The following is a 57,671-nucleotide window of genomic DNA, read 5'->3' as shown; positions in this document are numbered from 1 at the left end:
AGCTGAAGAGCGCCAAGCGATTAAAGAGCTAAGCAGCACTGGTACTACTAGCACTACTGCTAGTACTGATGCACAGCCAAAAACTATTGGTGACTTGATCAAAGAACAAATGCAGTAAGCTGTATATTGTTGATATAATTAGCATATAAAAAGAAAGCGACTCCGGTCGCTTTTTTTTGTGATTAAATTTGAGTATGAGACAAATACTTAGCGATTTCGTATAAAAGGTCAAACTCTTATTCCTATTTACGCTAATATCCGCTATTATTTGCAACATTGAGTAACGAGATGTGAACGTAAATCTAAATAATCATAAAATTATTATTTACTTCATAATCATCTTATCCATTAATCAATAAGGTCCGTGTGATAATGCAGCAAGCAATTAACAAGTCCGAATTTATTAGTAATCTGAGTGCGAATTGTGACAACATGACAGATATCGTCGTCGATGATGCAGTACGCGAAATATTAAATTTGATGACCGATACTTTGGCCAATGACGGCCGAGTAGAGGTACGCGGCTTTGGTAGTTTTTGTCTCCATCATCGCCGTGCACGTATGGGGCGCAACCCTAAAACAGGGGAAAGCGTGCCAGTACCTGCCAAAGCGATTCCACACTTTAAGCCTGGCAAAGCGCTACGTGAAGCAGTCAATGATAAAGTAGCCCACGGTTAGTAAGGTAAGCATAATAGTAAGGCATTTAATCTTTTAATTATGAGAGTTGCTTCTTACTATTAAAAGCTTTTCGTCTTTAAACTAGTACAATAAGCTAAGATATATAAAGCCAGTCTCTTTATATCAGGGATTAAACAACAAGCGTCTTTACTAGCAGTCGGTATGGCTGCGTTATTTGCTAAAATTTTCATACTATTCACCATAAAAGGATACGTCTGATGCGCATATTACTGCTGGTATTACTGTTTTTAAGCTTCGCTTATTCACTAGGTTTAGTATTAGCCAATAATACTGAAGTTGGGGTGAACTTGTTGTTTTCACAAGCACCGACGATGAACTTGGGCTTATTGTTGATTCTGTGTCTGATACTCGGCATCGTCATTGGCATGATACTAGCGTTGCTCATCTTCCGTGTTCTACAAAATAAGTGGGAAATCTCACGTCTGCAAAAATTAAATACCAATCTGCAAGAGCAGGTGACGCAAGCCAATATTGTTATTGACCGTCAAGCGAATGCGCCGTCGGTAGAAGAAGCGGTCTATGGTGCGACAGCTACGAATGTGCAAGATGGCAGCGTCAGCGAGCTAGACGATGGTGCAACTTTAACCAAGCAAAAGCGCGACTATTAGTCGCTTAAATGACCATTCTATTAAAAACAACAAGCTCATAAGTCTATAAATAATCATTTAATAAATCTGATAGAAAGTAGCATAACTATGAATAACGCAAATAATTCTCCCGTCGTCGTTGCCTTAGATAATATGACGAGAGATGCCTCGTTAGCACTGGCTGATCAATTAGATCCGGCGTTATGTCGCTTAAAGGTAGGTAAAGAGCTGTTTACCCGCTGTGGTCCTGAGATAGTTAAGGCGCTACATCAGCGGAATTTTGAGGTTTTTTTGGACTTGAAATTCCATGACATTCCTAATACCACAGCACAAGCGGTCTTGGCAGCAGCTGAGCTTGGCGTATGGATGGTCAACGTCCATGCAAGCGCGGGTTTCGAGGCAATGTCGTTAGCCAAGCAGCGCTTGTTAGATGGTAATTTTGAGACCTTACTGATTGCCGTCACCGTGCTGACCTCTATGGACAATCAAGCATTGATGCAAACGGGTATCACTGATGGCTTAGATGCTCAGGTTAGCCGCTTAGCACAGTTGACCAAACAAGCAGGCCTTGATGGCGTGGTTTGTTCAGCGCAAGAAGCTAAAACGCTTAAGCAGCTATGCGGTCAAGATTTTAAGCTAACCACCCCTGGTATCCGCCTGCTAGACGACAATGCGGATGATCAGAAACGCATTTGTACGCCGAAACAGGCGTTAAATGATGGTTCTGATTATTTAGTGATTGGGCGCTCAATTACGCAAGCAGAAGATCCTGCGGCTAAATTGCAATTGATACTTAATAGTATCTAGCGTTTAATATAAAGGCTCAAATGCAAGATTTAAGTTAAGTACTTAGCTTGAAAACAAAAAGACAGCCTAACAGGCTGTCTTTTCGCTTTTTGCGAGAAATTGAAAAGATGCTAAACTCTTTATGTTTATTTGAGAATATTGAACCCTATGAAATTACAGATTTTGAGTGACTTACATATCGACAGCTATGCTCGTCAATCACACCCGATGGGACATATCCCTAAAACGGACGCAGACATCGTGCTAGTGGCTGGAGATACGGCAAATAGTGATAGTGGTATGCCATGGCTACAAGAGCAAGCTGCGCGCTTACAAGTGCCATTAATTACCATCTCTGGTAATCATGAGTACTTTAACGAAGATGTACTGCATTTTGATAAAAAGCTGGCGACTTGGGACAATTATGATACCGAGTTACATCAAGGCGTGCGCGTTTTACAGTGTCAGTATATTGATATTGGCGAGGTGCGCATTTTGGGCTGTACGCTATGGACAGATTATCAATATCAAGCTAACGAAGATACGATGGCAGCGGTCAGGCGTTTTATGCGTGATTATAAGCAAATCTATGCCGGTAGCGAGCTGTTTTCACCTGAAGTATCGATGCAAATCCATGCTAAGCATCGCCAATGGCTACAACAAGCATTAATAACTGCGAAAGCACTGGGTAAAAAAACTGTGGTCATGAGTCATCATAGTATCAGCCCATTATCGGTATCTGAGAAATATGCTGAGCTGCCAAGTAATGCCGCTTTCGTCAGTGATTTATCAAGCTGGATGTATGAAGATTGGGCGCCCACGCTTTGGGTACATGGCCATACCCATGAAGCTTTTGATTATCAAATTAATAAGACGCGTGTGATTGTTAATCCGCGTGCTTATCCGAATGAGATAAGTAGTACTGCATTAGCATTTGCTTGGGACAAAGTAATCGAGATTTAATAAATCGTCTCAAATAAGCGCTTCTAATGATATTTATAAAAATAAGCTATATTGCAACCGAACTTATATTTTGTTCATTCATGTCAAAAAATCTGCTACGCTTGCTACCATGAGTAAACTCCCTAATAAAACCCTATCAAAACTATCCGCTGAGCAGCGTGCGAGCCACACGCCAAGTGCACCAGCACCCTCTCACTTACCTGACAGTATGATGTCTTCGGTCAGCTTATTGCCTACCGATAAACGGCTGATTTTATTTACCAGACATTCTTTACGTGAGCGCTCTGATGGTAACGGTTTTGCCAGTTATCAATTGCCGCTGACGCAAAAAGGTCGAGTGTTGGCAAAGGCTTGGGGACGTTGGTTGGCAGGGCATCTGCCGTACTCACTCGATGTCGATAGTATCTCAAGCCCAATTGGTCGCTGTATCGATACCGCGCAGCTGATGCAAGCAGGTGCGGGACTACAACGCGATATTTACCACCAGTCATTATTGGTTGAACCCGGTAGTCTGGTGACTGAACCTGACATTGCCAATCCCGTATTTAAAGAAATTGGCGTGCTCAACTTTATCAATCGCTTCTTACAAGGCAATCTTGAAGGTACCAAAAATGCTTATCAAGGTGGTCTCGATATTTTATCGCTGTTTTACCAGAATCAGCCCCAACATGGGCATTTAATGCTCGCTGTCAGTCATGATACTTTGCTATCAGCATTTTTGGCAGTGATGTTCGATGTGACTGAGATCGATTGGAATGATTGGCCAAAGATGATGGAAGGGGTGTTCTTGTGGTTTGATGATAAACCGTTTGAGCAAGCCAGTGCCTATTTCGTCTGGCGCGGTGAGGTTTATGTGCGTCCGATTTCTACCTTATTAGAGGGTTACCGTGCTGCCGGCTTTCATCCAAATAAACTGCTATTGCCACCAGAAGTAAAGTGGACCTAATTGTTTTTTGCTGAACATTATTTTCTAAACCCGTTAAACACTTTTAATCAGCTATAAATAGTAAATGAAATGCTAAATAAGCCGGCATAAAAAAACCTTGCCCCAGTATTAGAACTGGTAACAAGGTTTTAGTCATCACGCTATAAAGGCGAGATGCGGTCTAAACGCAACCAATCTTAAGCTTGTAGGCCTTTGATTGTTTTGTTTAGGCGGCTCTTACGACGAGCAGCTTTATTCTTATGAATAATACCTTTGTCAGCCATACGATCAAGAACCGGTACCGCTTTTTTATAAGCTTCGGTAGCCGCGTCATAATCTTTAGCAGCGATAGCCGCGTCAACACGTTTTAGATAAGTACGAACCATAGAGCGTTGTGACGCAGAGTTCTGACGACGTTTGGTGTTTTGACGGGCGCGTTTACGAGCTTGTGCAGTATTAGCCACGCGTATCTCCTTGATAAAGACAGATAAAAATATGAATGTTGATTGCAATAATAATGGGTTTAACAATCATCAGTGACGAGCAGCCTCTCGCCAAACATGATGTCGATGTCTGATATTAGAGTACCTATCTGTTATTAAAGGCACTTAAATTAGTAATAGATCATCGCAAGCGCCAAAACTGTTTGGAATAATTAAACAGCGTTGACGTGTAAAGCCGGTTATCTTAGCAAATTATTGCGCTTAGAACAATATATTTGATGATTAATGCGTAAAGAAGTTATGCTAGCACACGGATTGCTGGTTTTTAGCATTTTTAATGAGGCTTTTATTAGGTAAACGAGCGACATATCTAGCAAAAAGGGTGCTTTAAAATACCTAATTGGCGCAATCAATTTCATGGCTGATAAAGTCTCTTACAATAAACTCTGTAGAATAGCGTCAGTTATCTCTGAATTTAGGTATGATACGGAAGCAAGAGGTTTTTAAAATACAAACCTTCTTAGCATTATAAATACTCTAACATTATATAAATGGATAGGCTATGCAGCGAAAAGCGATTTTGATTGGCGCCACAGGATTGGTAGGACAGCATCTTGTGAAGCAGCTCAGTGAGCTTTATGACACGTTAATTGTGCTTGCACGGCGACCGCCACGCTATATTAATGCCAGCATGCGTTTTTATCAGGTGAATGATTTTGACAATTTGGCTGAAATATTTGCCAGCGTTGGCGCTGATAGTAAGACAGATGCTTTTAGTTGCCTTGGTACCACCAAAAAGCAGGCGGGTAGTGACGAAGCTTTTCGAAAAATCGACCATGATTATAATGTCAATTTTGCCAAACTCTGCCAAGATAAAGGCGTTGAAAACTTCTTCTTATTGTCTTCAATGAATGCGGATATCGACAGTCGCTTTTTGTACAATCGGGTTAAGGCGGAAACTGAGCAGTCTATTATGACGCTAGGTTTTAAGCAGCTGGTTATTCTGCGTCCTTCTTTATTGCTAGGCAAACATAAAGGTCGTCCGCTCGAAAGTATTGGTCAAAAAGCCTTTCAGCTTATCTCGCCTTTGGTATCAGAGTCACTATCCTTGCATCCTATTTCTGCAAAGCGCGTTGCTAGTGCCATGGCAATGAATGCGCATGAGGTTTATCAGCGTAATAAATACCGTAGTGAGCCCGCAATCCAAACCACAGATATTATCGAAAATAAACAAATGCTAGCGATGACCAAAGTTAAAAAATAGCCTAAGCATAAAATTGAGCAGATATTTAAATTTAAGATTCCACCATAGATAACCCAATCATACATAACAAGGAACGTCACTATGTCAGACATGCCAGAATCAACCATGAGTAAAGAGAACTTTGTGACTTGTGATTTATTGGATGCCAACCCTGAATCACAGGTTTGTTTGCCCAATATCGAAGGCAAGTCCTTTTATAGCTTTGGTGGCAAAGACAGGTTTTGTGGTGAAATCGTGACGGTGAAATGCTTTGAGGATAACAGCCGCGTGAAATCGTTATTAAATAGCGATGGCAAAGATAAAGACGGTAATGGCAAGGTATTGGTCGTTGACGGCGGCGGTTCGATGCGTTGTGCGCTGTTAGGCGATATGATTGCACAGTCGGCGATTGATAATGGCTGGGCAGGGGTGGTGGTATATGGCTGTGTCCGTGATGTTGATGATATGGCGCAGATGGCGCTTGGTGTGATAGCACTTGGTTGTATCCCACGTAAATCAAACCGCCGCGATGAAGGTCAAACCGATCTTGAAATCAGCTTTGGTGATTTAACCTTAAATTCAGGTATGTTTGTTTATGCAGATAACAACGGTATTATCGCTAGTGACAAGCCATTAATTTAGAAACAGCTTTTATTTTAAAAAAAGTTTAACAATTAAAACTCAAAAACCTCAGCTTAACCGTTGAGGTTTTGACATTTACTCATTCTATTTTTGTATCCGAGTATAAGTTTTATCAGCTATTTAGCTATTGGGTTTTTAATAAAAATGCTAAGTGACAAACCGTTACGGCATAAATTTTGGTAATTGCCAAAATATTCGTATAATAGCTTTCTGACTCTTAACCTTGATCCTATCCTTTATGCCTATCACTGCTTTGACTGACGCCTTTGAACCGATTAACCAGCAGTTATTCCCTATCCAGAATGCCCAGCGGCGTTGGCTGGCACCTGTGCATGGGGCAGTCAGTAGTTTATGGCTGGCAAGTCTGGTGCAGACATCGCTATGGAATGTTGCCGACCGTCTAAAGGTTGTGGTAACGCGTGACCAAAACCAGCTTAATCAGATAGAGACAGAGTTAGCATTTTGCGGCGTTGATGCTTATGTATTCCCTGATTGGGAGACATTGACCTATGATGAGCTGTCACCGCATCAAGATATCGTCAGCGAGCGTATCAATCTATTAACCGATATGCCAACGTCAGGCGTGCTGCTTATCTCGGTTCAGGCGTTGATGCATCGGGTCGCACCGCCAAGCTGGCTGATAGGACAGCATTTTGATTTGAGCGTGGGTGATCGATTTGATATCAATACCCAACGTGGCTTACTGGCAAAGGCAGGTTACCGAGCGGTTGAGAACGTCTTTGAGCCGGGCGAATTTGCCGTACGCGGTAGCATCATTGATATCTTTGCGATGGGTCAACCGTTTCCGCTACGTCTAGATTTGTTTGATGATGAAATTGAAACCATTCGCTTTTTTAATCCGCAGACCCAGCGCACACTGACCGTTGATGACCTCAAAACCATGATGAATGGCAACGATAGCAGTATGGGCAAAGAGTCGCTGTCGCTACTGCATAAACTGCCAGATATCTCAAAGCCTATTAAGCAATTTCAAATCTTACCAGCAAAAGAGTTTCCGCTTGATGAAGGGCGCGAGACATTCCGTACCAACTTTGCCGCGATGTTTCCTAATGCTAGCAGCCGTAAGTTTGAACTACATAAAGATGTGATGGCAGGTATCGCTAGTAGCGGACTTGAATATTATCAGCCGCTATTTTTTAATTTAAAAGCTTGGGAAGCTGAGAGTAGCTTATTTGCTTACTTACCAAGTGACGCCTTATTTATAACAGATGAGCTGATTAACGAAAAACAGGTAGATTACTGGTCACAAATTCAGCGCCGTTATGAAGAGCGTCGTCATGATATTGATAAACCCATCGTCGCCCCTGAGCTATTGTATTTATTATCAAATACTCTAAACGAGCACCTCAATCACTATCCACGCGTGATTTTAAGTGCTCGTAATGAATTGGCTACCATGACCGATGTCGCTGCGATTGATAGCAGTGATTCATTACTAGAAGATGCTTCATTGCTAGAAGTTGAAGAGCAGTCAAATTCACAGCCACAATTATCGCTTCTGCCGAGTAAACAGCAAGGCTTGGTGACGTTAAGTGCGCTAGAGCCGCCTCAATTATCAGTCAATCATCAAAAAGCTGAACCACTGACTGAACTGCTGGAATTTCTAGCGCTACAAGCGCAAACGGCGACACCAGTATTAATCGTTGCCGAAACAGCGGGTCGGCGTGAGATTCTAATCGAACTGTTTAAAGGTAAAATAGATATCAAAGCTTATGATAGCTTTGAGGCGTTTTTAGCCGCCGATAAAACTACTGGGCTTAATGCTAAAGAGCTGCCGCAGGTTGGACTCACGGTTGCACCTATTGAGCGCGGGGTTTATGTCCCTGAACGTTTGGTACTGATTAGTGAGACACAATTATTTGGTCGGCAAGTGCTGCAGACGCGCCGTCGTCGTCAAAGCGGGGTGTCAGAAGAGTTCTTGGTTAAGAGTGTCACGGAGATAACCGAAGGCAGCCCCGTGGTGCATATCGAGCATGGTATTGGGCGTTATAATGGTCTGATTACGCTAGATGTCGGCGATGGTGAGCAAGAGTTTATTCACTTAAAGTATGCTGATGATGCCAGTATTTATGTGCCAGTCGCCAATTTACAAATGATCAATCGCTATAGTGGCGGTGACCCAGCGCTTGCACCATTGCATAAGATTGGTAGTGGTAAATGGGATAAGGCCAAGCAAAAAGCGCTTGAGCAAATCCATGACGTGGCGGCTGAGCTCCTCAATATGCAAGCACGTCGCGAAGCCAAAGTCGGCATTCATTTTAAAATAGACCCATCGCAATATGAGCTGTTTGCTAGCCAATTCCCCTTTGAAGAAACGCCTGACCAAGCCAATGCCATCCATGCGGTGATGGAAGACATGAAGCAAAACCAGCCAATGGATCGTCTCATCTGCGGTGATGTCGGCTTTGGTAAAACGGAAGTTGCTATGCGCGCCGCCTTTATTGCGGTCAGCGCCGGTTATCAAGTGGCAGTGTTGGTGCCGACAACCTTGCTGGCAGGTCAGCATGAAGACAATTTCCGCGACCGTTTTGCTGATTGGCCGGTACGTATCGAAACGCTATCGCGCTTTGGTGGCAAAAAGCATCAAGAAACGGTGCTAACAGACCTCGCAGCAGGTAAGGTCGATATCGTAATCGGCACCCATAAATTATTACAGCCAGATGTAAAATTCTCTAATCTAGGTTTGATGATTGTCGATGAAGAACATCGCTTTGGTGTGCGTCATAAAGAGCGAATTAAGGCGATTCAGACCGATGTAGACAGTATGTCGATGACAGCGACACCGATCCCTAGAACGCTCAATATGGCGCTCTCAGGTATGCGTGATATGTCGATTATTGCCACGCCACCGGCTCGCCGTCTGGCGATTAAAACCTTTGTTATGCAAAAAACAGAAGCTTTGATGAAAGAAGCTATCTTGCGTGAGCTGCTACGTGGCGGTCAGGTTTATTTATTACATAATGACGTGGCGAGTATTGAGCGTATGGCAGAGACTATACGTGAACTGGTGCCTGAGGCGCGAGTAGGGGTCGCTCACGGGCAAATGCAAGAGCGTCAACTCGAGCAAGTAATGCAGCAGTTTTATCATAAAAAGTTCAACGTGCTGATATGCTCGACCATTATCGAAACGGGCATTGATGTACCCAATGCTAATACGATTATCATTGAGCGCGCGGATAAGTTTGGCTTGGCTCAATTGCATCAGTTACGTGGTCGCGTCGGTCGTAGCCATCATCAAGCTTATTGTTATCTACTGGTGCCGTCTATTAAGGGTCTTAAAGGCGATGCTAAACGCCGATTGCATGCGATTGAACGCGCCAATACGCTAGGCGCAGGCTTTATGCTGGCAAGTGAGGATTTAGAGATTCGCGGTGCTGGTGAGATACTTGGTAAGCAGCAAAGCGGTAATATGCAAGCCATTGGTTTTAGTTTGTATATGGATATGCTGGAACGTGCGACAAAAGCGATTAAAGCGGGTAAGGAACCTGACTTGAGTACGCCATTGTCACTGACTAGCGAGATTAATCTGCATAGCTCGGCGTTGATTCCTGAAGAATATTTGCACGATGTCCATCAGCGTTTATTGTTCTATAAACGCATTAGTAATGCCGATGATAAAGAGGCATTAACTGATATCCGTACCGAAATGATTGATCGTTTTGGCGTTTTGCCAGACCAGACCAAGCAGTTATTTGCCATTCATGGACTGCGCATACAAGCCGAGCCGCTAAAAATTAATAAGATCGATGCCAATAGCAACAGCATGACGTTAGAGTTTGCCCCTGATACGCCGGTCGATGCGTTAGCAATTATTAAGTTGATTCAATCAAATGGGCAACGCTATCGTATGAATGGTGCCTCTGGTATTCGTTATCAGGATGCCGATAAACTAGCAACGCCGCAACAACGCGTCACTGCCATTCAAGAGCTATTACACTATTTTAGTGAGCATATAGTGGCAGAGTCAGCGTAGCGCTTCTTGATATTTTGACAGTCATTTTCTGCAAATTAGATTGGCTAAGTAGGTAGACTGGCTCGCCAATACTTAAGTAGAACGCCAAGGCAATCAGTCATGGCGCTATTTTATCGGTTGGATAACTGATAAAATAGCAACATCCTGTATTTAGCCTATTATCTTTAAGCTTCTTATGTTTTAGTACATTAAATTCTGCTTTTCTATATTCCAATTCCTTTTATTTCAGCGTCATAACAAGAGAACCGTCATTATGTTCCAACTTCATCATAAACTTGCTGCCGATAGTTTTTTAGTGGGTGATTTCCCCTTATCCACCTGTCGTTTAATCAATGATTGTCAGTTTCCGTGGTTGATCTTAGTACCTCGTGTATCGGGTATCAAAGAGTTGTATGAGTTGTCTGAGGCCGACCAAACACAGTTTTTGCGTGAATCAAGCTGGTTATCAAGCCAACTGGCCAAGACTTTCCAAGCAGATAAAATGAACGTAGCAGCACTGGGCAATCAAGTACCGCAGCTACATTTCCATCATATCGTTCGCTATCAAAACGACATGCAGTGGCCAAATCCAGTATGGGGCGTTCCTGCTGTGCCTTATACCAAAGAAGTATTGGCGCAGATGCAGCAGACATTAATGATGGCATTACGTGGTCATCATCAAATGCCGTTTGATTGGCAAATGTAATCAAGCGTTAAACGAGTATTTAAGTCGTTTTAACCATAAAGTGTTTTACATTTGTCTGTTATTCATTATATTAGAGAGTGGGTTGGTTAAATGGATATAGCCAACTTATCTGCTCGCAGCCGTTTTTTTTGCGTATTAAACAGTAAGCTTGATTTAGCGCATTGGAAAAGCTTCGAGGTATTTAGTCTTGGATTGAAACCTTTCAGTCTGAGATTTCACTCTATGTTAAGGATAACAGATGGCTACTTCCTCTATTGCATCCCCATTACTACGACCTTCTATGTTACTCATCTCAATTTGTACCGCCGCTCTCGGTTTAACGGCCTGTGATACGGATTCAACTGAAGCTGCTTCATTACAGGCTGACTCAACACAGTCAGTATCCATACAGTCCGATTCAGGGCAAACCATTACCGAAAATACCTCAGCATCAGACAGCTCTGTCACGTTAAATCATAGCGCCTCTGCCATGTCTATGAGAGGAATGCCGACAAGTCAGTATCTCGTTGGTAGCGGTAAGGCAGATATCACCGGTGCGGCTGCCGAAACTGGCATGTTTGGTTATGCTTCTGGTCAAGTGGTACAAGGTATTAACGACCGCTTATACTCTCATGCTTTTATTATCGGCGAAGCGGATAAAAATGAGGGCAAACGCGTCGTATATGTATCAGCAGATATGGGCGCGATGTTTACCGCGGTAAAGCTTGAAGTCATCAAACGCCTGCAAAAGAACTACGGCGAGCTATATAACGATGATAACGTCATGCTTACCGCCACTCATACTCATGTGGGCAATGCCGGTTACTCGCATCAACAGCTTTATCAAATTGCCAGTACTGATGATACGCTATCAGGCTATAGCAGCCAAAACTTCAATGCTATCGTTAATGGCATTGTCACCTCGATTAAGCGTGCTCACGATACCTTGACGCCAGGAACACTCTCTTTGGCGCAAGGCGAGCTAAAAGGTGCGACACTCAATCGCTCAGAGTTTGCTTATAACAATAATGTTGATGCAAAAGACTTTGATAGTAATGTCAATGAGACCATGACTCAGCTGCGCCTAAATGCTGCCGATGGTACACCAGTTGGTCTGATTAATTGGTTTGCACTGCATCCAACCAGCTTTAGTAATCAATTTATGCATCTAAGCGCTGACAATAAAGGCTTTGCCCAACGCGGCGCAGAAAAGATCTTTACTGGAAAATCAGACAAGCCGTTTGTCGCAGCTTTTGCCAATGCGGATGAGGGTGATGTACTGGCCGCAGGTGGCAATGCCAACTCAAAACCTGGCTATCAAGGTAGTGACAATGAGTGGGAAAATGTCAGGCGTGATGGGCAACTGCAGCTTGATAAGGCGGTCGAGCTTTGGAATCAAGGTGCGCCCGTTGCTGGTCCAGTAGACGTACGCGCGCGCTGGGTTGATTTAAAGGGCTACCAAGTCGATGGTAAATTCACCAATGGCGCGGGCAATAAAGTTCTATGTATGCCAGCTCGTGGTTACTCCTTTGCTGCTGGCGGCGAGAATGGGCCATCGAACATACCCGGTATGTATGAGGGTATGACGCGAGAAAACTTCCGCATTAATGACGATATTAATAAAGTGGATCAATCCTTTTTAGGAAGCTTAACGCGCGGCGCGTTTGGCATTGTTTCAACTGTCAGTCAAGATGATTGTCAGGCTGAGAAACAAGTATTATTACCTACGGGTAGCTGGGGCTGGATTAATACTCAGCAACCTGTTCAGCTGATGCGTATCGGTAATATCGCCCTCGTTGCTATTCCTGGTGAGCCGACCACCATGGTAGGACGACGGATGCGCGCCGCGGTGTTAGCACAGCTAAAAGACTCAGGGGTCGATACCGTTATTATTAATGGCTTGGCGAATAACTATAGCGGCTATTTAAGTACGCGCGAAGAATTTGCCACCCAGCATTATGAAGGGGCGTCTACCGAGTATGGCCCTTATCAAGCCGCTGCTTATATACAAGAATATACCCAACTGGCCGAAGCGCTGCGTGATGGTATCGAGGTTTATGACAATGCCACACCGCCTGATCGCTCAGGTAAATCGTTTAATGAGCGCCCAGGCGTGGTATTTGACGATAAGCCTTTAAAACAAAGTTGGGGGCAAACCCTTACTCAGCCCAAAGTCAGTTATCAAAAAGGTCAGGTTGCCACAGCCGTATTCCGCGGCGCTCACCCTAAAAACAATCTACGCACCGAAGACAGTTTTTTAAAGGTGCAGCGTTTTGAGAATGGTCAGTGGGTCGATTATTTAAGTGATAGCGATTTTGATACCACCTATACTTGGAAGCGTGAAGGGGCGGCTTATAGTAAAGCCATTATTGATTGGCGAATCAGTAACGATACCCCAGCGGGTACTTATCGATTGACCCATCAAGGCGACTGGAAAAATGGTTGGACGCATAAAATCAAGCCGTATTCAGGCGTTTCTAATAGCTTTATCGTTCAATAACCAATTTTTATAGCTTCATTTTCCACTTAATCTTTACATATAAAAAAGCCAGATAGCAATTATCTGGCTTTTTCATTTTTGTCACTGTTATTCGCTTAAATCATCTCTATTAACCGTTAACTTTAAACCGCTTTTCAAACCAATAAGCGACCAGTGGTATGCTTTTTCTTACCAGTAACCTAGGTTCGATAGGAATAAGGCAGTATAATGTATAGATTTACTATCTACTTATATTATCAATGGTTTATAAAGGCAAGTATTGTCTAAAGCACGAATGATGATATAAACCTTATTTTTATTTAAATTCCTGATGGTTTTTCTTTAGGCGAATATCGACCATGGCACTTGTAGAAGCATCACGCCCAAAGACTCCTGTAAAGGATAGCGATAGTAAGACCTATCAGTTCGATTATCCAGAAATCTTCGTTTTAATACTGACAGTCATCTTGCTCGCTGTGCATTTTAATTTTAGTGCAACTTCAATGGCGCTGGCTGTCATTGTCTGTCTGCCTAGTTTGATGATTTTAATTTATAACTATCGTCGCCAAAGCAGTTTTTGGACTTCTAATATTGTCATCATTTTATTGTCAGTGGTCATTGGTTCGATACAGTTCTGTGCGGTGATTGCACTCAGTCTAGCAGCACTCATTGGTCTGCGCGTTATTCTCAGTAGTCCTGAAAATCATCTAAAGCTTATAGCTGTTTCAGTAGTGACGATGATTGTTTTTTATTATGTCAGCGTCACGTTAAGTAGCGCTGAGATCGATTGTCACGACAGCTTAGTTACACCTGTCGTCTTATTGGCCAGTATGATTGTGATATTGTGTCATTTTCGCCACGTTTATCATGATTATATAAACTATGAAGCTCGAGCGCAGCAAGCGGTTGGGCGTCTAAATACCATGGTTTCTGTGATTAATAAATTGACGCGTTTTGTCCCGCCGCAAGTTTGGGAGCCAATCGTCAAATCTGATAGCCCTGTTAGCGTCGAAAATAAACGTGCCAAGCTAACGATTATGTTTTCAGATATTGTTGGCTTTACTGAATTGTCAGATAGTTTGAGCGCGGATAATTTGGCGGATATTTTAAATACTTATATGCACTGTATGACGTTAATTGCCAATAAACATGGGGCGGTACTGGATAAGTTTATTGGCGATGGAATGGCATGTTTTTTCGGTGAACCAAATAGCCGTGGACCGCGTCAAGATGCGCTTGATTGTGTCGCAATGGCGATAGATATGCGCCGTGAGATGCGCACCTTGCGGCAAAAATGGCGTCTATTGGGCTTTGAGGGTTTGTATATCCGTATTGGTATTACCACTGGCTACTGTCATGTCGGTAACTTTGGTAGTAATAATCGTCTAAGCTATACGCTGATTGGTAAAGAGGCCAACCTTGCATCAAGGCTTGAGGCCGTTGCTGCTAAAGGGCAGATATTCATTAGCGAAAGTACACATGACTATATCTCGCATGATTACGATTGTGAATATGCCGGTGCTTTTCAGCTAAAAGGTTTTGATAATAAAGTAAGCGCGTGGCAAGTACTTGACCCTGATGAAAATAAAGGCCAGTTATCAAAGTGGGTTGACCATACGCTACCAGGTTTTAACTTGCATCTAAACTTTCGAGACATGCAAGATAACGATTATCAAGACATTCGAGATCGTCTAAATCTTGCGCTCGAACGTATCGAACAACAAGAGAAAGCAATCGCGCTTGAGATAATAGCAGCAAGTAAGCAAGAAAATGCTAATCATAATTAAGCAAAGATTGATTTCGACTTGGATGCATTTATAGAAAATGAGCATTTAAAAAAGGCGAGTTAAAATTGCGCGCAGAATGTCGCACTTATAAAAAGAAAAATCCAGTTATGATGAATAACTGGATTTTTTAGTTTAAATTTATACGTTATTATTTAGTGATTTTCTTTAGCATGGTTTAACGTGTATTTAGGAATCTCGATAGTTAGGTCGTCATTCTCAAGCATCACTTGGCATGATAAGCGTGAATCAGGCTCTAAGCCCCAAGCGCGGTCTAGCAAATCGGCTTCGACATCGTCCATCTCATCTAAAGTGTTAAAGCCCTTACGGACCACGACATGACAGGTGGTACACGCTTTTGACATCTCGCAAGCATGTTCAATTTTAATGCCTTTTTCTAGCAAAGCTTTACATAAGTTGCTGCCTGCTTCTAGCTCGACTTCGGTGCCTTCAGGGCAAATTTCATGATGGGGTAATATCGTAATTTTTGGCATAAGTTATCTGTCCGCTGCTAATCAATTAAAAAATGAAAAGGGTCAACCTAGCATAAGAACTAAGTTAGTTTCTTAAACGTATATTATTAATGGTATCTGCTACCAATCTTGGGCACTGGTGCCTGCCATACTTGCTTTAACACTTTGATTCATAATACGGGCGGCAAAGGCATCACTATGTGGTTTCAATTTGGCTTGTTTGGTTTCTATTATGGCTAAATCGTCAGTGCTGAGCGCTGTTTGCAGCCCTTGCATAGTGTGCGCCAATGACTGCTGCTCTTCAGGGGAAATCAATGCTGCAAACTCATTAAGCGCCGATTGTAGTGCCAATAATTCACGTTCAGCTTCTACCTTGGTCTCAATTAAAGAGCGCGCATTTTTATCTTCTTCTGCGTATTTAAAGCCGGCAATCAATAGCTGCTCTTTTTGCTCATCAGATAAACCATAAGATGGCACAATCTCGATTTTACTTTCAGTCTTAGTAGTGGTTTCTTGCGCACTGACGGTTAGCTGTCCATTGGCATCAATACTAAAGGTCACTTCGATACGTGCAAAGCCGGCTTTCATTGGCGGAATGCCATAAAGCTCAAAGCGTCCAAGCGAACGGCAGTTGTCTACCGTCTCACGCTCGCCTTGTACTACATGAATCACCATGCCGGTTTGACCATCTTGATAGGTGGTAAACACTTGGCGTTTTTTGACTGGAATAGGAGTATTGCGTGGAATAAGGACTTCAACCAGCCCGCCCATCGTTTCAAGGCCGAGGGATAGCGGCGTGACGTCAAGCAATAATAAGCCATTGTCACTATCGCCATTGACCAATTGATGCGCAGTTTGTGCTGCCCCTAAAGCGACTACCTCATCTGGATTTAAACGGCAAAGTGGCTCTTTAGCAAAAAATTCTGCAACCACTTGCTGCACCGCAGGCATACGCGTAGAGCCACCGACCAAAATCACTTCATCTAAGTCTGCAGCAGATAACTTGGCATCGCGCAGGACTTGCTCACAGACGCTCAAAGTGCGACGACTGACAGGCTCTGCAATAGTCATCAAATCTTGAAGGCTTAAAACACCTTGATAAGATTGCTCATTGACGACAATATCGATGTCAACTTGCTCAGCATCGGTCAATGCTTGCTTATAAGCTTTGGCTTGTTGAGCGAGTATTGATTTGTCATGCAGACTTACGTCTTTAGGATCGATGTTTAATTGCTTAATCAGCCAATTGGTCAATAAGCGGTCAATATCATCGCCGCCAAGCGCGCTATTGCCGCCCGTAGCCAATACTTCAAATACGCTATCGCTGAGTTTTAAAATAGACACATCAAAAGTACCACCACCCAAATCGTAGATTAAGTAGTAGTTTTCAGTATTGTCATCGGTAGGTTGATCAAGACCGTAAGCGACCGCCGCAGCGGTAGGCTCATTTAATAAGCGTAATACATTGATACCTGCTGCTTGCGCCGCATCTTTAGTGGCTTGGCGCTGCGCTTCATCAAAGTACGCTGGCACAGTAATCACCGCGCCTTGTATGCTGTCATCGGGCAAAGCACTTGCGGCACGTTGTTCTAACGCCGCTAAAATACGCGCTGAAACCTCAACAGGAGACACTTCCCCTTGCGCCGTCACAAACGCTGGCATCGCATCTTTGCTGCCACTTAACTCATAAGGATGAGAGAATTTAATATCTGCTTGGCTACGACCCATAAAGCGCTTAGCCGAGATAATCGTATTTTTCGGATCATCTGCTAAGTGGGCAAGGGCGTCATAGCCGACCAGTGGGTTGCCAGTGCTTGGATAGTAGACCACAGACGGTAACAAGGTATCTGTCGTTGTCGCTGCTTGCAAAACTTGCGCCTTGCCTGAGCGTACCACAGCAACCAGTGAGCGCGTGGTGCCAAGGTCAATTCCTAGACCAAAACGATGCTGGTGAGGTTGGGCACTTTGATTGGGTTCGGCAATTTGCAATAAAGACATAAGAAAACTCAAAGATAAAATGAATAAGTGAAGTAAAACAAATGCAATAACAGTAGGGCTTAGAAATATCCCAATTTAAAAGGCAATAATTAAAGACAATGAACGGCAGCCATTATACGGGATAGCGACAGCTATTTTAACCATGCCTTTATATAATCCCGTCTATTATAAAATTAAGCATATTTAGCTTGTATGATGTTAAACATATAAATCATCGTCATCTGAATGTTCAGCAGAGGCCACTGTATCAAGTCCTGCGGTCACATCGGCATCTAGCTTTACTAAGAATTTTAACTTTTGCGTGGCATCGATCGCGGTTTGCCAGTCTTGACTTTGGTAAGCGGTGTTAAAGCGCTCAGATTGTTTGGCTAAACGCTCAGTAATCTGCGGATGTAATTGCTTTAGCGTTGCTATGTCTTTATCACCAATAGCGTCGTCCAAATCTATCCGCATTTCCATCGCATCTTCTAAAAAGTCTAAATCGGCAATAGAATTCTCTAAATTTTGGGCTTGACCTGCGATATCTAATAAGTAGCTGGCACGACTATCGGGCACACTTAGCGTTTGATAAGCTTGGTTAATAAGCGCTGATGCTTGTTCTGATTGTTGCTTAGCTTGCGCACTATCTGCCGCACTTTTATCATTTGCTACTGATAAGTTATCTGGATGATAGCGTTTTTGTAGCAGACGCAGCTGCTGATCAAGATGCTCTTGATTGACCGCGAATTGTACAGGTTGTTCGAATAGGGCAAAGAAGTTATCAAACTGGGCTTCTGAGGTAAGGTCTGTCATATCGTCTGCCTTCATTTGTATTTATTATTGTCAGGACTTTACTATTTTGATGGTCGCTTTAAATAGTGATTTTTAAAAAAAATCAGTATTTAAGCGCTAAGCGTTTGTATGTTAATCGTTTAGCGCACTCTCGTTTAAATTTTTAAACCGTAAACGATTCACCACAACCACATTCACCTTTTTGATTGGGATTGGTGAATTTGAAGCCTTCGTTAAGACCTTCTTTTTCATAATCCATTAATAAGCCATCTAAATAGACCAAGCTTTTAGGGTCAATAAAAATATTAACGCCAAGACTTTCATAACGGGTATCATTTTCGTCAGGTGTGTCAACAAACTCTAGGACATAAGCCAAGCCTGAGCAACCCGCTGTGCGGATACCCACTCGAATGCCTTCACCTTTACCGCGATTGTCCAAAAAATCTCGAACATGCTGAGCGGCGCGTTCTGTCATTTCAATCATGCCAACTCCCATTGACTATCAAAAGTCGATAATAATAATTCACGTAAAATGCTTTTTTTATATAAACCATGATACTAATAACATAGTGCTAATAAAGCGTTGTGAATAATATTCTGTAAATAAAGCATTAAAAAATAAATAAAAGGTGACAATTACATGAGCGTTATTGTCACCTTATTAGCGTTAGTAGCTTCTAACGTTACTGCTCATGGCTTTTGCTAAAATACTGCTATTAAAGTATTGCTACTGAAATTTGGCTACTAACGCTTACTACATTAATAAGCGCATACGCTCTAAATTAGCTTAGCTGGTTGCTTCTTCTGTTACAGCAGCAGCGTTATGCTTACCTTTATAGTCGCTAATCGCGGCTTTAATGGCGTCTTCTGCAAGTACAGAGCAATGAACTTTTACTGGTGGCAATGCCAATTCTTCAGCAATGTGGCTGTTCTTAATCTCGCCAGCTTGATCCAAGCTTTTGCCTTTTAACCACTCGGTGACGAGTGAGCTTGATGCAATTGCTGAACCGCAGCCATAAGTTTTAAAACGTGCATCTTCGATGATACCGTTGTCATCGACTTGGATTTGTAGACGCATCACATCACCACAAGCTGGGGCTCCGACCATACCAGTACCAACGTTTTTGGCATTTTTGTCAAGATTGCCGACGTTGCGTGGGTTTTCGTAATGATCAATAACTTGGTCACTATAGGCCATGGGGTTTTCTCCTAGTTAGGTGATGAGTAGGTAGTTAGACGATGAAAATGAATCAGTCACTTACTAACGCTAAATGGTTATCTACTCATCGATAATTGGGGTCAAACATGTCGTTCATAAAACTGTATTTATAAAAACTAAATGTATGATTAATTGTTTATCATAATGGTTATATTTGATAACCATTAGACGTTTTAACTATTAAAGGTTTTACTGATAAATATTAATGCTCAGACCATTCTACCGAGTCTAAATCAACGCCTTCTTGATACATATCCCAAAGAGGAGATAGGGCACGTAATTTATCAACCGCTTCATGCATCTGCTTGATGACTGTATCAATGTCTGCTTCAGTGGTATAACGACCAAAGCTAAAGCGGATTGAGCTATGTGCCAATTCATCTGGGCGACCAATAGCACGCAATACGTATGATGGCTCAAGCGTGGCTGAGGTACAGGCGGAACCTGATGATACCGCTAAGTCTTTTAGCGACATCATGAGTGACTCGCCTTCAACGAAGTTAAAGCTGATATTTACGATATTTGGTACGCTGTTTTCTAAATCACCGTTTAGATAAATCTCTTCGATATCTTGTAGACCGTCCCACAGCTTTTGACGTAATTTTGCTGCGTGAGTATGGTCTTCTGCATAGCGCTCATTGGCTAAAGCAAATGCGGCACCGATACCAACGATTTGATGCGTCGGCAATGTACCTGAACGCATACCGCGCTCATGACCACCGCCATGCTGCTCCGCTTTTAGGCGAACACGAGGCTTACGGCTGACAAATAATGCGCCGATACCTTTAGGACCATAAGCTTTATGACCTGAGAAACTCATTAAGTCAATTTTCATCTTTTCAAGGTCGACCAATACTTTACCAACTGACTGCGCACCATCGACATGAAAGATAACGCCGGCTTCGCGAGTAATCTCACCAATCGCCGCAACATCAGTAATCGTACCAAGCTCATTATTCACCATCATCAATGATACTAAAATCGTATCATCACGTAGGGCTTCTTTCACTTGCTCTGGTAAAATCAAACCGGTGCTTGGCTGAGGCTCAAGATAAGTAATCTCGAAACCTTCTTGCTCAAGCTCGCGGCAGGTATCTAATACGGCTTTATGCTCAATTTTACTGGTAATAATATGTTTGCCACGAGACTGATAAAAATGTGCTGCGCCTTTAATGGCTAAGTTATCTGATTCTGTCGCGCCAGAGGTAAAGACGATTTCGCGTGGATCCGCATTAATCGCTTCAGCCACTTGCTGACGAGCCGTTTCTACCGCTTCTTCTGCTTGCCAGCCATAGCCATGTGAGCGTGATGCTGGATTACCAAAGATGCCGTCTACCGTCAGATATTCGCTCATCTTGGCAGCGACTGACTTAGCAACTGGCGTGGTGGCGGCATAATCTAAGTATATAAGGTTGTTATGTTGGCTCATGCTGGGTTTGCCTCGCTGGTCGATAGAGTAATAGTATTGATGTCTTTTGGAAAAGAAATATGCTGACGGTCTGAGACCGACTGCACGTGCTCCATGTCTAATAATTGCGCTAATGTTATATTTTTCAAGTACTGTTCGACATGATTTGAAAGGGCACACCATAAATCATGTGTTAGGCACATTGTACCACTTTGGCAATCGCCGCGTCCTTCGCACTGCATAGCATCCACAGATTCATCGACGGCAGAAATAATGCTCATCACATCGATTTCATTAAGTGGTTTGGCTAGGTGGTAGCCGCCTGCTGCGCCGCGAATACTGGTGACTAAACCACGCTTACGAAGCTTTGAGAATAACTGTTCAAGATAAGAGATAGATATCGATTGCCGCTTGGCAATATCAGATAACGAGACGGCGCTGTCTTGTTGGCTGGTTTGCAATGCCAAATCAAGTAAAGCGGTCACGGCGTATCTGCCTCGAGTAGTCAAACGCATGTGTTATCTCCAAACCTTTTAAGGATAAATTTATTTAACAACGATCTTAGTCATGTCGTCTTTGTAGAAGTGCGTCGCTAACAATTAATCATTTGTGAGTGATAAGTGGTTTATTGCCAGCTGACTATTAATAACGAATAGTATTGACACTTCTATTAAGGGAAATCATCTATGGACTAAGTGGTGTCTTGTCGCTATTAAACAGCAGATGGTTTACCCGATGTGTGCAACGATAGAGTCATTATAATCAATCCTGAGTAATTTAGTCAAGATTAAAGTGTGGTTGAATGGTGAGTGCGACTGATTGCCATTATTGATAAAAACAATGATAGATAAAGTAGGCAGATGAGGAAAGTGAATACTTGAATAATAGCGCTGAGTTCGTGACTCTAGTTTATAACTTAAAGAGTTGATAAAAGCGTTTAATAATTTTGAGTTTATTAAACGCCAGATAAATAAGAGCAATGACTTTAAAACACCTTACTAATGAATTGGGCCGCTATAAATCATGTCATTATAAATAGAGCGATGATGGCAGCAATAGCGATAACAGCAGCAATAGCTGTGGTAATCATAAAAGTCTTTTGCTTACTTTGTAACTCTTTTACCGTGGTTTCAAGCTCACGGTTTTTGATGGTCAAGGTAGTGATTTGAGTTTGCTGCTCTTTAATACGTAGCTTGTAGCTCTCTTTTTTATCAGCCATTTCTGCTTCAGTAGGCTTGGGCTTGCTTTTGCCACCTTTAATTTTTTTAATCAAACCTTGAATTAAGCTACCAAGACCTAGCTGCATAATAAATTGCTTCACCAATTGTACTTGCACGGATTCGCCACGCATTTGCAGCTTTCCAGTGGTTTCTCTGTCATGGGTAGTGAGCGCATTAAGCACTTGAATGCTATAAGCGTTGATAACGACGTCAGGCTCAGTACGACCAATAGGCAGGCGGTCATCCAACAATACGCCCTTGGTGCTAAAGGTGGCAAAAACTTCCACATGCGGTAAATACAGTCTTAGCGCGACAACAGTCTCTTGCTTGGCAAGCGGATAAGCGGCTTTACGGAGTTCTGGGTCTAAACGTAACAGCAGGGTCAGCGCCGACTCGATAAACACCAAGATGATATTAAGCAGAGAGTGAGACAACGTAGAACGCTTCATGTAAATAATCCGTTTTTATTGTGTAAGTGAAAGAGAAAAGGACAAGCAAGGATCAAAATCGACCCAAAATAGGCAATAGGATGGCGCTTATAGTAACGCCTTTATAATAAAAAGTAACGCCCGTTTCTGTCAGTTGGTAAATTATTACCTTACAATTTGCCAGTTAATAAAGACACTGGTATTTATGACTGACAATGTAATAGTATGGCTTGGCAGCTATTTATTATGGGCAAACCTGCTTTTTAGGTAGCGAAGTTAGCAATTTACATTTCGTACTGAAGCCTATATTGAATATCTGATAATGTTGTCATGAAACTATATAGGTAAACCAACGATATTAGGTAAGCCAACGATACTAAACTGCCTAAGTTAAGGTAGCGATTTAGCATAAAGGTTGCAGCAGTTTTAAGTAACATTGGGTGTCAAATAAGTATCACAGTGGACAAAAATATGTAAAATCGCTTGCGCTCCTTATGCGGCCTTGATATAAAGACGTTAACAAAGCGAAACCTGTTTATGCGTGAGGCCAGTGGTTTTTATTGCTTAAGTAGTCTGGGAGCGATACAATACTTGGCGTGAGCGTTTTTTTACCCCCTAAAACTTGAAGGAAATTTTATGAATAAGTCAGAATTAATTGATAGCATCGCCGAAAAAAGTGGTCTAAATAAAACTCAAGCTGGTGAAGCTTTAAATGCAGTAATGGAAAGTGTTGGCGAAGCTCTAGAAGCTGGCGATAGCATCTCATTGGTTGGTTTTGGTACTTTTAGCGTAAAAGACCGTAAGGCTCGTACTGGCCGTAATCCTAAGACTGGTGAAGAGCTTAGCATTCCAGCAAGCAAAGTACCAAGCTTCAAAGCCGGTAAAAACTTAAAAGAGCGTTTAAACTAAGTCGTTTAAAGCAAACCGCTTTATTTAAGCCCTTTAATCTATTTTATGCCACACAGATGATCGTTGACGACGTGATATACGAATGAAAACGGTGTTTGTTGGTAATAAATTGATAATGGCAACTCATGGTTTAAAGTACAATCAAAGCACAGTCTAAGTCATGAGTGATGTAGCAAAAAAGCACCTAGAGATTAGGTGCTTTTTTTAGTGCTATCGTTTGTATCAATTAGTATGAATAGTAGCGTGAATATTTTGAGTATATCTTAAAAATCACGTATCATAGGGCGCGCGATAGCTGCATTGTTTAAACAAGATTTTTCAAAAAACCTTGTCATAAGCTTCATCAATCAGCCTTGTTTTACAACGATAAAATGCACACGTTCTTTTTCTTACCATTGCCTGCTTATACAGCGTTGATATTATTAATAGTATTACAATGGTCTTTCATCAATATAGGTTAATAAAGCAGAGATAACTATGGATAAATTGCGCGATTTCTTAAAAAGTTGGCCGGGTCGCATTTTATTGATTCTATGCCTATCGCCGCTCGCTCTATTGGGTGTCGAAAGCTACTTTGGAGGCGGGGTCGATCCCAACCAAATCGCTCAAGTAGGTGAGGCAAGCGTGGGGATGTCCGAGTATCAGACGGCGGTAAATAGTCGCCGTAGCGAGCTTTTAGACCAAGTTGATGATGCCAGTTTATTAAATGAAGATGTGCTACACGAGCAAGTCTTAAAAGGCTTGATTGATCGCACCTTACTAGAGCAGCAGGCTGGCAAGCTTGGTATGACGGTTTCTGATGACACCATCAATCGCTTGTTGCGCCAAGAAGAAATCTTTAAAGATGCTGAAGGTAACTTTTCTAACGATCAGTTTTCAAACTTTTTACGTCAGCGCAATATGACAAAAGATCAGCTGTTTGCAGAGTTTCGCAATCAGTTAAGCCTAGATCAGCTCAATGCCAGTATCGTAGGCACCGCAGTTTATCCAATGCAAGCGGTCAGTCAATTGATTGACCTGCAGCTAGAGTCGCGCAATATTTGGCTGCATCGTTTTAATTGGCAGGATTATGTGCAGCAAGTGAAATTGAGCAAGGGTGACATACAAGCCTACTATGATGCCAATAAAGACAAGCTAAAAAGCGCGGCCATGGTGGATTTGGCTTACTTGCAACTGAGCCCGCAAGCGATTGAAGTTAATGAAGTCAGCAAAGAAGATGTTCAGCAGCAATATGAAGCCTATAAGCAAGGACTAGCCGTGGTTGATGAGCGTAAAATCAGCCAAATTTTGTTAACGGGTAAAGATGCCAAAGCGCGCGCTGACAAGATTAAAGCCCGTCTTGCTAAAGGTGAATCATTTGCTAAGCTAGCCAAAACCGAGTCTGATGATCCATCAGGAGAAACAGGCGGTGCTATCGGTAGCTTTAATCCCTCAGTATTTGGCAACGATGCGCCAGCAGTTGAAAAAGCGCTTGAAGGCTTAAGTGCTGGTGATGTCAGCGCGCCTGTGAAGACCAGCTTTGGCTATCAGATATTTACTGTGACCGAGGATAATGGTAGCAAAATACCAAGTCTAGAAAGCATGCGTGCAGAGCTAACGGCTAAGGCCAAAGAGTATAAACGTCAGGAAATGTATGCGGATAAAGTCACTTCGATTAATGATCTGGCGGCAGATGGTTTTAGTATTGAAGACATCGCGCAGCAAGAAAACGTGCCATTAAAACGTATCAAAGATTATCGTAAGGAAAACAATAAATCTGTTTTGGCACAGCCTGCGGTGATTAAGCAAGCGTTTGATGAATTCACGATTCAAGATCAAGCAGTGACGGCAGGTATTGAAGTCGGTAATAGTACGGTATGGGTACAGCCAAGTAACTACCGTCCAACGAAGACGCTATCTTTATCAGCGGCGACGCCAAGAATTACGCAGATATTGCGTCAACAAAAAGCCACTGAACTGGCACTAAAAGAGGCGAAAAAGCTAGCAGCTGGTATTAAGACGCCTGCTGATATTGCTAAGCAACCCGTTAAACTGCAAGCGTTAGGTGAAGTGAATCGTCAGACCACGCAATTGACTGAAAAAGAGCGTGGCTTAGCCTTTAGCCAACAAGCGGCAGCAAATGGTGTCGTAGCAGTAGCGAGCGAGACTGAGATGGGTGCAACGCTATTAGTCGGTGATCGTATCAAAACAGAACAGCAATCACCGTTGTCTGATGCCCAAAGAGCACAAACTGCCGCCATTATTCGTGATAATTTGGGTCAAGATCAACTGCAAGACTATCTAGATTATCTGCGCATGGTCTATAAAGTTGAGATTAACGAAGCCAATATGGCCAATGCGCAAGGGCGTTAATCGATTTATAAGGCATTTATTAAACCATTTGTCTTAATAAATTTTATCAAATCTTAAATATAAAAAAACCACTATTGATAGTGGTTTTTTTTATGCAGTACGATTTTTATTTATTCTTAACGCTTTTGTCTTAACAGCATTATTTTAACTGGTGATTAATGGCGGAAATGACGCATACCAGTGAATACCATGGCGATACCATGCTCATTGGCGGCAGCAATTGTTTCGTCATCACGCATAGAGCCACCCGGTTGAATGATAGCAGCAATGCCGACTTCAGCAGCGTTATCGATACCATCACGGAACGGGAAGAAGGCATCTGATGCCATTACCGCGCCTTCGGTAGCAAGACCGGCGTGCTCAGCTTTAATAGCGGCGATACGCGCTGAATTTACGCGGCTCATTTGACCTGCACCCACGCCGATAGTGCGTTGACCTTTAGCATAAACAATCGCATTTGATTTGACATACTTAGCGACATTCCAGCTAAATAACAAATCAGCAATTTGCGCTTCCGTTGGCTGGACGTCCGTAACGATCTTTAGATCATTAGCGGTAATTAAGCCCAAATCTTGCTCTTGCACCAATAAGCCACCGTTAACGCGTTTATAATCAAGCTGGCTTTCGCGTTGCTCAGGCGTTGGCAATTCACCGCAAACTAAGACGCGTACGTTTTTCTTGCTCGCAGTCGCCTCAAGAACGCCATCTTCGATACTTGGGGCAATGATAACTTCGACAAATTGATTATCAATAATGGCTTTGGCAGCTGCAACTGTGAGCTCGCGGTTAAAGGCGATAATACCACCAAAAGATGACTCAGGATCGGTACTAAAGGCTGTGCGATAAGCGGCTACTTGATCGCTATCTACGGCCACACCACAAGGATTGGCGTGTTTTACGATGACGCAAGCGGGTGCACTAAAGGCTTTAACACATTCAAGGGCGGCATCGGTATCGGCTATGTTGTTATAAGACAGCTCTTTACCTTGCAATTGCTTCGCGGTTGCAATAGACGCTTGCTTGCTTTTTAGCGCATGATTTTCGACATAAAAAGCAGCATTTTGATGAGGGTTTTCGCCGTAGCGTAGGTCTTGTACTTTCTCAAGTTGGACGTTAAAGGTACGGGAAAAATGCTCTGGCGTTTGAGTCTCATTCACTCGGCTGCCCAAGAAATTTGCAATCATACCGTCATATTGCGCTGTATGTTCAAAGGCTTTGACTGCTAAATCGTAACGTAGGGCATGTGTTAGAGTAGTACCTTCACCTAAGGCGTCGAGTACACGCGTATAATCAGCAGGATCAGTCACAATACCGACATGGGCGTGATTTTTTGCTGCTGAACGCACCATGGTAGGACCGCCAATATCGATATTTTCGATAGCGTCATTCATGGTCACATCAGGACGGGCAATGGTTTCTGCAAACGGATAAAGGTTGACGACGACCAAATCAATACGCTCAATAGCGTGCTCACTCATCACCGCATCATCAGTACCACGGCGCCCTAAAATACCGCCATGAATCTTAGGATGCAAGGTTTTAACACGGCCGTCCATCATTTCAGGAAAACCAGTATAGTCTGATACTTCGGTGACAGCGACGTTGTGCTCGGTCAGCAAGCGATAAGTGCCGCCAGTCGATAGTAAGCCAAAACCTGCTTTCAGCAAACCTTGAGCGAATTCAACGATATTAGATTTATCGGAGACTGATAGTAGGGCAAGCGGAGTTGTACTCATAAAAAAAATTCCATAAAAAAAGCCTGACGTAAACGTCTGGCAAGGTAATAATGGCAAGCAGTGTAGAGCATATCGGCTTTGATAAGATCATAAACTATAAACGTGCCATACATATTGAATGTCAGTTAGAAATGGTGATAAGGGTGGTGAGCACTATATTTGATGATATTAAGCAAAAGTAGGCGGCATAAGATATTAAGCCTTCTTACATCAAACTATAGACTACATTAAACCATAGGTTTTTAGCTTTTTGCGTAGTGTACCGCGATTGAGACCTAAAATTTGCGCACACTTGGTTTGATTGCCACGGCTCTTTTCAAGTACCACAGACAACAGCGGTTGCTCTATCTCTTTTAAAATAAGATTATACAAGTCCGTTGGCAGCTCATCATCTAACATCGAAAAATACTGCCGCACCACACGTTCTACGTGTACCCGCAATGGTTCATGAGCATGCATGCTACTGTCTAAAAAAGACTCAACCTCGTGAATGGAGCGATGGTAATCCTCTTTATAGTAATCAGCAGGATTCTCAGTATTTTTATCAAGATTAGTGGCATTATACTGTGCATGTGTTGCCATAAGATAATGTCCTTGAGCGTAAAGAAAAACCATTAGGCGTTTAAGCGCTATTATATCAAAGCCAGCGCCTATCAGAGCAACAGATTGGGTATTAAAGTAGGCTTGAGGCTACTTATTTTTATCTATTATTACCGAGTTAGCGTGATTGGCTTCAATGTGATTGGATAGCATCGTGTTTTTAATAAACGATGCCCTTACTAAGAACTTTCTGTAATAAGAGCTGTCTTTTACAAAAGATAATTTTGCATAAATCATGTGGCTATTAACGGTGTTTTTAATAAGCGATACTTTTGATAAACGATATCGTTAGTAAATAGGCTCGACGCTCACTTTGCTGATTTGAGCATTGGCAACTGGTACAGTGAACAATAGCTGCTTGCGACTTGACGCGCCTAATTGGCTTTGCGCGCTCAATAAATAATCCTCTGGCGCTGCGATAAATGCTCCGATAAGCGCATTGTCCCCATAGACACTCACTTTTACGTGAGGAAGTAGTTGTGCTTGTGCGCTTTGATTGTTTAAAGTGATGCTGATGTCGCTAAATGAGCTGGCAGTTTTAATACGACTGGGCTGGTGTTTAGTATCGTTTGTGCTCAAAGCTGCTAAATTGGCGCTGGGTAGGCTACAAGCGGCAATGGCACATACTTTTTGCAAACGCTCGGCATGGGCAGGATTTTTAACCAAGTCATCTAAGTTAAAAATGACATACTGAGCAAAGAGTAGCAGTATTAATACCAGACAACCGAGTGTCCATAACAATGAGGCAATAGACCGCCTGACAGGCGTTGGTGAAAACTTGTCTTGGGCCTGCTGTTGTTTAACACGTAGCGCATTAGTATGGTCTTCGTCTTTAATTGACACACCCATACTCGCGAGCAGTTCTGATAAGTCTGTCTGATCTTTTCTAGTATCTTCGCTTTGATTTTGCTCTTTTAGTAGTTTTTCAAGCCATGATTCATCAGCATTGTCATCGATATTGGCATGAATATCATTAGCGGCAGCTGAGCTGAGAGCAACGTGCGCAGCTGATGAATCCTCGTTTAAGGAAGTTTTTACTAAAGAAGCGTTTTCTACAGGGTTAACAGATAGATGAGAGCTTTTATCTAATGTCTTAGAATTATTTTTTGCTGAATAAATGTTTTTATCTTTAATAGCAGTAGGATTGCTATCCGTTGCTTGTGTCAACCAGGCATCCATACTGTCTAGTGAACCGTATTCTAAATCTTCTTCTTCAAAATCCTCAATCTCCATATCGTCATAAATCAACTCATTATCCATTAAGCCATCATCCATTAAGCCATCATCTATTAAGTCATCATCAAGCATATTATCATGGATGAGAATGTCTGCTTCTGCTGATGTGATATTTGGCTTTGTGACGGTTTTTGATTCTGGCGAAACAGTGGAATTTTGCTTATCAATAGAAATGCTAGAAGTATTAACGGCGGCAGTTTTACTTTCAACTACGATATCATCAGTCGTTTGTTCTATAGCAGCGGTGACAATGAGATTGTTATTGACCAAAAAACTTTGCTGACAATGCTCACAGCAGACAGTGGCTGTTTTCTGATCTAGTTGCGTTTTATTAATATTAAAAATAGCATGACAATGAGGGCACTGGGTTTTTATTGGCGTAGTCATAGGGTCAGAATCCAAAAAGGTATAAGTATTAATACCGCATGTTAATACCGCATAGCCACTCACCAACCGCTGCCAATCATTCTAATGTCAATTTAGATATGCTAACCATCATAACCCACAGGCAACTATAGAGCAGCGTTAAATACACAACATTTAACTGCTCCTCTATCGTAACAGATGTAATTAAATGTTGCTAGCCTGTAAATGTACCAGATAAACGCTGCCAATGTTGATCTTCTTGCGCAGTAAAAGCGTGCTTAGGATCAAGGGCAAAGTAGGGCTGATATGCTTCGGTAACTTGCTCGGTTTGGGATTCAATCAAACCTGCTAGTACGATGCGACTTTTTGGTGCCATTAAGGTGGCAAAATAAGGCGCTAAGCCAATAAGCGGCTTGGCTAAAATGTTGGCAACCATGACTTCTACGGGTTTAATATCGTTTTGTTGCCAATAGTTATTGAAGTCTTCTGGCAAAAATGCTTGCAGGCGATTATCAACTTGATTACGCTCCGCATTTTGATTGGTCGCCAGCACGGCTTGTGGGTCAATATCAACGGCATAAACTTGGCGAGCGCCCAACAAAAGCGCAGCAATCCCTAAAATACCCGAACCACAGCCATAGTCGATGACGACTTTATCGGTCAGGTCTTGCTCTGTCAGCCAATCAAGACATAAACGGGTAGTGGCATGGTAGCCGGTACCAAAAGCCAAACCTGGATCCATAATAATATTGGTGGCTTCAGGGTTTGGCGGTGTCAGCCAATTAGGCACAATCCATAAGTTATTGGCACATTCGATAGGCTGATAATTGGACATCCATTCACGTTCCCAATCCTTATCATCGACAGCACTGACCCACGTTCGGCTAGCTTGTACTTGTGCGCCGATTTCATGACTTAATTGCTCAATCGCTTGACGGCTGCCCGCATCAGTAGTGGCATCGAACAATCCTGTGAGTATGACCTCATCCCATAATGGTGATTCACCAGGAAGTGGTTCAAATAAAGGCTGATCGCCGGCATCATCTAAAGCAATTGATAGAGCGCCTGCCTCTAATAACAGTGCCTCAGCAAGATCGACGTTATTTTTTTCACATTGTAAGTGCAGTTGTTGCCATGCCATAAGGGTAACCTTAATGTTAAATTAAAAATGGATAATGAAAGGGGTGTAAGAAAGTAATCATTAAACGGGATAAAAAATTAACGACTAACTATATAAGCCTATTTTAGCGCTTATATAGTCAGTCGTCATGATAAATACGAGGGCGTGTGTTATTAGCGCAAAGCTTGTTTGGCTTCTTTTATCACGCGGGCGTTGCCTTGTGCTTGGCCTGATTGCAAGATGATTTGCCATAGCGCGCGGCGACGATTGCTATCTTGAGCGACGGTCAGACCACGGCGGGCCATTGCTTCAGCTTTACGTGGTTGGTTCTTTTTAAGTGCTACTTGTGCCAAGTAAAAATAAACGGCTGATGATTTAGGCGCTAGGCGCTGCGCGCGCGTAAAGCTGCTTTCAGCACCATTTAGATTGCCAGATTTTAATTGTTCCGTACCTACTTGCATAAGGTTGCGAAAAGCTGGCAGGTTGCTATTATTGGCTGTACTTTGCTGAGTGCGCTGCTGTGAGTTCTGCCGTGCCCGCTCCAATAGCTCACTATGTGAGGGTAACGATGGTTCAGGTATCATGTAATCTTCGCGAGAAGGCGTAAGGATTATGGCATCATGGCTATCAGGCTGAGTGACTATAGGACTTTGCGTAGACGGCGTATAGACAGGCATTGCTTCGGTTAACGGATTTGTCGCCGTGGGCTGCTCAGGCGGTGTATAAGGCTCAATAGTATAAACATCACCTTTATAGTCATTGCTTTCATTAGTACGGTTTTCAAGGACAGGTGCTTGAGTCGCCGTTGTCTGTTGAGTCTTTGTTTGTTGTGCCGTTGACTGCTTGGCCGTTGGCTGTTTTGAAGTGGCTTGCTGCGCAGTTGTTGGCTGAGTTATTGATGGTAACGTTTGTGCAGAAGAGGTTTTAATTGCCGTGGGCGCTGTTTGGCAGGCACTTAGGCTCAGCATGCCGATAAGCGTACTTACGGTAAGAATGGTATTAATACGCTTAGCCTGTGCTCTAGACAGGGCAGTAATAGCCTGTTTAGCGGTGACAGTTTGCTGTATCAATAATGCCATGTTAAAACCCCTTTTTAAGTTTTAAAAACGCTAGAACCATTCAACGGCGCGATCATACCAAGTATCGGCACGATTGCTTGAATCCCCCTCTTGCTCAGCATTGTTCTCTTCGTTATCCGCATCAACCGCTTCGCCATTAGGAATATCTAAGCCTTCACGGCGACGCTGTTGATTGATAGAACCTTGCTCATTTTGCCATTGCATCTGTTCACGGTCACGATCTTGCTGATACAGACCCATCGCGCAACTGCTGGCTTCTTCGGGTAAATGTGCTGACATCACAGGCAGGTAGCGCGCATCGGCACAGCGCTCATTAGACAGCTTGCCTGAGTTGTTCTCTAGCCACAACCATTCAATCCCTTCAGGTTCTGGTAGCGCCACCGGTGTCAGTTTTAGACGGTTCATATAATCGACCCACACTGGTAAAGCGCCACTACCACCGCTCAGACCAATCGGCTTATTGTCATCACGGCCGACCCAAACCACGCTGACATAATTACCACTGTAGCCGGCAAACCAAGCATCACGGTAATCGTTAGTGGTACCCGTTTTACCCGCAAGATTTAAATTACTGCCAAGCGATTGTATGCGTCTGGCCGTGCCGTTTTTAACCACGTCTTGCAGGGCATAGTTAATCAAAAAGTTAGTCTCAGGCGGGATACTGCGCTGAGTATTTAAACCCGTACGCTGTAAGATACGCCCACGATCATCAATCACGCTACGAATACTGTGGATAGGCGTGCGGAAACCACCAGTGGCAAACACTTGGTAGACCCCGAGCATATCCATCGGGCTAAGGTTAACTGAGCCTAATAAAGCCGAAGGATAAGGCGGGATTTTCTCTTTAATCCCCATACGCTGCAACTGCTTAACAAAGGTAGGAACGCCAAATTCCATGCCTAAACGTACCGCACTGTGATTATAAGATTGCGATAAAGCAGTAGTAAATGGCACATAACCGTGGTCACGATTGTCGTAGTTTTTGGGATTCCACTGAGTACCGTCACTGAGATTGACCGTAATCGGTGAATCATCGACCGAGCTTGCCAAATTATAACGTCCGCTTTCAAGCGCCGTCATATAAATAATTGGCTTTAACAATGACCCAACTTGGCGTTTGGCATCGACAGCACGGTTAAAGCCTGTGAATTCACTACCACTACCGACCACTGCCACCAGCTCGCCTGTTTCAGGGTTAGCGCTGACCAATGCACCTTGTAAATCCTTAGTTTTACTGCCACTACGGCGCAGCTCACCAAGCTTTCTCTCAACCGCTTTATCAGCTGCTAACTGGGCGATAGGGTCTAAGGTGCTGATGATAATTAGACCTTCATTTTTTAGGTCATCAGAGTAATAAACTTTGTTTAATTCGCGTTTAACAATATCTAGAAAATCAGGGAACTGGCTTTTGCCTTCGACAGGTTTATCAACCACACCAAGTGGCTGCTCGATAGCTTTATCGTAGTCTGCTTGACTGATTTTTCCTATAGCTAACATATTGCTCAGCACTGTATCACGACGCGCTTTTGAATCGTTTGGATGGCGACGTGGGTTATAAACGCTCGGTCCTTTTGCCATACCGACCAGCAGCGCTTGTTGGTCTAAACGCAGCTCTTTGAGCGGTTTGTCAAAGTAAAATTGCGATGCCAAGCCAAAACCATTAATAGAGCGGTTGCCGTTTTGACCCAAGTAAATCTCGTTCAAATAGGTTTGTAGGATTTCATCTTTACTATAATGCAGTTCAAGTAGTACTGCCATCAGCGCTTCGTTGGCTTTACGCTTCATCGTCCGGTCAGAATTGAGATAAAAGTTTTTAATCAGCTGCTGGGTGATGGTCGAACCACCTTGCCTAGGACCGCCAGTAAAGTTATTCAATACGGCACGAGCGATACCACGTATCGATACGCCTTTATGCTCATAAAACCCGCGGTCTTCTGTAGCGATTAGGGCGTCAATCAATGGCTGCGGTACTTCATCTAGCGACACCACCATACGATCTTCGTTGCTGTCTGGGTAAATGCCACCGATATTAACCGGCTCAAGACGGATAATGCCGGTTTTGGCTGGCTGGGTACTTTGTACCGACTCAATCTTATTGCCAGCAATGGTCATTTTGATGACTTGTTCTTTATCGACATCATTGGCGCTATAAGTAAAGCCACGCGTATGGATAAAGTAGGTATTGCCAGATTTATGGTACGTGCCCGTACGATCATAAGACTTGTTGCTTTGATAATTGAGCAGCTCAAGCCATTTTTTCATCGTGTCTGTATCGACGCTAGCGCCTTGATATAGCTCTAAAGGCTGTGAGTAAACTTTGGCAGGAATATCCCAGCGTTTACCCTCAAATTTGGTGGTGATGGTGCGATCAAGTTTGACCAAATACAGCGCCAACAGCACCATAGCGGCGATAATGACCATTAATAAAATACCACTAAACACCATGCCGCGCTGCTGTGAAGGTAGCGTATTGATAGCAGGCTTAGACGACTGTGGTCGCTTAGAATTAGATTTTTGCACTGATGACACACCATTTTGGGATAAAAAACTGCCTCATAATGACGCAAATTGACAAATTTTTCAATCTATCATCGTCAACGCACGCATTCATTGAGTGCCCATTATACATTTATTACATGTAGTTTAGATGGATTGAGAGAGTGCGAGGAAGGGTTGTGCTGCTTAGCGCACCTGCTTGTAGTATAATGTTTATCTTACTATTTAGGTCTATAGCAACAGATTTCCATAAAGCGTTTGCTACTTTTAATAGATTTTATAGATGCCATATATGTAAAGCAAAATTCATGGTAAAAAGTTTGTTACATAGGGATTGACTCTAGTTAATCATAGCAAGTTTGCTGAAAGCCGGTCGGCTGCAAGTAAAATTGTCGAAAGGAAATAGCGCGATTATGTCCAGTATCCCCTCATCCATGCCATCAAGCAGCAACCTTCATTATCAAGACCACTCGATTACTGAGGGTTTGGTGCTGCCGCTTGCCGGTCACTGTTTTCATTGCGGTGATCCTGTGCCGCAGCCGCCGTTTCATACGGATATTTTAGGCCAGTCACGCGAGATGTGCTGTATGGGCTGTCAGTTGGCGTCGCAAAGTATCGTCGAGGCAGGCCTTGAGCAATATTATCTTGACCGCTCGGAGATTAACCGTACGGCAAGCTTACCCACGCAGCTGACTCGCCTCGAAGCTTATGATCACGATGAGATAAAGTCGCAGTTTGTCTACGCCCAAGATGGTATGTCGGTAGCCGAACTGTCGGTAAATAACCTGCGCTGTGCCGCTTGTACGTGGCTGATTGAGTCGCGTTTAGATGAGTTAGATGGCATCAGTCAATGTCAGGTCAATTTAACTAATCAGCGTATGCGGGTGATTTGGGACGAAGATAAGCTGCCGATTAGTCGTATTTTGGCCGTTATCAATGAGATTGGCTACGAAGCCAAGCCTTATCGGCAAGATACCCATGAGGCCATGCTGGCACGTCATAACAGTCAGATGCTATTGCGCCTTGGTATCGCTGCGCTCGGCTCGATGCAGGCAATGATGTATGCTGTCGCGATTTATTTTGGTGAATATAGCGACATGCTGATATTTCAGCGCGATTTTCTACGTTGGGTGTCGCTATTTGTGAGTACGCCGGTATTCTTTTATGCCGGCGTGCCGTTTTTTACCTCAGCATGGTCAGCGATTCGTGCCCGTCAAGTCAATATGGATGTGCCGGTTAGTATCGCCTTAGTGGTGACTTTCTTTGCCAGTCTTTACGCCACCATTACTGGGCAAGGAGAGACGTACTATGATTCGGTCAGTATGTTTATTTTCTTCTTATTGGCTGGGCGCTATATTGAACATAATGCGCGCTTAAAAGCAGCCACCATGGCCAATGATTTGGTGGTGGTCGAGCCTGTCTTGGTACAAAAAATTGCTGAAGATAAAGACGCAGCTGAGCGTATCTTACAGCTACTAGAAAAAAATGCCCTTAATGAGACCCTTGCTGATAATGGCGCTGAACAAGCGACCAATCCAAGTAATAATTTAGCGGAAAATGGCACAAATACTGTATTAAAATCGATGCCTAACTTTATGCAAAGCATGGATGCCAATATCCGACAGTTGACCTTAAGTATCGCTCAAGATTGGCAGCAATCCAATAATACACCTTCGAGTCTCTCAAAAACGGAATATACGTTAAACAACAAGCCAAAAGACAAGCAAATGGTGACCGCTCATAGTTTGCAAGTGGGTGATATCATCATGGTGGAGGCCGGTTCTGAGATTATCAGCGATGGTATCTTACTCAGCTCCACCGCTACCGTCTCGCAAAGCTTGCTGACAGGCGAGGGCGATTTAATCATCAAAACCCAAGGCGATTATATCGTTGGCGGCGCCCAAAACGACAGTCAGCCGTTTAAGATGCTAGTGACTGCATTGCCAGAAGACAGCCAGATAGGTCTGATTGATAGGCTAATGAACCGGGCGATGAGTGAAAAGCCGAAACTTGCCCAGCAAGCGGATAAGTTAGCACGTTGGTTTGTGGCGAGGATTTTAGTATTGTCAGCTTTGGTATTTATCGGCTGGTATATCGTTGACCCAAGCCAAGCGATTTGGGCGACGGTTGCAGTCTTGGTGGCGACTTGTCCTTGTGCGCTGTCATTAGCGACGCCGATTGCGCTGACGGTAGCGACCAATCGACTAGCAAGTTATGGCTTTTTAACCACGCGTGGACATACTCTACAGACGCTAGCTGAGATTACCCATGTGGCGTTTGATAAAACTGGTACGCTGACTTATGGTAAGCCCAATCTATTAAATATCGAGCTATTGGCAAGCAATGATACGACGACAGATAAAATAGATATAAATGATGCTAGTGATAAAAAAGACAATGTATTAGCCATTGCAGCCGCGCTCGAAGTAGGTAGTCGCCATCCGATTGCTCATGCTCTGCTCACTGCTGCGTATCAATTACATCTTCCAGCTACGAAAGCGTTGCAGCATTATCCGGCAGGCGGGGTTGAAGCGATAATTGATGGGGCGTTATATCGCATTGGTCACGTAGATTTTGCCTTGGATAAAACAAATAACGATGCAAACGCCAATGATGACTTAACCATTGATTTGGTTGCTCATCGTGCTAGCTCGGCAGTGGTACTATCTTGCCAAGATGATGATTCGACAGTATGGAAAGCGCTGGCATGTTTTTACTTTAACGATAAGGTGCGTGATAGTGCCCCGTCTATGCTTAAGACCCTTAAGGAGCTAGGTATTGAGCCTGTAATGCTCACTGGCGACCCAAGCCCGCAAGCGCTAGTAATGGCTCAGGACTTAGGGATGAAGGCGGCTTATAACGGTTTATCACCCACCGATAAAGTCAATCATATTCAGGCGCTGCAAACCAAAGGCGCAGTCGTGCTGATGGTCGGTGATGGTATTAATGATGCGCCGGTATTGGCAGCAGCCGACGTCTCAACTTCGATAGCAGGCGCAGCAGATTTGGCGCAAGTATCGAGTGACAGTATCATCCTAAATGGACAGATTGAAGCTATTACTGCGGCGAAACGTATCGCTGATAAAACCAAACGTATTATTAAGCAAAACTTGCGCTGGGCACTCATCTATAACAGTAGTGTGTTGATACCTGCAGCTTTAGGCTACGTGCCACCTTGGCTTGCTGCTATTGGTATGTCATTGAGCTCATTGTTTGTGGTATTAAATGCGCTGCGCCTAAAGCGTGCTTAGCTTAAACCAGTTTAAAATTATTTAAATAAACCTTGAAAATTACCCACAAAAAAACCGCCTTTATAAAAGACGGTTTTTTTATTTAAATGACTGCTAAATAGTATTTAGATTAGTCTTGTAGGTAGCTTAGCAGACGCATAAATTCGATATACATCCACACGAGCGTAGCAAGGATACCAATACTAAATAACCACTCGTAGTCTTCTGAGACGCCCATCGCCACGCCGCGATCGATATTGTCAAAGTCTAATAACAGAGTAAAAGAGGCGATAACAATCACGAATAAGCTAAAGCCGATAGCGATAGCGCCACCTTCAAATAAGAAAGGTAGGCTCGAACCGAATGCTAAAGACAGAACCCACTGCGCCACATAAACCAGCATAATAGCAATCAATGCTGAAGTAACAATCGAGCGGAATTTTTCAGTCACTTTAACCAGACCTGAGCGGTATAGTCCTAGCATCACGGCTGCCGTGACAAAGGTCGCACACATGGCAGTGACAGGAACGCTTGGGTACATGCGCATAAAGAATAACGAGATGCCGCCTAAAAAGATACCTTCCAATAAGGCATAAGGCACCGCAAAGGTTTTGGCTTTTTGCGGTTTAAAGGTGATAAAAATAGCTAAACCGAAGGCGGCAAACATACTACCAAAAGCTGCCATGGTGATAAAACCTTGCGATAAGCCTGCCATCAAGGCATAAAAGAAAAATCCAATACCAGTAATGGCCGATAAGCCAAGCAATAAACTGGTTTTTTGAATCACACCCTTCACCGTCATCGGCACGCCTCCAACGGCAAGCTCTGCGCGACTGACAATAGGATTGGCCATAAAGTTGTCCTTAATAAAATATAGATAAATTAGATGTCAGCTACTTTAGCAAAACAGCCATTATTGTCAACTGTGTTTACGTGACGGAATACAAGGCTTGCAGCGACTATTACGCCGCCTATGAACCAGGATACGTAGAAAAAGTTTGTGTAATTTACGTCAATGGTAGCTAAACAAACTCGCCTAAAAGTGGCGTACTATAGAAGATATATGGGGCCGATTACGACAGTTAACAACGAAAATTGATAAACATGCTAGTCTAAGCGCTAATTTCCCGTTATCATTGCCCTGTAATTTACCGTTAAGCCGAGTCGTTTTATGGAAAACTCAGCGCAGTCCGTCCGATTGCCGCATTTACATGAATCAGAGCTGTTCCACGCTATTAAAAATCCTGCCTTTAGGCGTATTGGCCTGATGGGCCGCGCCGGGAAACGCAGCGTGACCCAAAGTTTGGTACAGATTGCCAAAACCATCAATGATATGAATCTAACATTGATTATGGATGTGCAAACGGCCAATTTACCGACCTTAAACCTCACTGAAATTGAAAAGATTAAAATCGTCAAACGTAGCTTAATTGGCGAGATTTGCGACTTGGTCATCGTAGTGGGTGGTGACGGTTCTATATTGCATGCCGCCGAGGCGCTGGCACGTTATCGCGTGCCTGTATTAGGGGTCAACCGTGGTCGTCTGGGTTTTTTAGCCGATGTTAAGCCTGATGAAGCGGCCTTTAAACTCCGTCAAGTATTGATGGGTCATTATCAATTAGATCATAGATTTTTACTCACCATGGAGATTCGTGAAGGTCGCAAGATTATTCATGAAGATATGGCGCTCAACGATGTGGTGCTGCATGCCGGTAAATCGGTACACATGATTGATTTTCAGATGAAAATTGACGGTCATGATGTTTATCGCCAGCATAGTGATGGGCTCATTGTGGCAACGCCAACGGGTTCGACCGCCTATGCACTCTCTGGTGGTGGTCCTATTATTCATCCGAGTATGGATGCGATTTGTTTGGTGCCCATGCATCCGCATACCTTGTCTAGTCGCCCCATTGTGGTCAGCGGTACAAGTGAGATTTGTATTCGCATCCATAAAGATAACCGCACTCAGCCGCAGGTAAGTGCCGACGGCAAGCCTAGCATTGCGCTTGAGCAAGAACAGCGCCTTTATATTCGCAAGCATCCCGATAAGCTTACCTTGCTGCATCCGCCAGGGTTTGATTTTTATGAGGCTTGCCGCACAAAGTTGCACTGGAACGTCCATGCCGAAGAGTTCAGTATGGATGTCGATGATGATATTATAGAAGAATGAATCTAGTGCTACATTTCTCAAAATAGCGCTGTGTTATAAAAATAGTAGTGGAGAGTAGGCACGATGGACAAACAAACGATATTAGCAAGTGTGACCCCAGAAGTGGTCGATCAATTCCGTCTAGCGATTGAGCTGGGTAAATGGCCAGATGGTCGTAAGCTCACGCCTGAGCAGCGCGAAACTTGCATGCAAGCAGTGATGGTTTGGGAGCATGAACATCTGCCGCCAGCCGAACGTACCGGTTATATCCATAAACCTGTAAGAGAGGATGGCTCTATTGTGGGCACTGAATGTGATGTTGAACATGAGCATCATTACCCCAATATGCCCAATCCTAAAGGGGCGGTACAACCGGTTAAATTTCACAATAAATAGACTAACAGCAAAATTTTTGATAAAAACTCACGCACAGAAAAAAGCCACGCTATTATCATAGCGTGGCTTTTTTTAATGACTTAAAATGATTTTATTAAAGCGCTGTGGTATCGACGCTTGGACGTACGGTTAATGGATTTTTTTCCATCAAAAACCCTTGCCAGCCCCAATGTAAAAAATTGCGAATATTGGCATGGTCGGTACCCTTAGGGGTCGCTTGAACCTTGGCATAATGCTCGCCAAACAGCTTTAGCGTGTCTAATTGATTTAGACCATGGTGCTTGGCAAAGCCAAAAATCTTGGCGCTGCCTTCGTTTTCGCCCGCAGCATTATGGACCATGCCATTAACAAAAGGCGCTGGCGCATAGCGATAAAAATCATCAATAAAGCTGATGACATCATTGAATCCAATGGCTTTTTTATTCAAACCATTAAGTAGAGCCGATACATCTGATTGGCGGATACTCATAAATACATGACCTCAGAGCAGATTAGAAAGCAAAAATAGGGTGCTTAATTTATGCTCAATGATTATTGATAGTTAGATAATAACGAACAGCTTAGCGATTAAAATAGTCTTCATCATCGAACGAAGGCGCAAAGCTGCCTTGTTCAAGATGTTGCATTTGCGATTGTACCGTGCGTTCATGCTGAATACGCTGATAAATCTCTTCACGGTGTACGGCAATATCTTTTGGCGCATTAACGCCGATTCGTACTTGATTGCCTTTGACACCTAGCACAGTCACACTGACCTCGTCGCCAATCATTAGCGTTTCGCCCACGCGGCGTGTCAAAATTAACATGCGTCACACTCCTTATGTCGCATCAAGAGATTATTACTCATCAGATTGCGTCTCAATTACAGGACATCACCGCAGCACTAAATAAGCAAGGTATTCATCATAAAAACAATGCTTAAGGCGATGCTAATAGCGGTAATGATAGGTAGATTCATTTAGCCCAAATGAAAGCCCCATTATAGGGGGCATAACACATACTGTCACGGGTTTTCACAAAACTATTAGGTATATACTTACCTGAGCAATAGTAATAAAAGAAAATAGAGCCTAAAAAGACTCTATTTAATGAATAATTTGCTAAAAGTAAGCAATCGCTATTTGCTTAATAAATGTGCAAGCAATGTGGATTTTTATTAATTTGCTAACATTTATAACTTATATGCGCTAGCTATTAAATATTATAACCCAGCAATTTTGCTATCACCGTCTTCACGGTCAAGCCCAAAAGCAGTATGTAGTGATTTGACTGCTTTTTCTAAATACTGCTCTTGGATAAGGACAGACACTTTGATTTCACTGGTCGATATCATTTGGATATTGATGTTGTTTTCGGCCAAAGTCTGGAACATAAGACTAGCAACGCCAGCGTGCGAGCGCATACCAACACCAACCAATGACACTTTAACCACTTCGTTGTTGGCCAATATTTCTTTGGCGCCGATCTCATCTTTGACTTCGCTTTCTAGCACTTTCATGGTTTTATCCATGTCAGAACGGTTGACGGTAAAGGTGAAGTCAGTGGTGCCATTGGTCGATAGGTTTTGAACGATCATATCGATTTCGATATTGGCGCGACCGATAGGGCTTAGAATGGCAGAGGCGATACCAGGGTGATCAGGTACGCCGCGCACGACTATTTTTGCTTCGTCGCGATTAAAAGCGATACCTGAGATGATTGCCTGTTCCATGTTGTCTCCTTCGTCTATCGTAATTAGGGTGCCGACATTGTCTTGAAAGTCTTGGTCGAAGCTACCATCGTTGTTTTCATCAAAGCTAGATAATACGCGCAGTGGTACACCGTATTTGCCAGCGAATTCTACTGAGCGAATTTGTAAAATCTTAGAGCCAAGGCTTGCCATCTCCAGCATTTCTTCAAAGGTGATTTTTTCAAGTTTTTTGGCTTTTGAGGTCACGCGAGGATCAGTGGTATAGACGCCATCGACATCGGTATAGATTTGACATTCATCAGCACCTAATGCTGCTGCAATTGCAACACCTGTGGTATCAGAACCGCCGCGACCTAAGGTTGTCGCGTTGCCTTCTTCATCGATACCTTGGAAGCCCGCCACAATAACGACGTTGCCCGCATCTAATTGCTCACGAATATTTTTATCATCGATGCTTTCGATACGCGCTTTATTATAGGCGCTATCGGTTTTAATGGCGACTTGGCGACCAGTGAATGAACGTGCGCCAATACCCAGCTCTTTAATCGCCATCGCAAGTAAAGAGATAGAAACCTGTTCGCCCGTTGAGACCATTTGGTCGTATTCGCGTGGGTCAGGCTGGCTGCTGATTTGGCGGGCTAAATCGATCAAACGGTTGGTTTCGCCGCTCATGGCAGACACCACCACAATCACTTGATGACCGTTGTCATGCCAGCGCTTGACTCGTTTGGCGACATTTTTGATGCGGTCGATACTGCCCATCGAGGTGCCGCCATATTTTTGTACTATTAACGCCATAAAAATCTACCTATTATTCACCAATGGCCATCTGTTACTTATCGACATCAATCCGTCAGGAAACTGTTTGTTAATTCAGTGTGAGATTAATTTTAATAACGATAAAGCCGGATTATAAAAACTGCGCGCTTTTCTTTACTCTCTGCGGTTTTACTATTGATAGCTAGTGACTTGATATGCTCACCTTTGTTTAAGCGTGTTACTTTATACCATATTAGCGACATAACTTTAAGTACCAGTAGGCATTAGATATATGGCGATTGGTTATAACTGCTATAACCAATCACGTATTAACCTAAGCTTAAAGTCTAAGCAAGTTTTTCTGTAATCCAAGCAGGGAGGGCGGCGATAACCGACGCGCTGTTATTGGATTTTGGCGCACCGCCTTGGGCATAGTCAGGTTTACCGCCACCTTTACCGCCCAGCTCGCCTGCCAAATGACGAATAATATCACCGGCTTTGACGCGATCGGTCAGCGATTTATCGACGCTTGCTGCTAATGCTAATTGCCCATCTTTATCACCAATCAAAACAATGACACTGTACGGCAGTTTTGATTTAACATCGTCCATCAGCGTACGGACTGATTTACCGTCAACGCCGCTTAAGGTACTGATAAGTACTGGCGTACCGGCGATGGTCTGCACGTCATCGAGCAAGTTTGCGGCTTGTGCGCTGGCAATTTTTTGCTCTAAACGTTCGAGCTGCTTCTCTAGCTCACGCTGCTTATCTGCCATAGTACGCACACGCTGCGCAACCTCTGGACGTTTGACTTTTAGCTGGCTAGCAAGCTCGCTGAGCTGTTGCTCACTTTGCTGTATGTTTTTAATCGCATTCATACCGGTGACGGCTTCAATACGGCGGATACCAGCAGCAATACCTGATTCGCTGATAATTTTTAATACCCCGATATCGCCAGTACGCTGCACATGTAGACCACCGCATAGCTCAATAGAGAACGGCTGACGCTGACCATCAACGATGCTGTCGGTACCCATGGTCAAGACACGCACGTCGCTACCATATTTTTCGCCAAATAACGCCATCGCACCTTGCTTCATCGCTTCGTCGATAGACATATTCTGGATACGAGCAGGGGTATTGGCTTGAATTTGCTCATTGACCATACGTTCGATACGGCTGATTTCAGCGGCGCTAACGGGTTTGTCATAGGAGAAGTCAAAACGTAACACTTCGCTTGAAACCAATGAGCCTTTTTGAGTGACCTCATCGCCCAATACTTTTCTTAGCGCGGCATGTAATAGATGCGTCGCCGAGTGGTTTTTGGCACTAGCCGCACGAATACTTGATAATACTTGTGCATCAGCCGTTTGCTGGGCGTTAATTTCGCCCATAGTGACCACGCCATAATGAATGATGGCTTGCCCAGATTTTTTGGTATCTTGTACTTCAAAAATACCCGTTGCGCTGCGAATTTCACCCAATTCACCGACTTGACCACCGCCTTCAGCATAAAATGGGGTACGGTCAAGGACAACGACGCCTTCCATACCTTCAGCCAAGCTCTCGATTAGATTGCCATCTTGATACAGCGCATCAACCGTCACGCCGTCTTCTTCAAGCTGCTCATAACCGATAAAGGTGGTTGGGTTGTCTACTTGAATGACACTGCTGTAATCGACATCAAATTTGCCGGCATCACGCGCACGTTCACGCTGCGCTTGCATGTGCTCATCAAATTCCGCTTCATCAATCACAATACCGCGCTCACGGGTGATATCAGCGGTCAAATCAAGCGGGAAGCCGTACGTATCATACAGTTTAAATGCGGCTTCTCCAGAGAGCGTATCGCCGTCTTTTAGACCTTCAAGTTCACTGGCAAGTAAACGCAAGCCTTGTGCCAAAGTTTTGGCAAACTGTGCTTCTTCTTTTTGAATGGCATTTTCAATCACGCTCTGTTTAGCAACAAGCTCAGGGTACGCAGCGCCCATCTCTTTAACCAATGGCGCGACCATTTGATAAAAGAAATCGCTATCCGCACCAAGCTTATTGCCATGACGAACGGCTCGGCGAATGACACGGCGTAGTACATAACCGCGACCTTCATTACTTGGGGTGACGCCATCAGCAATCAAAAATGATACCGCGCGAATATGGTCGGCGATGACTTTTAATGACGACTGCTGCTGATTTTCAATACCTAAAATCTCTGCCGCTGCATCCATTAAATGCACAAACAAATCTATCTCATAGTTGCCGTGCACGCCCTGCATGATGGCACTGATACGCTCAAGCCCCATACCGGTATCAACACTTGGTGCTGGTAGCGGCAGCATAGTGCCATCTTTTTGACGGTTAAACTGCATAAAGACGCAGTTCCAAATCTCAATATAACGGTCGCCATCTTCTTCGGGCGTTCCTGGTAGACCGCCTTCGATATGAGCGCCGTGATCATAAAACACTTCGGTACAAGGACCACAAGGACCGGTATCGCCCATCGTCCAAAAGTTGTCTGATGCGTAAGGCGAGCCTTTATTATCACCGATACGGATAATGCGCTCACTTGGAATGCCGATGTCTTTATGCCAAATATCAAAAGCTTCATCATCGGTTTCGTAAACGGTCACATATAGGCGGTCTTTATCTATTGCTAGCCACTGATCCGAGGTTAGAAACTCCCATATATATTCAATACCGGCTTGCTTAAAATAATCACCAAAAGAGAAGTTACCAAGCATCTCAAAGAACGTATGATGGCGAGCTGTGTAGCCGACATTGTCCAAATCATTATGTTTACCGCCAGCACGTACGCACTTTTGCGAAGTCACCGCACGGGTATAGTCACGCGGCTCCATGCCCAAAAAGGTCTCTTTAAACTGATTCATACCGGCATTGGTAAATAGCAATGTCGGGTCGTTATAGGGAATCAAGCTCGACGAGGCGACGGGGGTATGCTGCTTGCTTATGAAAAAATCGATAAAAGCTTGACGAATATCGGCTGAGCGAAATGGCTGGCTCACAGCGGCTCCTTACTGACGGATGTATTAAGTAGAATAAGTAAAATAATTTTGCAAGCGATTTTAGCACAAACGTACCAAGCGTGTTGAAGATTCATAAGCAAGCGTAGGGTAAATACGGCTTACTTTTCATTATTAAGCAGGCGCTTGCATTGAATATCAGCTCTTATTAAATCGATTTATTTCAGATGAATATTATGAAGTTTATAGAAAAATCTTTGTATTACAATGACTGCATTAAACAACTAGGGTAAGTTGATTGGCTAAATAAATCAGTCAAATAAATTGCTGGTTAAATTAATTAATCAGCTAAATACATCAGTTGGTTAAAATAGTCACATCGGTTTTATCGAGTTTATCTTGAATGAGTGGATGCGACTCAATCACCTGTACAGGCATATAACGCAGTTGCAAGCGAATGGGTAAATAGTCGGGGAAATTATCCGCCATATCTTGCTCTATAATCGCTTCGATTTGACGGACATCGTATGAGCTGGGCGTTGTTTCGCCGCGAATCACCGCCCGCACGACTTGATTGGTATCACTTTTATCAAACTGCGTATTGGTCAGCACGTTGCCCTTATCGCTAAAGTAACTATTAATCGTCTCTTTAACGTTATTTTCAAAGCCTTGTTGTTTAGCACTGGTTTGTAGATTGATAGACAAGTACGTTCCCAAACCGCCCAATAATAATAAAGTCACCGCATTACGGCGTAAAAAAGTCAAATAGGTTTTGGATTTATAATCGTCATCGACCAAACGGCGAAAACCCAGTAACCATAGCACTAGGGCGTTGGTAAATTGAATGGCGATAATATTGGTCAACGCCAATAGTAAAGCACCAAGTCCTATCTGCATCTCGCCATTGGCAAATAAAATCCCACTGGCGGCAAGCGGTGGCACCAATGCAGTAGCGACAGCAACGCCAACTACCGCGACCGACAGATGCGGTGAAACCATGGCATAAGCACCAGCCGTACCACCAGCAAGGGCAATCATTAAATCCATCGAAGTCGGCTGTGTGCGCGATAATATTTCTACGGTTAGCGGTTGGTCTTTGTGTAGCCAGCCAACGATAAAACCAACCAATACTACCAAAGAGATGCCAAGAAGCACGGTAACCAGTGACTTGCGTAGTAGCGGCATACGATGGTCAATAATTGCAAGGGCAATGCCAGTAATAGGGCCTAACATCATAGCGACCAACATCGCGCCAATGACCACCGCGGCTGAGTTGGTTACCAGTCCATAGCTGGCGATAATAGCTGAGAGTATATTCATGATGAAATACATTTTACTCGGCAGCGCACTGGCCTCAATCCTAACGCGCACTTCTGGATAGTCTACTTTTTTATTACTAAACTGCTCGGCGACAAACTGCTTATAAGATTCAAGTTTGGCTTCTTTTACTTCTTCATCTTCTTCGTTGTCTTCTTCTTTATAACTTTCTTTGTCGACTTCTTTATTATCTTTTTGATTGCTTGCTTCGTTATTGTCACCCGCTTTATCCTCATTTTTTTCGTTTAAAGTTTCCGGGCTTTCTTTAAATAAAGCTTTAGAGTTTTTTGTGTCGTTTGATGATTGTTGATTAGAGTTGATTTTATAGGCTTCTACGCTCACTTCGGCAGCAGACTGGTCCTGAAAGAAATTTTCCTCGGTGCTAAAGGTTTCAGATTCTGCGTTTTCGTTTAAGGAATCATCCATAGGTTGAGAATCTGGTTCAGTTGTTTCTAATGAAGCAATCACCACATCAGGCGCTACGGTTTCCATCTTTATCTTTGCTTCAGGTGCTTGCGCCGCTGCTGACTCTTTTGCCAATTCCTTATCTCTAATATCATTAATGCCATCATTTGGCGATTTATTGACAGAGCTTGAATCATTAGAGGTTTTAGTCGTAGGTGAGGTCATATAAGAAGGCTTTGTTAGTTAGTGAAGACAGACAGATAGACGTTGGTAAATACAAGAAACTAAAGAGTATGAAGAACTAACTATTGTAATGATAAATGCATTATAAAATATGATTCTTTTACGATTAAATAGCGAGATGGTGAGTGGATAAAAATAGTTATTGTGATGGTATTTTTAGCACTAAAAACACAGGATACAAACCAATAATTATAATATGGCTTTGAATATGAATCACTTGCTATAAATGGGCTGCGGGTCTATAAGAAAACACTTACTTTTTGTGTGGATTTAGTGTATAAAGTAGTTATACCCACACGAAAAACAAGGAATATATCATGAACTGGCCACTATTTTCTGTCATCTATTCAATAGCCGCAACCGTGACTATCGGTGTATTCATGATTGCCGCTTTGGTCACAGGGTTCAACCAAATTCCGCACATTCAAATGGCGGTCGCTGCAGGTTTCCTAGTCTCCATTCCTGCCGCCTTATTCTTCACCAAAAAAGTTGGAAGTATTACTGGTAACGAAGAAGGCTATAAAACGCAATCTTAAAGATAAGCTATCAATAATAACAATAAATAATGCTTATTCTTAAAGTGTCTAGTTTTAAAGTGCGTAGCCTTTAATTGTGTATAAAATAAAAAACAGCCCTTGATAAAGAGGCTGTTTTTTTGTTGGTTGATAATTTATATTAAGAGTTTGTATTATTTTAAGCAAAAAAAGACCTTGATTACGCATCAAGGTCTTTTTTATTCGCTAAGATTAAGTACTGACTATTTTAACTCAACGGTTGCGCCATTTTCGATATTGGCATAAACCTCTAACACGTCCCAGTTGGTTAGACGTACACAGCCTGCTGAGGCTTGACGGCTAATACCTTCAGGCTTTGGTGAGCCATGAATACCATACGATGGTTTAGATAAGCCCATCCATACCACACCGACAGGGCTGTTTGGGCCTGGTGGTAGCATATGGATTTTTTTATCTGCGCCATTACCGACGGTGGCTTTATACCAAGGCATTTTTACCTTATTAATGATTTTAAACGACCCTTGCGGTGATGGCGTGGCATCACTACCAATGGTGGTTGGGTAAGTGGCGACCAATTTATCATCATTATAAGCATATAAGGTTTTGTCAGCTTTATTGGCGACCACGCGGTTGATACGCTGCTTAAGTGGAGCACGGGTATTCAAAACGGTGATGGTTTCGCCCGCTTTATACTGCTTATTTTTATTCAACTTGTCTAAATAACGCACATCCATATGGAAGCGCTCACCAAACATCTCTTTGATGTCTTGATAGTATAAGCCTTTCATTTTTGACTTAGCTTCTGAGCCTGTAGGCGTGGTGGCAAAGTTGGTATTTACATCATCTTCGGTGATGGTATAAGTTACTAGCACAGGCTTATTGGCTGGAATGTTTTTATTTAAAGCATCCCACGTTTTCTGATCCATTTTACCAGTCGCTGGCAAGCCTTTCATGGTTTGAAAGTTAATCAGTGCTTTTTTACTGTTCATACCCCAACCGCCATCGATAGCACCGGGAGAGGCATGGTTCCAATCCAATAGCGCCTGCATTTTGATGGTCATTGCCGAGTTGACTTTCATATTAGGCGACCAAGTAGCACCGTTTACTTGCTTGGCGTAATCCGATAAGTTCAGCGTGGTATGCTTTTTACCATCTACATCTTCGATACTTTTAATAGAAGTGTCGTTTGCGCTATCAGTACTTGCTGCGCTAGGAGCAGCGACGACTTGACCATCACTGATATCATCAGTGCTATCCGACTGCACATCTTTACGAGCGAGTTCTTCTACGCTCATATTGTCAGCGTTGACAGCTGCTGAATCTTCTTCTGCTTCTTGCTTTGCGTCAATCAGCTGGGTCATACGATCAGCTGGCTTGGCTTGGGCTTTATTGGCAGTCGGGGTAGCAGTACCACTATCGAGTGAGCTGCTGCGATTTTCTTGCACATCAAGGCTGACTTTTTTGGCAATGCTAGGCTGAGTAATAGTAGGCATTGAGTCAGCTTTACGTACTGGCAAGGTACGCGTTGTGTCCGCAGGTGCGGCAACAACGCTAACACTGGCACTAACGATAGCAATTGATATAGCAGTAATAAGGGGCTTCATTTTCATCATATTGGGATACTTATGGTTATAACTAATGGGGCTATTATGCGCATAATTTGAATGCTTCGCAAACTTTTGACACATCTTTTTTTGTTTAGGGCTTGCTAAACGTCAACGGTTGACGTATTCACTACAGTTGGGAAATAATTTAGTCATGCTGGGTATAGAGTTGCCAGTAATTTTTACTAATAGTGCTAATTTTCTACTTTATATTTAAATGTTATCGTATTACTCAATCTCACTTTACCAAATACCTAAATCTAACAGAATCAAAGGTAGGCAATTTTTTTTGCCATAAAAACTAGAGTAGTAACAAACACAGTCATTGGCGCAGGGTGATGTTTGCGTCTATAATGGCTGACACGTTTTTTATTTAATAAATCAGCTGCTAATTGACAGTGATTTAACCCATACGCATGTAGTTAGTAAGCATGTAAATCAGTAAGGTGCGATATGTCAGAAGACCAAACCATGAGCGCAGAAGAGTTTCAAAATCAGTATTTTGATGATGAGTTGCAAGGCTTAGATGATGAGCTGGAATACGATTTAAAAACAGGTCTGCTCGTTGAGCACGATGAGTTTGCCAACCTGCATGCAGAGCTTGAAGAAGCACGTGAGCAGCTGGTCAGTATCCGTGATTTTATTCGTTTTGCAGTCACGCAATTACGCAATTATGATGTGGTCGTCGCTCAAGGTACTACCGATGAGTTTGCTGAAGCCTCTGCGATTGTGTTGCATTCTTTGTCTTTAGATTGGGCTGCCAATGAGCAGATTTTGGATTGTCGCCTGACTACGTCAGAGAAACAGCTTGTCTTAAGCTTGCTAGAAGAACGTATTGCTGAGCGTAAGCCGTTAAGTTATCTCATTAATCTATCTTATTTCTGTGACTTGCCTTTTTATGTCGATGAACGGGTTTTAATTCCGCGCTCGCCTATCGCCGAGCTGATTCGCCAGCAGTTCCATCCGTACTTTGAGATTAATGAGTTGGCAAAGCCAGTTGGCATTAATGTCAATAATCAAACTCCTGCGTTTTACGATCATGGTTTAGAGATTAAACAGCTATCACAGCCTGAGCGTATTTTAGATTTATGCACCGGTTCTGGTTGTATTGCTATCGCGCTGGCGACCCGTTTTGTTGATGCCTTAGTTGATGCCGTAGACATTGATAAAAGCGCGCTTGAAGTAGCGATGGTGAACGTCGATCATCATGATCTTGGTCATCAAGTGAACGTGATTGAATCAGATTTATTCGCTAAGATTCCTGCCGAACATCAATATGAGCTGATTGTGACCAATCCTCCGTATGTCGATGCCGCTATCATGGCAGATTTGCCGCCAGAGTTTTTATATGAGCCTGAGCATGCGTTAGCTGCTGGTCAAGATGGTTTGGACTTGGTACATCGTATTTTGTTTGAAGCAGCAGATTATCTGAGCCCTGAAGGCTTGCTAGTTTGTGAAGTAGGCGATAGCGAATGGGCGTTAAAGCAAGCTTATCCTGAGATTCAGTTTGATTGGTTAAAGTTTGCCCATGGTGGTCATGGTATTTTTGCGATTACTTATGATGAGCTGATGAGCTATCGTCCATTATTTGCCAATTACGTACAGTTATTAGATAGCAATCAATAAATCAAGATTGACACAATAGTCAAAATAATCAAAGATCGACTTCAGTTATTTAAGGATAAATATGGCAGGCAATAGTATTGGACAGCTCTTTACCGTCACCACCTGCGGCGAATCGCATGGTGCAGGTCTTATGGCAATCGTCGATGGCGTGCCACCAGGTTTAGCCTTATCTGAAGCTGACTTGCAAATAGATTTGGATCGCCGCAAGCCAGGTACTTCTAAATACTCGACCCAACGCCGCGAGTCTGATGAAGTTGAGATTATCTCTGGCGTCTTTGAGGGTAAAACGACAGGCACCTCTATTGGTTTGCTGATTCGTAATACCAATCAAAAATCTAAAGACTATGGCGAAATCAAAGATACCTTTCGCCCCGGTCATGCCGATTATACTTATAGCATGAAGTATGGCTTTCGCGATTATCGTGGTGGCGGGCGTTCATCAGCCCGTGAAACAGCCATGCGAGTAGCGGCAGGTGCTATTGCTAAAAAGTATTTGCTAGAGCGCTTAGGTGTGCAAATCCGTGGTCACGTTACCCAAATTGGTAATGAATACAGCAAAGTGCTAGACCCAAGTCAAATTGATTGGGATTTTGTGAATAGTAATCCATTTTTCTGTGCGGATAAAGAAGCAGTCAGTCGCTTTGAGAGCTTGATAGACAGTTTACGCCGTGAAGGTACCAGTTGTGGTGCCCGTCTTGAGATTATCGCAAGCGGCGTCCCAGTAGGCTTAGGTGAGCCAGTATTTGACCGTTTAGATGCAGATATTGCCCATGCCATGATGAGTATCAATGCCGTAAAAGGCGTTGAAGTAGGTGATGGTATGGCGGTAGCTGGACAGTTTGGTCATAGCTCGCGTGATGAGATGACGCCAGACGGTTTCACGGCCAATCATGCAGGTGGTATTTTGGGCGGTATCTCATCAGGACAAGATATCCGCGTCAGTATTGCACTTAAGCCAACGTCTAGTATTACTACCGCTGGCAAGAGTATCAATAGCCAAGGTGAGTCGGTCGATATGCTGACCAAAGGTCGTCATGACCCTTGCGTAGGTGTACGCGCGACACCTATTGCTGAAGCGATGCTAGCCATTGTTTTACTGGATCATTATCTGCGTCATCGCGGTCAAAACGCTGATGTTAAACAGCCATTAGAATCGATTACTTAGAGTATTTATCGTAAATTTATTTGCCCTTTGGCGCATCTACTGCTGTTCTATTAGATACGCTAGAGGGTTTTTTTTGTCCATACTTAAAACGTTAATAACTCAGTTTATAAAGCCTAATTTCAATGTTATTTTTATTTATTAGTCAGAGGAACCTAAAATTATGAGTAATTATTTAGACACTGTGATTGTTGAGCATAACCCCTCGCAAAAAAAGATAGATAGAGCGGTCATTTGGCTACATGGCTTGGGCGCGAGTGGTCATGATTTTGAGCCTATAGTGCCGCAGCTCGGTTTGGCTGATGATATGGCAGTGCGTTTTATTTTTCCGCATGCGCCCAATATTCCAGTGACGGTTAATGGCGGTATGGTCATGCCAGCATGGTATGACATTTTGGAGATGAGCCTTGAACGTAAAGTTGATGTGAATCAGATTGAAGCGTCTGCGCAGCAAATACAGGATTTGATTACTCGTGAGATTGAGCGCGGTGTTAAACCTGAGCATATTGTGATTGCAGGATTTTCGCAGGGCGGGGCAGTGGCGTATCATGTGGCACTTGGCTATCCAGAGCACTTGGCTGGCTTGATGGCACTATCTACTTATTTAGCGACCAATGATAACATTGCCTATAGCGATGCTAATAAAGACATGCCGATATTAATAGAGCATGGTACGCACGACCCTGTTGTTCCGGTCATCTTAGGTGAGCAGGCTCAGCAGCTTTTATCCGCTAAAGGCTATAATGTTGCCTATAATACCTATCCGATGGCACATCAAGTATGTATGCCGCAAATTCAAAATATCGGTAAATGGTTAAATAAAGTCTTGGCTTAAATGATTCAGCTGTAACGTAATGTAATACGGACGTCTAATAGGTTGCAAGCGGGCATATAAGTGCTATATAATCATCGACCTTATTGGGGATGTTCTGGCTTCGACGCTGGTGATGAAACTCAATGATGCATGTCGAGAGTATATGTCCTCTCGTTAATCAAACATATATTGTTATAGTCGCAAACGACGAAAATTACGCTCTAGCAGCTTAAACCCTGTTTACATGGTTTAAATCCTGTTTACTTAGTTGCTGATCACCTACAGTTGGTCAACTAAGTTGAAGCGTCCGCATGTAGGATCGCCACAAGGGATTGTCTCAATCGCTTGGGTTCAAAAGTAGAGAATCGGCTAATCCATCCTGACTGTCGGATCGGTGCAGACTAAAATTAAAGACAGAAACTAAACATGTAGATTCATGAGCGTAATGCTGGCGGACGCGGGTTCAACTCCCGCCATCTCCACCAAATATTAAAAATCCGATCACTTAATGTGGTCGGATTTTTTTTGGTTCAAATTTATTAATAAGTTCAGAATGTGAGATTCTAATTAGAATAGAGTGATGATTAACCTATCTCGTAGGTTTGCAAAGACAAGAAAAGTACTATTTTCTTAAGATGTTTTTATACGAATAAATAAGGGAATTATGAATAAAAAAACCTAGAATAAGAAAAAGGCTTCCAATTGCTTGGAAGCCTTTTAATAAAATGGTACCCGGATCCGGAACCGTATCTGGCATATAAGTCTATGATGTATATAGATAATAATTAATAAATAATTAGCAGTATACTTGAGGGTATACTTAATGTTGTCATTTAGATTTTGAGATACCTTGTAACAATTTGTATATCAGCTGCTCCAATGGTTAATTTAACCATCAGTCTCTGATCTGAATAACAGCAGTGAGGTGCATTGAGTATTAGGTACAATACCATCGTATCCTGTATTTAAAGTTTGCTTTAAGCAATCTACTATATTTTCTCCACCTAACATACGTAAACCTAAATGAGCTAGGCTACATTGTTAATGCTATTGAGAAGACTATGAGTAGCGAGCATCCTACAATTTTTAATACGGTTGATATGAGTGCTCTTATAGATAAGGCGTTACAATTGAAGAGTTAAAGCTATATATAAGTCAATGAAGGCCTTCAAGACTTAAACCACTTATGAGCTTACTACACTCATAAGTGGTTTTATGAATTATCGTCTAATAATGAATACTGATCTTCAATTAGCTTATTGAGCATTTTCGTAGGAGTTAGCTTGTAATGAGTGCTCAGTTTTAACAAGCTTTCAAAATTACTCTGGTTAACGCTTATCACTCTTTTAGACTTCTGTTCTGCTCTTTTCCTTGTGCCTAAAATACTATCCCATGCTCTACACATTTTATAAACTAACAACTCTCTTCGAGTAAAATTTAATTTATTAGCGCCATTGGGTACGGTATGTTCTTTAATAGTATTAGGCAGAACATCTATACTAGCTAAAACTAAATTATACTCATCACTAATTGTTTTAGGAAAAAATACTCCATCAAATAAGATTATCTTACGCTCAGAAAGATAGTTATATGCCCACTTTACCTGTTCAGTATCCTTCTCATTAAGCCAATCAGTTTTGGTTCGATTCTTCAAGTAATGCATCTTCATAAACATCAAATTATCGATACTTTTTTCTATTGAGTTTTCAACAATGTCAATCTTAATGGTTATTTTTTCATCTCCACTCATTGTTAGAATGGAAACTTTTATTACTGACTTTATCCAGTATAAAAATTCTAATTCACCGTAGTAGCAATTTCCAAAAGTACTTAAGCTTATACGTGATGCTAAATTTAGACCTGCTCGTAGATCGTCAGAAAACCAATCAAGAAATGAGTTTGGTATCGAAATTTCCGATTTTAGTAAAGCTAAATAATCAAGTTTATCGTAAGGTTTATCAAGTCTTATCAGTTTATTTGTTAAATAGTTATAAGCGTCAGACTCGTCAAAATTAATAAAGAATCGGGATGATCCATCTATTATCGACTCATAGAGCAGAAATTGCTTGACGGTATCTACGTCAAGTTTTTTGACTGTTTTATAAATCTCATCTCTTTTTACAACTGGAATAGACTTTTGTACATTCTTGCTATTGCCTACTGATTCCGCACTAGCTCCACCTACTAACCTGCTGCCACATGAAGTCTGTTGTTGGAACTCTTCATAAGTTTGACCTGGAGTAGTCTGTATATCAAATAATGTAAGCAGATTACCGTGCATATCGGCAACCGCTAATGGCGTATGGTTTGAATCAGTTATTACCACTCTATTATTAAAAGCATCAAACATTAAATATGGCGTACCCATATTATTTTGAAGCAAATAAGGGTAACCATTAGCATCATAAGCTACAGTTTGTTTTATGATTAAGTCAATATTATTAGTCATTTAAGTATCAATTTTGTTGTAATTTAATAGCACCTTATAATAACCTGATGATATAAAATAGTAAATAAATAACATAAATAGTATTTTGATAGAAATCGATAGTATCTATTAAGTATTTAGCTAGTAAATATATAGTCATAAATATATTAAAACTACTGTTTTAATGGTTTTCTGCTATATGTAATTAGGTTTAGCAGTTATATCTAGAGTGTCACTTATCTAATTCTATTCTAAGCTGATGGCTAGAGTTTTAAGTGGATATTATGAAGCTCTAGTAATCCTACAGATGGAGCCATTCTATGAGGTCGTCTAAAGCTTGCTCAAAATATGTAACTCCCCAAATGATAAAATTCCGTCTAGACAGGTAGGTTATAAACCCACCTCCTCGCAGTAGCGCACTTCCTCATCAACTACCAATCCGGTATATAATATTATCAATATAATCCTCTATATACTCGGGTTGTTTGGCCCAACCAAACAACATCAGTAAGAAATTATCGAGTTGCCTTAGTTTATGAACTTATAACCTTAGGCAATACAAAATGATGAATATACCTTTAGGACACGACTATGTCGTCGCCAAAGTCGATAAACTCGTAAGCGATATACTTGACCCTAAAATTGCAATGACTATCCAGCAAATATGTGAGCAGCTAAATAGCTACTACCAGCTAATGACATTGCAATACGATAACGAATTGGTTTACGCCAATTCGATTAAATGGTTTCTAGGTAGCTGTTATCTAGTTTGTGGTAACCGTTACTCTAACGAAATTATTTGGGATGGGGTCATGACACAAAAGTTTTTGAATGCGCTTAGTTTTTATCAAAATGAATTCGCTACTGCTAAGACCGACTTTGCTTTTCAAGAAAATCGTAATGGACAATCACTATTTGAATATATGAAATTTTTTTTACATAAGTACAAACGCTTGCTTATTGTGAGAGTCGATCTCAAAATTAAACTAGAACATGCCCATCTTATTGGTATTGAAGCCTTCAACGGCCTTATAAATAAACTTATGAGAAAAATACAAAGTGATAAGGAAAAAGAGAGGAAGAGAAAAGCTGGTAAAATCGTTGATAAAGAGAAAAGCTGTTTTGAAGATTTAAGAGGATATGCTTGGGCGATAGAACAAGGGGTCGATACCGGTGGCTTGCACTGTCATCTATTACTACTTTATAACGGTGACAAGCGACAGAACGATTGGTACTTAGCTGAAGAGGTCAGTAAGCGATGGGTGAAGATTACAGGGGGTATAGGCTATCACTTTAACTGCAATACCACTCGGTATAAACGACAGCAGGAGCTTAAAGGTACCCTTGGTATAGGTATGATCCATAGGCACAATATCCTAGAGGTGAAGAATGCAATTAATGCCGCGTTGTACTTAACGCGACCTGAGAAATATGAGCAGCGCCTCAAGGCGTGGACGCCTAATATGCGTAGCTTTGGTCATGGTACTGTTAATTAGAATGTATAAAGACCATCCATATCAAACTAATTTCAAATACATACTACTGTCATGAGATCTAGCATTACTGTCTGAATGCTTATCCCTTCTAACCTTTAAAGGTCTGCCTCGTGCAGACCTTTTTTATGCCGTTAATAAAAGGAGCTCTTATGAAAGTATTGAACCGCCCCGAGTATATCGGAGAGTGATTTACTTGAGTCAGGCAGCAATGCCTGACATGATTAAACTATCATAGT

General features: G+C 42.6%; 44 protein-coding genes, 1 other RNA gene and 1 pseudogene (1 of these 46 running past the window's edge). 23 read left to right on the top strand and 23 right to left on the bottom strand.

Going from position 1 to position 57,671, the window contains the following annotated elements; genetic code table 11:
- The 6 genes from rpsA to JMX13_RS03260 all read left to right on the top strand — a co-directional run.
- A protein-coding gene (gene rpsA / locus JMX13_RS03285) for a 30S ribosomal protein S1 (RefSeq protein ID WP_201609668.1) crosses the window boundary here: on the top strand, positions 1-118 show its 3' end. 1,571 nt of this gene lie to the left of the window's left edge; only the last 118 of its 1,689 coding nucleotides appear in the window; the start codon falls outside the window, past its left edge; its stop codon occupies positions 116-118.
- Between the two features lie 254 nt (positions 119-372).
- Positions 373-678, top strand: a complete 306-nt coding sequence (locus JMX13_RS03280) for an integration host factor subunit beta (protein WP_201543363.1) — start codon at positions 373-375, stop codon at positions 676-678.
- A gap of 218 nt (positions 679-896) precedes the next feature.
- A complete protein-coding gene (locus tag JMX13_RS03275; RefSeq protein ID WP_201609533.1) occupies positions 897-1,307 on the top strand; it encodes a lipopolysaccharide assembly protein LapA domain-containing protein in 411 nt (136 codons plus the stop codon).
- A gap of 87 nt (positions 1,308-1,394) precedes the next feature.
- Positions 1,395-2,093 carry an orotidine-5'-phosphate decarboxylase gene (pyrF, locus tag JMX13_RS03270; protein WP_201609532.1) on the top strand — a complete coding sequence of 233 codons (699 nt, stop codon included), beginning with the start codon at positions 1,395-1,397 and terminating at the stop codon, positions 2,091-2,093.
- 147 nt (positions 2,094-2,240) lie between these two features.
- Positions 2,241-3,035 (top strand): metallophosphoesterase, encoded by a 795-nt coding sequence (locus tag JMX13_RS03265; protein WP_201609531.1) that lies wholly within the window; start codon positions 2,241-2,243, stop codon positions 3,033-3,035.
- A 109-nt stretch (positions 3,036-3,144) separates the two neighbouring features.
- Positions 3,145-3,981 (top strand): histidine phosphatase family protein, encoded by an 837-nt coding sequence (locus JMX13_RS03260; RefSeq protein WP_201609530.1) that lies wholly within the window; start codon positions 3,145-3,147, stop codon positions 3,979-3,981.
- 176 nt (positions 3,982-4,157) lie between these two features.
- Here JMX13_RS03260 and rpsT read toward each other — a convergent pair whose 3' ends face one another.
- Complete coding sequence (rpsT, locus tag JMX13_RS03255; protein ID WP_010200097.1) at positions 4,158-4,424, bottom strand: 30S ribosomal protein S20; 267 nt, start codon at positions 4,422-4,424, stop codon at positions 4,158-4,160.
- Between the two features lie 541 nt (positions 4,425-4,965).
- Here rpsT and JMX13_RS03250 point away from each other — a divergent pair.
- The 6 genes from JMX13_RS03250 (at position 4,966) to JMX13_RS03225 (ending at position 15,212) form a co-directional block, all read left to right on the top strand.
- Positions 4,966-5,667, top strand: coding sequence for an NAD-dependent epimerase/dehydratase family protein (locus JMX13_RS03250; protein WP_201609529.1), 702 nt, complete (start codon positions 4,966-4,968; stop codon positions 5,665-5,667).
- A gap of 105 nt (positions 5,668-5,772) precedes the next feature.
- Positions 5,773-6,288 (top strand): ribonuclease E activity regulator RraA, encoded by a 516-nt coding sequence (rraA, locus tag JMX13_RS03245; protein WP_227686202.1) that lies wholly within the window; start codon positions 5,773-5,775, stop codon positions 6,286-6,288.
- 238 nt (positions 6,289-6,526) lie between these two features.
- The gene (gene mfd / locus JMX13_RS03240; protein WP_201609528.1) at positions 6,527-10,282 is read left to right on the top strand and encodes a transcription-repair coupling factor; all 3,756 of its coding nucleotides are present in this window, start codon (positions 6,527-6,529) and stop codon (positions 10,280-10,282) included.
- A gap of 253 nt (positions 10,283-10,535) precedes the next feature.
- Positions 10,536-10,967 carry an HIT domain-containing protein gene (locus tag JMX13_RS03235; protein WP_057759208.1) on the top strand — a complete coding sequence of 144 codons (432 nt, stop codon included), beginning with the start codon at positions 10,536-10,538 and terminating at the stop codon, positions 10,965-10,967.
- Positions 10,968-11,205: 238 nt separating this feature from the next.
- Positions 11,206-13,446: a neutral/alkaline non-lysosomal ceramidase N-terminal domain-containing protein gene (locus tag JMX13_RS03230; RefSeq protein ID WP_227686195.1), complete on the top strand. Its 2,241-nt coding sequence runs from the start codon at positions 11,206-11,208 to the stop codon at positions 13,444-13,446.
- Between the two features lie 338 nt (positions 13,447-13,784).
- On the top strand, positions 13,785-15,212 hold the full coding sequence (locus JMX13_RS03225; protein WP_201609527.1) for an adenylate/guanylate cyclase domain-containing protein: 1,428 nt from the start codon (positions 13,785-13,787) through the stop codon (positions 15,210-15,212).
- A 152-nt stretch (positions 15,213-15,364) separates the two neighbouring features.
- Here JMX13_RS03225 and fdx read toward each other — a convergent pair whose 3' ends face one another.
- The 8 genes from fdx to JMX13_RS03185 all read right to left on the bottom strand — a co-directional run bounded on the left by fdx (position 15,365) and on the right by JMX13_RS03185 (position 22,747).
- Positions 15,365-15,703: an ISC system 2Fe-2S type ferredoxin gene (gene fdx, locus JMX13_RS03220; RefSeq protein ID WP_201609526.1), complete on the bottom strand. Its 339-nt coding sequence runs from the start codon at positions 15,701-15,703 to the stop codon at positions 15,365-15,367.
- Positions 15,704-15,802: 99 nt separating this feature from the next.
- Positions 15,803-17,680, bottom strand: a complete 1,878-nt coding sequence (hscA, locus tag JMX13_RS03215; protein WP_201609525.1) for a Fe-S protein assembly chaperone HscA — start codon at positions 17,678-17,680, stop codon at positions 15,803-15,805.
- Between the two features lie 198 nt (positions 17,681-17,878).
- Positions 17,879-18,472 (bottom strand): Fe-S protein assembly co-chaperone HscB, encoded by a 594-nt coding sequence (gene hscB, locus JMX13_RS03210; RefSeq protein ID WP_201609524.1) that lies wholly within the window; start codon positions 18,470-18,472, stop codon positions 17,879-17,881.
- 142 nt (positions 18,473-18,614) lie between these two features.
- Positions 18,615-18,935: an iron-sulfur cluster assembly protein IscA gene (iscA, locus tag JMX13_RS03205; RefSeq protein WP_149489769.1), complete on the bottom strand. Its 321-nt coding sequence runs from the start codon at positions 18,933-18,935 to the stop codon at positions 18,615-18,617.
- Between the two features lie 303 nt (positions 18,936-19,238).
- A complete protein-coding gene (iscU, locus tag JMX13_RS03200) occupies positions 19,239-19,649 on the bottom strand; it encodes a Fe-S cluster assembly scaffold IscU (RefSeq protein WP_201609523.1) in 411 nt (136 codons plus the stop codon).
- Between the two features lie 223 nt (positions 19,650-19,872).
- On the bottom strand, positions 19,873-21,099 hold the full coding sequence (locus JMX13_RS03195) for an IscS subfamily cysteine desulfurase (protein WP_201609522.1): 1,227 nt from the start codon (positions 21,097-21,099) through the stop codon (positions 19,873-19,875).
- On the bottom strand, positions 21,096-21,593 hold the full coding sequence (locus JMX13_RS03190) for an Rrf2 family transcriptional regulator (protein ID WP_201609521.1): 498 nt from the start codon (positions 21,591-21,593) through the stop codon (positions 21,096-21,098). The genes JMX13_RS03195 and JMX13_RS03190 overlap by 4 nt, the downstream gene beginning before the upstream one ends.
- A 506-nt stretch (positions 21,594-22,099) precedes the next feature.
- Complete coding sequence (locus JMX13_RS03185; RefSeq protein ID WP_201609520.1) at positions 22,100-22,747, bottom strand: hypothetical protein; 648 nt, start codon at positions 22,745-22,747, stop codon at positions 22,100-22,102.
- Positions 22,748-23,362: 615 nt separating this feature from the next.
- Between JMX13_RS03185 and JMX13_RS03180 the strand changes: the two genes are divergently transcribed.
- Both JMX13_RS03180 and JMX13_RS03175 read left to right on the top strand, forming a co-directional pair.
- On the top strand, positions 23,363-23,635 hold the full coding sequence (locus tag JMX13_RS03180; protein ID WP_068404475.1) for an HU family DNA-binding protein: 273 nt from the start codon (positions 23,363-23,365) through the stop codon (positions 23,633-23,635).
- 477 nt (positions 23,636-24,112) lie between these two features.
- A complete protein-coding gene (locus tag JMX13_RS03175; RefSeq protein ID WP_201609519.1) occupies positions 24,113-25,987 on the top strand; it encodes a SurA N-terminal domain-containing protein in 1,875 nt (624 codons plus the stop codon).
- Between the two features lie 155 nt (positions 25,988-26,142).
- Here JMX13_RS03175 and purH read toward each other — a convergent pair whose 3' ends face one another.
- The 6 genes from purH to mrcB form a co-directional block, all read right to left on the bottom strand.
- Positions 26,143-27,723: a bifunctional phosphoribosylaminoimidazolecarboxamide formyltransferase/IMP cyclohydrolase gene (gene purH, locus JMX13_RS03170; RefSeq protein ID WP_201609518.1), complete on the bottom strand. Its 1,581-nt coding sequence runs from the start codon at positions 27,721-27,723 to the stop codon at positions 26,143-26,145.
- Positions 27,724-27,945: 222 nt separating this feature from the next.
- Complete coding sequence (gene fis / locus JMX13_RS03165; protein WP_201543527.1) at positions 27,946-28,182, bottom strand: DNA-binding transcriptional regulator Fis; 237 nt, start codon at positions 28,180-28,182, stop codon at positions 27,946-27,948.
- A gap of 429 nt (positions 28,183-28,611) precedes the next feature.
- Complete coding sequence (locus JMX13_RS03160; RefSeq protein ID WP_201609517.1) at positions 28,612-29,946, bottom strand: DUF3426 domain-containing protein; 1,335 nt, start codon at positions 29,944-29,946, stop codon at positions 28,612-28,614.
- A 193-nt stretch (positions 29,947-30,139) separates the two neighbouring features.
- Positions 30,140-31,066 (bottom strand): 50S ribosomal protein L11 methyltransferase, encoded by a 927-nt coding sequence (gene prmA / locus JMX13_RS03155; protein WP_201609516.1) that lies wholly within the window; start codon positions 31,064-31,066, stop codon positions 30,140-30,142.
- Between the two features lie 152 nt (positions 31,067-31,218).
- Positions 31,219-32,124: a tetratricopeptide repeat protein gene (locus JMX13_RS03150; protein ID WP_201609515.1), complete on the bottom strand. Its 906-nt coding sequence runs from the start codon at positions 32,122-32,124 to the stop codon at positions 31,219-31,221.
- Between the two features lie 30 nt (positions 32,125-32,154).
- A complete protein-coding gene (gene mrcB, locus JMX13_RS03145) occupies positions 32,155-34,644 on the bottom strand; it encodes a penicillin-binding protein 1B (protein WP_201609514.1) in 2,490 nt (829 codons plus the stop codon).
- Positions 34,645-35,033: 389 nt separating this feature from the next.
- Here mrcB and JMX13_RS03140 point away from each other — a divergent pair, with 389 nt between their 5' ends.
- Positions 35,034-37,871 carry a heavy metal translocating P-type ATPase gene (locus JMX13_RS03140; protein ID WP_201609513.1) on the top strand — a complete coding sequence of 946 codons (2,838 nt, stop codon included), beginning with the start codon at positions 35,034-35,036 and terminating at the stop codon, positions 37,869-37,871.
- A 109-nt stretch (positions 37,872-37,980) separates the two neighbouring features.
- Here the strand turns inward: JMX13_RS03140 and JMX13_RS03135 are convergent, their stop codons facing one another.
- A complete protein-coding gene (locus tag JMX13_RS03135) occupies positions 37,981-38,703 on the bottom strand; it encodes a Bax inhibitor-1/YccA family membrane protein (RefSeq protein ID WP_201609512.1) in 723 nt (240 codons plus the stop codon).
- 318 nt (positions 38,704-39,021) lie between these two features.
- Between JMX13_RS03135 and JMX13_RS03130 the strand changes: the two genes are divergently transcribed.
- Both JMX13_RS03130 and JMX13_RS03125 read left to right on the top strand, forming a co-directional pair.
- Entirely contained in the window at positions 39,022-40,023 is a 1,002-nt protein-coding gene (locus JMX13_RS03130; RefSeq protein WP_201609511.1) for an NAD(+) kinase, read from the top strand.
- Between the two features lie 63 nt (positions 40,024-40,086).
- Positions 40,087-40,398: a YeaC family protein gene (locus JMX13_RS03125; protein WP_201543313.1), complete on the top strand. Its 312-nt coding sequence runs from the start codon at positions 40,087-40,089 to the stop codon at positions 40,396-40,398.
- Between the two features lie 94 nt (positions 40,399-40,492).
- Here the strand turns inward: JMX13_RS03125 and JMX13_RS03120 are convergent, their stop codons facing one another.
- The 5 genes and pseudogenes from JMX13_RS03120 to JMX13_RS03100 all read right to left on the bottom strand — a co-directional run bounded on the left by JMX13_RS03120 (position 40,493) and on the right by JMX13_RS03100 (position 47,772).
- On the bottom strand, positions 40,493-40,867 hold the full coding sequence (locus tag JMX13_RS03120) for a HopJ type III effector protein (protein WP_201609510.1): 375 nt from the start codon (positions 40,865-40,867) through the stop codon (positions 40,493-40,495).
- 169 nt (positions 40,868-41,036) lie between these two features.
- Positions 41,037-41,204 (bottom strand): annotated as a pseudogene (csrA, locus tag JMX13_RS03115) (carbon storage regulator CsrA); the annotation flags it as partial.
- Positions 41,205-41,599: 395 nt separating this feature from the next.
- On the bottom strand, positions 41,600-42,886 hold the full coding sequence (locus JMX13_RS03110; protein ID WP_201543309.1) for an aspartate kinase: 1,287 nt from the start codon (positions 42,884-42,886) through the stop codon (positions 41,600-41,602).
- Between the two features lie 308 nt (positions 42,887-43,194).
- The gene (gene alaS, locus JMX13_RS03105) at positions 43,195-45,867 is read right to left on the bottom strand and encodes an alanine--tRNA ligase (protein ID WP_201609509.1); all 2,673 of its coding nucleotides are present in this window, start codon (positions 45,865-45,867) and stop codon (positions 43,195-43,197) included.
- A 315-nt stretch (positions 45,868-46,182) separates the two neighbouring features.
- Entirely contained in the window at positions 46,183-47,772 is a 1,590-nt protein-coding gene (locus JMX13_RS03100; protein ID WP_201609508.1) for a DUF389 domain-containing protein, read from the bottom strand.
- Between the two features lie 335 nt (positions 47,773-48,107).
- On the opposite strand from JMX13_RS03100, the gene JMX13_RS03095 reads away from it, so the two are divergent.
- Entirely contained in the window at positions 48,108-48,326 is a 219-nt protein-coding gene (locus tag JMX13_RS03095; protein ID WP_201543304.1) for a hypothetical protein, read from the top strand.
- A gap of 221 nt (positions 48,327-48,547) precedes the next feature.
- Here JMX13_RS03095 and JMX13_RS03090 read toward each other — a convergent pair whose 3' ends face one another.
- Positions 48,548-49,993, bottom strand: coding sequence for a L,D-transpeptidase family protein (locus JMX13_RS03090; protein ID WP_201609507.1), 1,446 nt, complete (start codon positions 49,991-49,993; stop codon positions 48,548-48,550).
- A gap of 369 nt (positions 49,994-50,362) precedes the next feature.
- On the opposite strand from JMX13_RS03090, the gene prmB reads away from it, so the two are divergent.
- The 4 genes from prmB (at position 50,363) to ssrA (ending at position 53,996) form a co-directional block, all read left to right on the top strand.
- On the top strand, positions 50,363-51,535 hold the full coding sequence (gene prmB / locus JMX13_RS03085; protein WP_201609506.1) for a 50S ribosomal protein L3 N(5)-glutamine methyltransferase: 1,173 nt from the start codon (positions 50,363-50,365) through the stop codon (positions 51,533-51,535).
- A 61-nt stretch (positions 51,536-51,596) separates the two neighbouring features.
- The gene (gene aroC / locus JMX13_RS03080; protein WP_201609505.1) at positions 51,597-52,700 is read left to right on the top strand and encodes a chorismate synthase; all 1,104 of its coding nucleotides are present in this window, start codon (positions 51,597-51,599) and stop codon (positions 52,698-52,700) included.
- Positions 52,701-52,860: 160 nt separating this feature from the next.
- Positions 52,861-53,532, top strand: a complete 672-nt coding sequence (locus JMX13_RS03075) for an alpha/beta hydrolase (RefSeq protein ID WP_201609504.1) — start codon at positions 52,861-52,863, stop codon at positions 53,530-53,532.
- Positions 53,533-53,617: 85 nt separating this feature from the next.
- Positions 53,618-53,996, top strand: a transfer-messenger RNA (tmRNA) gene (gene ssrA, locus JMX13_RS03070).
- Positions 53,997-54,724: 728 nt separating this feature from the next.
- On the opposite strand, the gene JMX13_RS03065 is transcribed toward ssrA, so the two are convergent.
- Entirely contained in the window at positions 54,725-55,960 is a 1,236-nt protein-coding gene (locus JMX13_RS03065; protein ID WP_201609503.1) for a hypothetical protein, read from the bottom strand.
- A gap of 542 nt (positions 55,961-56,502) precedes the next feature.
- Between JMX13_RS03065 and JMX13_RS03060 the strand changes: the two genes are divergently transcribed.
- Positions 56,503-57,435: an inovirus-type Gp2 protein gene (locus JMX13_RS03060; protein WP_201609502.1), complete on the top strand. Its 933-nt coding sequence runs from the start codon at positions 56,503-56,505 to the stop codon at positions 57,433-57,435.
- Positions 57,436-57,671 lie beyond the last annotated feature (236 nt).

Source organism: Psychrobacter immobilis (assembly GCF_904846285.1).
GTDB lineage: Bacteria > Pseudomonadota > Gammaproteobacteria > Pseudomonadales > Moraxellaceae > Psychrobacter > Psychrobacter immobilis_D.
Note: the sequence above shows the minus strand (reverse complement) of the source record. Positions and strands in the feature narration are given on the sequence as shown.

Bases quoted from the DNA above. Each gene is read 5' to 3' on its own strand.
- JMX13_RS03190 (WP_201609521.1), bottom strand. From the start codon at position 21,593: ATGCGTTTGACTACTCGAGGCAGATACGCCGTGACCGCTTTACTTGAT.
- JMX13_RS03275 (WP_201609533.1), top strand. From the start codon at position 897: ATGCGCATATTACTGCTGGTATTACTGTTTTTAAGCTTCGCTTATTCA.
- pyrF (WP_201609532.1), top strand. From the start codon at position 1,395: ATGAATAACGCAAATAATTCTCCCGTCGTCGTTGCCTTAGATAATATG.
- JMX13_RS03160 (WP_201609517.1), bottom strand. From the start codon at position 29,946: ATGACTACGCCAATAAAAACCCAGTGCCCTCATTGTCATGCTATTTTT.
- mfd (WP_201609528.1), top strand. From the start codon at position 6,527: ATGCCTATCACTGCTTTGACTGACGCCTTTGAACCGATTAACCAGCAG.
- iscU (WP_201609523.1), bottom strand. From the start codon at position 19,649: ATGGCCTATAGTGACCAAGTTATTGATCATTACGAAAACCCACGCAAC.
- JMX13_RS03235 (WP_057759208.1), top strand. From the start codon at position 10,536: ATGTTCCAACTTCATCATAAACTTGCTGCCGATAGTTTTTTAGTGGGT.
- JMX13_RS03110 (WP_201543309.1), bottom strand. From the start codon at position 42,886: ATGGCGTTAATAGTACAAAAATATGGCGGCACCTCGATGGGCAGTATC.
- JMX13_RS03175 (WP_201609519.1), top strand. From the start codon at position 24,113: ATGGATAAATTGCGCGATTTCTTAAAAAGTTGGCCGGGTCGCATTTTA.
- JMX13_RS03065 (WP_201609503.1), bottom strand. From the start codon at position 55,960: ATGACTAATAATATTGACTTAATCATAAAACAAACTGTAGCTTATGAT.
- hscA (WP_201609525.1), bottom strand. From the start codon at position 17,680: ATGTCTTTATTGCAAATTGCCGAACCCAATCAAAGTGCCCAACCTCAC.
- JMX13_RS03250 (WP_201609529.1), top strand. From the start codon at position 4,966: ATGCAGCGAAAAGCGATTTTGATTGGCGCCACAGGATTGGTAGGACAG.
- prmA (WP_201609516.1), bottom strand. From the start codon at position 31,066: ATGGCATGGCAACAACTGCACTTACAATGTGAAAAAAATAACGTCGAT.
- purH (WP_201609518.1), bottom strand. From the start codon at position 27,723: ATGAGTACAACTCCGCTTGCCCTACTATCAGTCTCCGATAAATCTAAT.
- JMX13_RS03075 (WP_201609504.1), top strand. From the start codon at position 52,861: ATGAGTAATTATTTAGACACTGTGATTGTTGAGCATAACCCCTCGCAA.
- JMX13_RS03230 (WP_227686195.1), top strand. From the start codon at position 11,206: ATGGCTACTTCCTCTATTGCATCCCCATTACTACGACCTTCTATGTTA.
- fis (WP_201543527.1), bottom strand. From the start codon at position 28,182: ATGCATGCTCATGAACCATTGCGGGTACACGTAGAACGTGTGGTGCGG.
- JMX13_RS03090 (WP_201609507.1), bottom strand. From the start codon at position 49,993: ATGTGTCAAAAGTTTGCGAAGCATTCAAATTATGCGCATAATAGCCCC.
- prmB (WP_201609506.1), top strand. From the start codon at position 50,363: ATGTCAGAAGACCAAACCATGAGCGCAGAAGAGTTTCAAAATCAGTAT.
- JMX13_RS03265 (WP_201609531.1), top strand. From the start codon at position 2,241: ATGAAATTACAGATTTTGAGTGACTTACATATCGACAGCTATGCTCGT.
- JMX13_RS03185 (WP_201609520.1), bottom strand. From the start codon at position 22,747: ATGAAGCGTTCTACGTTGTCTCACTCTCTGCTTAATATCATCTTGGTG.
- JMX13_RS03180 (WP_068404475.1), top strand. From the start codon at position 23,363: ATGAATAAGTCAGAATTAATTGATAGCATCGCCGAAAAAAGTGGTCTA.
- JMX13_RS03140 (WP_201609513.1), top strand. From the start codon at position 35,034: ATGTCCAGTATCCCCTCATCCATGCCATCAAGCAGCAACCTTCATTAT.
- hscB (WP_201609524.1), bottom strand. From the start codon at position 18,472: ATGACAGACCTTACCTCAGAAGCCCAGTTTGATAACTTCTTTGCCCTA.
- JMX13_RS03125 (WP_201543313.1), top strand. From the start codon at position 40,087: ATGGACAAACAAACGATATTAGCAAGTGTGACCCCAGAAGTGGTCGAT.
- JMX13_RS03095 (WP_201543304.1), top strand. From the start codon at position 48,108: ATGAACTGGCCACTATTTTCTGTCATCTATTCAATAGCCGCAACCGTG.
- rraA (WP_227686202.1), top strand. From the start codon at position 5,773: ATGAGTAAAGAGAACTTTGTGACTTGTGATTTATTGGATGCCAACCCT.
- aroC (WP_201609505.1), top strand. From the start codon at position 51,597: ATGGCAGGCAATAGTATTGGACAGCTCTTTACCGTCACCACCTGCGGC.
- JMX13_RS03100 (WP_201609508.1), bottom strand. From the start codon at position 47,772: ATGACCTCACCTACGACTAAAACCTCTAATGATTCAAGCTCTGTCAAT.
- JMX13_RS03150 (WP_201609515.1), bottom strand. From the start codon at position 32,124: ATGGCATTATTGATACAGCAAACTGTCACCGCTAAACAGGCTATTACT.
- iscA (WP_149489769.1), bottom strand. From the start codon at position 18,935: ATGATTGAAATGACAGAACGCGCCGCTCAGCATGTTCGAGATTTTTTG.
- JMX13_RS03280 (WP_201543363.1), top strand. From the start codon at position 373: ATGCAGCAAGCAATTAACAAGTCCGAATTTATTAGTAATCTGAGTGCG.
- JMX13_RS03060 (WP_201609502.1), top strand. From the start codon at position 56,503: ATGATGAATATACCTTTAGGACACGACTATGTCGTCGCCAAAGTCGAT.
- JMX13_RS03135 (WP_201609512.1), bottom strand. From the start codon at position 38,703: ATGGCCAATCCTATTGTCAGTCGCGCAGAGCTTGCCGTTGGAGGCGTG.
- JMX13_RS03225 (WP_201609527.1), top strand. From the start codon at position 13,785: ATGGCACTTGTAGAAGCATCACGCCCAAAGACTCCTGTAAAGGATAGC.
- JMX13_RS03130 (WP_201609511.1), top strand. From the start codon at position 39,022: ATGGAAAACTCAGCGCAGTCCGTCCGATTGCCGCATTTACATGAATCA.
- fdx (WP_201609526.1), bottom strand. From the start codon at position 15,703: ATGCCAAAAATTACGATATTACCCCATCATGAAATTTGCCCTGAAGGC.
- JMX13_RS03260 (WP_201609530.1), top strand. From the start codon at position 3,145: ATGAGTAAACTCCCTAATAAAACCCTATCAAAACTATCCGCTGAGCAG.
- JMX13_RS03120 (WP_201609510.1), bottom strand. From the start codon at position 40,867: ATGAGTATCCGCCAATCAGATGTATCGGCTCTACTTAATGGTTTGAAT.
- JMX13_RS03195 (WP_201609522.1), bottom strand. From the start codon at position 21,099: ATGAGCCAACATAACAACCTTATATACTTAGATTATGCCGCCACCACG.